Below are 46,025 nucleotides of genomic sequence, written 5' to 3'. Positions count from 1 at the left end.
GCCCGGGGGGGGGGGGGCCCCCCCCGCCCCCGGCCCCGCGCGGCCCGGGGGCCCGCCGGCCGGGGGTGACCGGGCGGCGGGCGGGGCCGGAGGGCCGTTACAGCGAGCCGTGGAAGGTGCGATTCAGGACGTCGAGCTGCTGGTCCCGTGTGAGGCGGACGAAGTTGACCGCGTACCCGCTGACGCGGATGGTCAGCTGCGGGTACTTCTCGGGGTGCTCCATGGCGTCCATGAGGGTGTCGCGGTTCAGGACGTTGACGTTCATGTGGAAGCCGTCGACCGACATGTAGCCGTCGAGGACGCCCGCGAGGTTCCTGATCCGCTCCTCGGGGGTGCGGCCGAGACCGTCGGGGGTGACGGTGTTGGTGAGCGAGATGCCGTCCTCGGCGTCCTCGTAGGGGAGCTTGGCGACGGACAGGGCCGAGGTGACGTAGCCGTGGGTGTCGCGGCCGTTCATGGGGTTGGCGCCCGGGGAGAACGGCTCGCCGGAGCGGCGCCCGTCGGGGGTGTTGCCGGTCTTCTTGCCGTAGACGACGTTCGAGGTGATCGTCAGCACGGACTGGGTGTGCTCGGCGCCCCGGTACGTCTCGTGCTTGCGGATCTTGCGCATGAACTCCTCGACCAGCCACACGGCGATGTCGTCGACGCGGTCGTCGTTGTTGCCGTAGGCGGGGTAGTCGCCTTCGACGAGGTAGTCGGTGGCGAGGCCCGTCTCGTCGCGCACGGCGGTGACCTTCGCGTGCTTGATGGCGGACAGGGAGTCGGCGGCGACCGAGAGGCCGGCGATGCCGCAGGCCATGGTGCGGCGGACGTCGCGGTCGTGGAGGGCCATCTCGATGCGCTCGTACGCGTACCGGTCGTGCATGTAGTGGATGACGTTCAGGGCGTGGACGTAGGTGCGGGCGAGCCACTCCATCTGCGTGTCGAACCGTTCCATGACCTCGTCGTAGTCGAGGACGGCGGTGGCCGGGACGGCGGTGCGGGGGCCGACCTGGGCGCCGGACTTCTCGTCGCGGCCGCCGTTGATCGCGTAGAGCAGGGTCTTGGCGAGGTTCACGCGGGCGCCGAAGAACTGCATCTGCTTGCCGACGGGCATCGCCGACACGCAGCAGGCGATGGCGGTGTCGTCGCCGAAGCGGGGGCGCATGAGCTCGTCGGACTCGTACTGGACGGAGGAGGTGTCGATCGAGACGCGGGCGCAGAACTCCTTGAAGCCCTGGGGCAGGCGGGGCGACCAGAAGACGGTCATGTTGGGCTCGGGGGCCGGGCCGAGGTTGTAGAGGGTCTGGAGGTAGCGGAAGGAGGTCCGGGTGACGAGGGGGCGGCCGTCCTCGCCCATGCCGGCGATGGACTCGGTGACCCAGGTCGGGTCGCCGGAGAACAGCTCGTCGTACTCCGGGGTGCGCAGGAAGCGCACGATGCGGAGCTTGATGATGAAGTCGTCGACGAGTTCCTGGGCCGCCTCCTCGGTGAGCAGGCCGGCCTCGATGTCGCGCTGAAGATATATGTCGACAAAGGTGGAGGTGCGGCCGAGCGACATGGCCGCGCCGTTCTGCTCCTTCACGGCGGCCAGGTAGGCGAAGTACAGCCACTGGATGGCCTCGCGGCCGGTGCGGGCCGGGCCGGAGACGTCGTGGCCGTAGGAGGCCGCCATCGCCTTGAGTTCGGCGAGGGCGCGGATCTGCTCGGAGAGCTCCTCGCGCAGGCGGATGGTCTCCTCCAGCGAACGGCCGCCCGCGGGCAGGGCGTTCAGCTCGTCCTTCTCCTCCTTCTTGGCCTCGATGAGGCGGTCGACGCCGTAGAGGGCCACGCGGCGGTAGTCGCCGATGATGCGGCCGCGGCCGTACGCGTCGGGGAGGCCGGTCACCACGCCCGCCTTGCGGGCGGCGCGGATCTCGGGGGTGTAGGCGTCGAAGACGCCGGCGTTGTGGGTCTTGCGGTACTCGGTGAAGACCTTCGCGAGTTCCTCGGAGACCGGGTAGCCGTAGGTGTCCAGGGCGCCGGCGACCATGCGCCAGCCGCCGTTCGGCATGATCGCCCGCTTGAGGGGGGCGTCGGTCTGGAGGCCGACGATCAGGTCCTTGTCGCGGTCGATGTAGCCGGGGGCGTGCGCGGTGATCGTCGAGGGGATGTCGTACGCGATGTCGTAGACGCCCTTCTCGCGTTCCTGCGGGAACTTGTCGGTCAGGGAGTCCCACACGGCGGTGGTGCGCTCGGTGGGGCCGGCGAGGAAGGAGTCGTCACCCTCGTACGGGGTGTAGTTCTGCTGGATGAAGTCGCGGACGTCGATGGCGTCGCGCCACAGTCCGCCCTTGAAGCCGTCCCAGGCTCCGGTGTGCATCGTGGTTTCCGCAGGGGTGGCAGTCATGGCCGGCACCTTCCGAGTCGCCTCATCGCTTGTCTCCATTGCACGCCCTTTGATCGATCATTTGGGGCCGCGATGGTCCTGAGTAGGGGCCCGAAGGTCCTGCGGCCTTCGGGCCCCGATTGCTTCACACACCGTTTGAGCTGCGGGTTTATGAGGGGACCAAAGTCCCTCGTGCGCTTGTGAAAGCTTTCACAAATATCCGCGCGGGTCGCCCTTAATCGGATGATCCGATGCATGGCGGCGCCTGTGGACAACCCGGCGCCCGCCCCGGACGGCCCGGGCAGCATGGAGGCGTGGAACGGGACCGGCGCGGGGAACGCGGGTCAGCTGGGGGCTTCCGCGCCGGGCCGGGCGTAGAACCACCAGGCCACGACCACACAGCTCGCGTAGAAGCCCACGAAGCCCCACATCGCACTGGTCACGGCGAAGTTGGCGAACATCGCCGGGATGAAGAAGAACCCGTAGGCGGCGATTCCCGCGGTGAAACCGGTCACCGCTCCGGACTCGATCTCCGCCTGCTTCAGGGCCGCCGCGTACTGCGGGGTGCCCTCCGCCAGGCCCTTCAGGTGCACGCCCCGGAAGATCACCGGGATCTGCCGGAAGGTCGAGCCATTACCGACGCCGGAGAAGAAGAACGCAGCCAGGAAGCAGAGGAAGAAACCGTGGAAGGAACCCGAATCCGAGCCGCCGGGCAGGAAGTTGATCACACCGATGATCGAGGCTCCCATGCCCGCGAACGACAGGATCGTCACCCGGGCCCCGCCCAGCTTGTCGGCGATCCAGCCGCCCGCCCAGCGGGCCAGGGCGCCCAGCGCCGGGCCCATCCAGGCGTAGGTCGCCACCGAGTACGCCGGGAAGGTGGTCTTGATGAGCAGCGGCAGCGCCGCGGCGAAGCCGATGAAGGAGCCGAAGGTGCCGACGTAGAGCCAGGTCATCACCCAGTTGTGCTTGCGCTTGAAGATGATCTTCTGCTGGCTGAAGGGGGTCGAGGCGACCTTGAGGTCGTTCTGCCCGAACCAGGCCACGGCCGCCAGCACGACCACCACCGGGACCCAGACGAAGGCCGCGTTCTGGAGGTAGATCTCCGAACCGTTCGCCTTCTTCTGGCCCGCGCCGATCGCCAGCACCGACGAGGTGATCAGGATGGGCGTCAGCAGCTGGACGACCGAGACGCCAAGGTTGCCGAGGCCGCCGTTGATGCCGGTGGCGTTGCCCTTCTCCTGCTTGGGGTAGAAGAAGCCGATATTGGCCAGGGAGGAGGAGAAGTTCGCGCCGCCGATACCGCACAGCGCGGCGATCGCGACCATCGTGCCGTAGGAGGTGTCCGGGTCCTGCACGGCGAAGCCCAGCCACAGCAGCGGGACGATCAGCACGAGGGTGGAGAGCGCGGTGAAGCGGCGCTGGCCGACCATCGGGCCGAGGAAGGTGTAGAAGACGCGGGCGGTGCCGCCGGTGAGGCCGGGGATCGCCGTCAGCCAGAACAGCTGCGACTGGGAGAAGCCGAATCCGACGTCCTTCAGGTTGGTCGCCGTGATGCTCCAGACCTGCCAGACCACGAAGGCCACCAGGAGCGCCGGTACCGCGATCCACAGGTTGCGGGTCGCGACCCGCTTGCCCGTGGACTGCCAGAAGGACGGATCCTCCGGCCTCCATTCCGTGATGGCGCGGCCCGGGCGGTACTGCGCCGGGTCGGCCAGTACCTCCGGCGCTTGCTGGGTTGCGGTGCTCATGGCGTCGTCCTGAACGTCGAGGAGGGGCGTGACCCTTCCAGGCTCTGCCCGCGGGCGCCCCGCGCGGCAGGGGCGAACGTCGTGCGGGCGGCGGGACAAGGTCCCGCCGCGGGCAGTGCGTTGGTCGGTCCGCCGGCGCCCGCGTCCGCCCGGGGTACCCGTGCGGTGTGGGCCGCGCGCCTCGGCTGCCGGGCGGCCGGCGCCTGGTGTGCTGGGCGGTATGACGTACGTACCTATGACCGCCCGCAGCCGCGACGAGGGCCACCGGACCGCGACCACCCTGGAGCTGTTCTTCGACCTCTGCTTCGTCGTCGCGATCGCCCAGGCGGGCCAGCGGCTGGTGCACGCGCTGGCCGAGGGGCATCCGGGCAGCGGGCTGGTCGGCTACTTCTTCGTCTTCTTCGGCGTGTGGTGGGCGTGGATGAACTTCACCTGGTTCGCCTCCGCCTACGACTGCGACGACGTGCCGTACCGGATCGCGACGCTCGTGCAGATCGCCGGGGTGCTCGTCTACGCGGCGGGGGTGAGCCGTGCCTTCGACAACAACGACTGGACGGTGGCCGTCGTCGGCTACCTGATCATGCGCGTGGCGCTGACGGCGCAGTGGCTGCGGGCCGCGGCCGGGGAGAGCGGGGCCGGGCGGGCCTCGGCGCTGAAGTACGCGACGGGTCTGCTGCTGTGCCAGGCGGGATGGGTGGGGCTGCTGTTCGCACCGGACGACTGGAAGCGCTGGCTGTTCCTGGTGCTGGTGGTGGCCGAGCTGCTGGTGCCGGTGGTCGCCGAGAGCAAGTACCAGACGCCGTGGCACGCCCACCACATCGTGGAGCGGTACGGGCTGTTCACCATCATCGTGCTGGGCGAGACGATCGCCGCGAGCACGGTGGCGGTGAAGTCGGCCCTCGACGAGCACGAGGCGCTGGGCGAGCTGCTGCCCATCGCGGCGGGCGGGCTGCTGATCGTCTTCGCCGCGTGGTGGATCTACTTCGCGGTCCCGATGCACGAGCGGCTGAACTCCAACCGGGAGGCCATCCCGTGGGGCTACGGCCACCTGGTGATCTTCGGTTCGGGTGCGGCGATCGGCGCCGGCATCGAGGTGGCCGTGGAGCACGCGGTCGGCAAGGCGCACATCTCGCAGGTGGCGGCGAACGCGGCCGTGACCGTCCCGGCGGCCGTGTTCCTGCTGATGGTGTGGCTGCTGCACTCGCGGCACTTCAAGCGGGGGCTCGCCCAGCAACTGGTCCTGCCGCTGGCCGCGGTCGCGATCCTCGCCTGCACCTGGGCCGGTTCGTACGCCGTGCTGTACGCGGGGCTGGTCGCGGCGGGCACCGTGGTGGTGGGGATGGCCCTCTCGGTCCGCTCCGCGCCGGCCACCGCCTGAGGCGGCGGGGCCCGGGGCCGTCACCCCCGTGGCGCCGCCACCGTTCTCCAGCGCAGGACGCCACGGCTACGGGCGACGGCAAGAGAGGCACCTCGGATGACACTCCCCTCACAGAGACTCGGTACCGGCCCCGGCGGGGAACTGGCCGAGCCGGGCTTCTGGCAGCGGCCCCCCGCCGACCGTCTCGCGGCCTTCGCCCGCCTGCGGGCCCTCGGCTCCCCCGCGTTCGTCCCGGAGGGCGGTGGCCGCGGCGGCCACTGGGCGCTGGTGCGGCACGCGGACGTGCAGGAGGCCAGCCGGCTGCCCAAGGTGTTCGCGAGCGCCCCCGGGGTCACCACGCCGGAGCCGGCCCGCTGGGTGCGGGCCCTGTTCGGGGACTCGATGGTCAACCTGGACGGCCCGGACCACGCGCAGCTGCGGAAGATCGTGCAGCGGGCGTTCACGCCCCGGCTGCTGGCGGCCGCGGAGGAGGACATCCACGCGGTGGCGGCGCGGATCGTGGACGACGTGCTGGAGCGGCGGCCCGAGGAGTTCGTCTCGGCGGTGTCCTCGCGACTGCCCCTGGAGGTCATCTGCAACATGATGGGCATCCCGGAGCGCTACCGGGCGGAGATCGCCGACCGGGTCAACCACGCCTCGGAGAACATCGGGGTGGAGCGCGGTCTGGCGTCGCGGCTGCGGATGCCGGGGCGCGGGCTGCGGGCGCTGGCCCGGATGCAGCGGATGGTCGCGGGCATCGGGCGGGAGCGGCGGCGGAACCCGTCCGACGACCTGATCTCGGCCCTGGTGTGCGCGAACGTGGACGGGCAGGCGCTCGGTGCCCGCCAGTTGGGGGCCTTCTTCAGCCTGCTGATGGTGGCGGGGGTGGAGACCACCCGCAACGCCATCACCCACGGGCTGACCCTGCTGACGGACTTCCCCGCCCAACGGGACCTGCTGCTGTCGGACTTCGAGAAGTACGCGGACGGCGCGGTGGACGAGATGATCCGGCACTCGACGCCGATCATCCAGTTCCGCCGGACGGTCACGGCGGAACACACCCTGGGCGGGCACGTGTTCGTCCCGGGGGACAAGGTGGTGCTGTACTACGCCTCCGCCAACCGTGACGAGGCGGTCTTCCCGGAGCCGGACGCCTTCGACATCACCCGCTCGCCCAACCCGCACCTGGGCTTCGGCGGCGGCGGGCCGCACTTCTGCCTGGGCGCGCATCTGGCCCGGGTGGAGATGAAGGCGCTGTTCCGCGAGCTGCTGACCCGGCCGGTGGGGCTGCGGGCGGTGGGTCTGCCCGATCTGGCGGGGTCCAACTTCGACAACCGGGTCCGCTCGCTGCGCTTCGCCTTCGAGTGCCCGGCGGCGCCGTAGGGGCCCCGGGGAGGGGCGGCCGGCCGGGGAAGGGGCCGGCCGCCGGGCAGGCTGGGGGCCCGGCGGCCGGAGCGGGGCGGCGACCGCCGCCGCGGCTACTTCTGCAGGGTCTGCACCGCGAGGACGCAGTGGGCGCTGCTCGTCAGCACCGCCTCGTCCCCGGCGAAGCCCTGGAGCAGCTCCGGCGTCACGACCTGGCCCGGGACGGCCTCGGGCCAGGCGCGGGTGGCGAACAGGAAGTACGCCTGCCCGCTCTCGTTCGCGGCGGCGACCCACTCCGGCGGGGCGGTGCAGGTGGCGTTCAGCCCGGGCAGGGTCAGTGCGATCTGGTCGTCGGCGAGCAGGATCTGCACGGGGAAGGTGCGCGGGGTGCGCGTGCCGTCCATGACGACGTCGCCGATCTGCAGGCCGATCTCCTCCAGCAGCCCGCGGGCGGCCGCCTCGCCGCCCTCCCGGCCCTGCGGGCCGTCGCCGAGGGTGTAGGCGATGAGGTACGGGACGTCGTGGCCCTCGGAGGGGTCACCGATCCAGGCGAGGACGGAAAGGGTGCCGAGCAGGGAGCGGTCGGTTTCGGCTTGCGTTGAAGTCATGCGCCGCACCTTAGTGCTCTCCCGCCCGGGCCTTTCACGGCCTTTCACCCGGGCGGACTACACCGCCCAGAATCCACCTCCGGAATTCGGCCGCATGTTCGCGTCCTGATACTGGAGCCGCACAATGCGCTGGTTTTCCGGAATTTCGAACACCACCCACCCCTCGGCCCGTTCACCGACCGCGAGGGAATCGAAGACGAGGGGTTTGCCGGTCGTCAGTTCACCGGTGCGCACCGCCGGGTGGCGCTTGCCCGCGCCGTCGTACGCCCACACGCGCCCGAGCGCCCCGTACGAGGCCCCGCCGACGTTGACGAACGACATCGAGGCGGCCACCCAGCGCTTCCCGGCGGGCGGCGCGTAGTTGGGTTCGACGCTGACGGCGGGGTCCACGAACGCACCGAGCAGCACCTGGAGGTGTCGACCCACCTCCCGCCCTTGCACCCGTACGGAGTCACCCACACGGGCGTCCTTCGCGGCGCCGGCCGCCGCCTCCCGGTCGGGGGCGGCGGGCTCCTCCTCGGCGCCGGGCACCCCGTCGTCGGCGGGGACGGCCGGGGCCGCGCCCGGGGCCGCGGCCGGGGCCGACGCCGCGCCCTCGGGGGCGCTCTGGCAGGCGGTGGCGGTCAGCAGCAGGGCGGGCAGGAGCGCGGCGGCGGCGAGCACGGAGGCGGTGTGACGCATACGGGGACCCCTTCGGGGATCTTCGAAAGCAGGCGTTTCCGGGGATATCTTTCGGCCAGTCTCACGCGCCCGAGCGGGGAATTGCACACACCGACACGAGCGCGCGGACCGAGTTGCCCGCCAACTGCCAGCACAATGCGTTCCGGCGGAATCCCGCCACCCGCACCCACCCCCGGAGGAACAATGTCCACCGCTGCCCGCCGAATGGCCCTGACGGCCTTCTCCGCCCTGGCCGCCACCACCCTGTTCGCCACCCCGGCCCTGGCCACCGTTTTCCACCAGGGAATTTCCATGAGGTCGCAGGCCCACATCAACCGGCAGGGCGAGGTCTCCCTTTCCGGCACCTACCACTGCGAGCTCTCCCCGACGTCGGGGTCGGTCCAGGTCAAGGCCACGGTCGTCCAGGACGGCAGCCGCCTGAGCATCGGCGCCGGCGAGGTCTTCTGCGACGGCCGGGAGCACCACTGGAAGGCGGTGAGCCCGCTGACGGCCGGCCTGCACGCGGGCCCCGCGCGGGCCGTCGCGGAGCTCCAGGAGATCCACATGTCCGGGCTGATGCCGCGCGCGCTGAGCACCGTCGCGCAGGACGAGCAGGTCATCGAGGTGGTCGTCGACCACCGGTAGCGCGGGTGACAGGCCGGCGGGGTCCGGTAGCCGCCGCTACCGGCACTCCGGGGCGACGCCCGTCATCGACATGAACGCGACCGTCTGGCACCCGGGGTCGCTGTGCGGCCGCCCCGTCGTCCAGTCCACGACCGCCTGCCCCCCGGCCGCCAGCAGCAGCACGAGGAGCGTTACCACGACGCCCGCGACCGCACCCCTGTTCAGGCGGCGCACGGCTCGTTCCGGAAGCCACGCGGAAGACCACGCTTCGGTTTCATGGCGGCATCATCACCCCGCCCCCCGCATCCCACAACTCGGCGTGACCACCCGGTCACACCATGGGCCCCGGTCGCCGGTCACCCCGTGCCGCGCACCGCGCCGCCCGCGTCGAACTCGCACCACACCGCCTTGCCGTCGCCCCGGGACTCCACCCCCCAGTGCGTGGCCAGCGCGTCCACCAGCAGCAGCCCCCGCCCCGTGGTGGCCGCCTCGCCCGGCGAGCGCCGCCGCGGCCACACGCTGGAGCGGTCCTTGACCCACAGCCGGATCCGCCGCACCGGCTCCGGCAGCACCTCCATCGTCAGCACCGCCCCGCCGTCCGTGTGCAGCAGGGCGTTGACCAGCAGCTCCCCCGCCGCCAGCTCCACGTCGTCGGCCAGCTCGGCCATGCCCCAGTCGCGCAGGGCCTGCCGCAGGGCGTAGCGGGCGTCGGAGAGCCCCTCGGGGTCGGCCTGGTGGACGTACTGGTGGATCCGGGGCGCCCGGTGGGTGCCCGGGTCGGGGGCCCGCCGCAGGACGAGCAGGGCGACGTCGTCGCCGGAGCCCCAGCGCTCCCACAGCCGGTCGGAGAGGTGGTCGGCGAGCTCCCCCGGGCTCTGCGGCCCGCTGCGCACGGCCTGGGCCAGGGCGTCCATGCCGGCGGTGATGGTGGAGCCGGGCTCCTCGACGAGCCCGTCGGTGCACAGGACGAGGGTCTCGCCGGGGACCAGGTCCAGCCGGGTCTCGGGGAACTCCTCCTGTTCGAAGGCCGAGGCCAGCCCCAGCGGCAGGCCGCCGCGGACGTTGGGCCAGCCGGTACGCCCGTCCGTGTGGCGGATGAGCGGGCCGAGGTGGCCCGCGCGGACGGCCCGTACGCCTCCGGTCTCCAGGTCCACCTGGGCGTACATGCAGGTGGCGAAGCGTTCGGTGTCGAGTTCGGCGAGGAAGCGGGAGGCCCTGGCCAGCACGGTGGACGGCGGGTGCCCCTCGCCCGCGTAGGCGCGCAGCGCGATGCGCAGCTGGCCCATGATGGCGGCGGCGTGCGTGTCGTGGCCCTGGACGTCGCCCACCACGATCCCGACGCGGTCGCGGGGCAGGGAGATGACGTCGTACCAGTCGCCGCCGACCTCCCGCCCGCTCCAGGCGGAGTGGTAGCGGACGGCGATCTCCCCGCCGGTGATCTCGGGGATGCGGCGGGGCAGCATCGAGGCCTGGAGCCCGGTGGCGAACTCGCGCTCCTGGTCGAACAGGAGGGCCCGCTGGAGGGACTGGGCGACGATGCCGGCCAGGCCCAGGCACAGGTTCTGCTCCTCGGGGCTGAACTCGGTGCGCTGCCGGTAGAAGAGCACGAGCCCGCCGATGGCCCGGGCCTGAGCGATCAGCGGCAGGTAGGCGGCGGCGTCGAAGCGGATGCGGCGCAGGTAGTCGGCCAGCAGGGGGAACTCGTCGGCGAGGGCGGCGAGCGAGGTGACGAAGCGCGCCTTGCGGGTGATGACGGCCTGGGACAGGGGCAGGGATCCGTCCAGCCGGGTGAACTTGCGTTCGTCGAGGATCTCCAGGGACTCCCCGCTCAGCGCGATGATCTTGATGGCCTCGTTCTCGACGAGGCCCAGGGCCAGCCCGTCCGCGCCGAGCCGTTCCAGGGCGCCGGCGCCGGTGAGGGCGGCCGTCACGTCGTCGACGGTCACCGCCCGCGACAGGGCGTCGGTGGTGCGCTGCACGATGGCCGCCTGCTGGATGCGGGCGTTCTCCAGTTTCCGCAGCACCGTGGCGTGGGCGAGCTCGGCGGTGGCGTCGCGGACGATGCCGACGATCCGCCGGGCCCGGCCGTCGGGGTCGCGCAGGACCCGGCCCTGGGTGTGGGTCCACTGGTCGCGGCCGTCGCGCCGGCGCACCGTGAAGTAGGAGCCGTACGTGTCCCCGCCGCCGTCGAGCACGCCGGTGACGGTGTCCTGGAGCCGGGCCGAGTCGTCGGCCGGGATGCGCAGGCCCAGGCCCCGGGGGGTGTGGTCGAACTCGTCCGCCTCCAGGTCGAAGACGGCCAGCCCGGCCTCGTCCAGGGCGAGGGCGCCGCTGTCCAGGTCCCACTCGAAGCTGCCCATGCCGTTGAGCGCGAGCCGCTCCCCGGGGCCCGTCAGGGGCCCGGGCCCGCCTTGTCCCCCGGCGTCCCGCTCCGCCGCTGCCACCAGACTCACACCACCTAACGGCCGGGCCAGCACGGCTGCGAGATCAGCCGCTCCCACTCCTCGTCAGGATGCCCCGGAAGGGTGCGCCCGGCCTCCTGCCAGCGCTTGACGAGGGAGAGGTAGATCGCCGCCGGGTCCGCGGAGCCCGCTCCCCGGTAGGGGCCGGGGGCGTACCCGCCGGAGCCGTACTGGCTCCCCCCGTGACCTCCCCCGTACGCGCTTCCCCCGTACGGGCCTCCCCCGTACTGTCCCGCTCCGTACGGCTTGGCCGCGGCCGCCCCGGACGGGGGCTGTTCCCCACGGCTGGCGGGAATGCGCACCCAGCCCCGGCCGCCCTGTGCTCGTTCCGCGCCCATCGCGGACCCCTCTCAGGTGGATCTCAGCGTAGATACGTCTCCGGATGCCCGGCGGGGGACCGGACCGGCCGGACCCCGCCGGTCGAGCCCGGCAGCGGACCCCGCGCGCCGAGGCGCTTGCGGACTCCCTTCACCAGTCTCCCCGCCGTGAAGCCCGCGCCGTGCACGAATCGCATGGAAGGTCCGAATGAGGGAGCCGTCAGCAGCCCCGCGAAGAACAGTCCGGGCCAGGAGGACTCGAATCCGGGGCTCAGCTCCGGCGCGTCCGACCCGCCCACGGTCGCCAGCGCGGACCGCAGCCCGGCGTCCAGGAGGTCCAGGCGCGCCAGCCGGGGGGAGAAGCCGGTCGCGGCGATGACGTGCGCGGTGTCCAGGACGACGGACTCCCCGTCCGGCGAGGTCAGCCCGAGCCGGGTCCGGCCGCCGGCCGCCACCGCCCGGTGCAGCCGGTGTCCCATGAGCGCGGGCACCCGCCCCTCGAAGCGGTCACGCAGCCACCAGGCCCCGGCCGGCCCCAGGGCGGTGGCGGCGATCCGCTCCCGCGTCGGCGCGGGCAGTGCGCGCACCGCCCGGGGCAGCTCCGACCACACCCAGCTGCGCCAGCCGGTGCCGAGCCCGCTGTGCGGGTCGCGCAGGGCCCGCGGCAGCGGCCGCCGCAGGGGCTGCGGGACGGTGTTCCAGTTCAGCCGGGAGCGGCGGGCCACCAGGCACGGCCGGGCCCCCGTCTCCGCGAGCAGCGCGGCGGTCTCCAGGGCGGCCTGCCCGGCGCCGAGGACGGCCACGTCCTGCCCGGCGAAGCGGGACAGGTCGCGGTGGCCGCTGCTGTGCGAGCGGTGGGACGGGGGCAGCCCGCGCAGCGGCTCCGGGTAGCGGGTGAACGGCATCACCCCGACGGCCAGGGCCACCGTACGGGCGAGCAGCGGCGGCCCCTCGGCGGTGCGCACCCGGAAGCCGCCGCCCTCCGGGGCGACCTCGGTGACGGTGGTCTCCTCCACCTCGGGCAGGCCCGCGTGGCGGGCGAACCAGAGGCCGTACGCGCTGAAGGTGCCGATCGGCAGCGGGCTGCCGTGCTCCGCCGCGAGGCCCCGGGTGGCGCAGTACTCGGCGAGGGTGTAGCGGCCGCCGGGGGCTGACAGGTTGGACGACCAGGGCTCGGACTTGAGGTACATGCCCTCGGGCATGTGGTCCCGCCAGGAGGCCATGGGCCGGCCCAGCACCCGTACGCCGAGCCCGGCCGCCGCCGCGTGCGCGGCGACCGACAGCCCGTACGGGCCCGCGCCGACCACCACGAGATCGTCCATCCGCCTCACGGCCGCTCCTCATCCTCCAGCACGACCGCCGTCGCATGACGGCGCGTCACCAGACCGCCGGAGCACCGTCACCCCGGCGGGACCAAGACATCCCGGGGGCCGTGCGGCACCCGTCATCCGCTCCCCGGAGCAGCCGTGGCGCCGGTCACCGCGACACCAGTTCGTCGGGCTCCGCCGACGCCTCCGGGTACCCGGGGGCCGCGGGCACCCCCGGCGCGCCCGGGCGGGCGGCCGGGAGGCCGTCGCCGCGCGCGCCCTCCCCGCCGCGCTGACGCGGGGCCCGCACCGCGCGGGCGGTGCGCCGCCCCTGCGCGGGGACTCCGCGCAGGACGCGCACGCCCTTGCCCAGCCCCCGTCCGAGGAACGCCCGGAGCATCGCCAGGAACGGCCCCAGGTCGTCGGCGGCGAACCAGGCTGCCTCCACCCGCCCCCGCTCCCCCGCCGCCACCACCCGCACGGGCCCGGGCCGCCGCACGGACCCGACGGCCACACCGGCACTACCCGCCGCCCCGCCCGCACCGGCACCCGACACCACACCTGCACCGGTCACCGCCCCCGAACCGGGGGCCACACCCACACCGGCACCCACACCAGCACCGGACACCACACCAGCACCGGCCCCCACCCCCGCACCGGACACCGCCCCGCCAGACCCGCCACCAGCCCCGCCCCCGGACCCCCCTCCGCCCAGCCGGCCCGGCAGCGCGCGCCCCCGTACCGCCGCCAGCAGGGCGTAGTTCTCCGCGACGAAGACCCGCCCGGGACCGCCCACCGGCTCCGGGACCCGTTGCCCCGTCAGGTCCAGGTACATCGCCTGGACCACGTCCAGCCCCGCGTCGTCCGCGAACAGCCGGAACTGGGCCCCCGGGCGCGGGTTGAAGTCGACCAGCCGGAAGGCGCCGCGCTCGTCACGGCGGAAGTCGAGGTCCAGGATCCCCTGGTAGCCCAGCCGTTCGGCCATCCGCAGCCCCGACTCCTCCACCGCCGGGTCCGCCAGCCACCGCCCGACCGCCGTGAGCCCGGCCCGCACCGGCCACGCCAGCTCCTTGCGGCCCGACCCGGCCAGCAGCGGCCGCCCGCCCCGCCCGAAGGCCCCGTGGAAGAACCAGTCGGTGTCGGGGCCCCCGGGCAGGAAGCGCTGGAGCAGCAGCCGGCTGCCGGCCTCGGCGGAGCGCTCGTACAGCTCCCGCGCCCCGGCGGCGCTGTCGACCAGCGTGGTGCTGCGCAGCCCGCTGCCCGCGGGCAGCAGCCAGGGCCGGCTCCACTTCGCGACCACCGGCAGCCCCAGCTCCCACACGGCCCGCGCCGCCTCGGTCCCGCTCCGCGGGATCACGGTCTCCGGGTGCGGGACGTCCCAGCGCGCGCACAGCCGCGCCAGCTCGGCCTTGTCGGCCACCCGGGCGGGCAGGTCGTCCGGCTGATGGGGGATCCGGAAACGATCCGTCAGCATCGGGGCCACGCGCGAGACGGCGATGGCGCTCAGGTCGTCCATCGCCACGAGCACCGCCGGCCGGCCGATCCGCTCCGACACCCCGACGAGGCACTCCAGCAGCGCCTCGGGCGCCTCCGGGTCCAGCCCCCCGGCGGGTCCGGGGTGCGTGGCGCGCAGGTACCGCGAGCGACCCACGGGACCTCCCCCGGCTTCGACGACGGCATGGACCTCCACGCCCTTGCGCCCCAGGGATCTGACGGCGCCGAGGGTTCCGTGGTGGAACGGGTTGCGATCGAGTCTGAGCAGAACTGCGGGCACATGGCCGTCGAACGCGTACATACAAACGGACTTTCACCTAGTCGGACCAAGCGGAAGGGATGCGCAGCTGCGAATGGCCTAGGCGGCGGCCACCGGACAGGCCGTTCGTCAGATGTGATGTCTAACGTCTGTGGCAAGCACACCGGTTCGGCAGAGCTCGGGAGACGACATGCCCAGACCACACCACCGCCTGGTGAGCACCTGCGTCGGTACGGTCACGGCGGGGCTGCTCGCCACCGGCGCAGCGCTCGCCGCCCCGGACGACGAACCGGGCAGGGGCTCCGGCACCGCCTTCGGCGCCTATCTCGACTACGGGCCGGCCGGGGTCGCCCGCATCCCCTACCTGTCGCGCTGGCTGGGCGGCCGGGAGATCCGGGTCGGGCACACGTACCTGCCCGGCGACTCCTGGGCCGGCATCGAGGGCCGGGTCCCGTTCCTGGAGGACTGGGCGCGCTGGCGACAAGCCAAGGACGACCGGATGTTCGTCCTGAACGTGCCGATGCAGGCGCGCAACGAGGCCCGGGTGCCCGACTGGCAGGTGGCCCAGCTGATCCGGGCCGGCGCGCAGGGCGAGTACGACCGGCACTTCCGGCAGCTGGCCGAGCGGCTGGTGGAGCTCGGCGTCCCGGACACGGTGATCGTGCTCGGCTGGGAGATGAACGGCACCACCTACACCCACCGCTGCGGACCCGACCCGGAGCACTGGAAGGCGTACTGGAACCGCGTCGTCAACACGATGCGCGACGTGCCCGGACAGCGGTTCAAGTTCGATTTCACCCCCAACCGGGGGACCGACGCGATCCCGTGGACCGCCTGCTACCCGGGCGACGACGTGGTCGACGTCATCGGCATGGATTCGTACGACCAGGGTCCCGGCCGGACCTTCGACGACCACATCAGCCAGCCGTACGGGCTCCAGCAGCACGTCGACTTCGCGAAAGCACACGGGAAGCCGATCTCGTTCCCGGAGTGGGGGCTGTTCCGCAACGGGGACAACCCGGAGTACGTGCGGCGGATGCTCCGCTGGATCGACGAGCACCACCCGCTCTACCACACCATCACCGACTACTGCCCGCACGGCGTCTGGCAGTGCAAGCAGAACCCGAGGTCCTCGCAGGCCTTCCGCGACGCGCTGGCCGACCAGGGCCCGATCGTGGTCCCGACCCCGGTGGTGCCGACCCCGGTGGTCCCGACCCCCGTCGTGCCCACGCCCGTGGTCCCGACGCCGGTGATCCCCACCCCGGTCGTGCCCACCCCGCAGATCCCGACCCCGCAGGTCCCCACCCCCCAGGTCCCGACCCCGCCCGTCCCCTCCCCCGACGTCACCGTCCCGGCCGTCCCGACCCCGCCCGTCCCCACGCCCGTGGCGCCGGAGCCCGAGGTGTCCGTCCCGCCCGTGGTCCCGCCGGTACCCACCCCGACCCCGACCCCGGTCGCCCCCGAACCCGATCCCGAGCAGAGCCGGCCCGCACGGCCGACCCCCCCGCCGTCCCAGCCCCCGAAGCCGCAGCCGAAGCCCCAGCCCAAGCCGCAGCCCCAGCAGCCCGTCAACGGCAAGCAGTGGTGCCTGCCGCTCGACTTCGGCGACTGGTTCTCCAAGCTGATGGGCAAGCAGTCGGTCTGCATCGACCTCGGCGGCTGGGGCGGGGACTCCGGGTTCTGGCCGTTCTAGCCGGGTCATCGCACCCGCAGTTCGTTCAGCCGCGCCCGCCAGTCCCGGGCGGCCGGCAGCTTCTCGCGCAGCGCCCCCACCGCCCGCTCGCGCCCCGTGACCTGCGACTCGTGCAGCCGCATCAGGGGCGCGAGCGCGTGCGTGGCCAGCAGGAGGCGCTGGTTGACGACCGTCTCCGGCCGCCAGTGGTTCTTGTACGGCTCGTTGCCGCGCAGGAAGCTCACCACCGGCCGGCCCTCCTCCAGCGCCCGCCCGGCCTCGTGGCGCAGCAGCAGCGTGGCCACGTCCACCTTCCGCTCGCGCAGGCCCGGGTCCGCCCCGTACAGGTAGCCGCCGCTGAGCGCGGCGGACATCAGGGTGACGTTGGCGGCCACCACCTTCCCGTCCAGCCGGAACTCCGTCAGCCGGCCCTCCCCGGCCCGCACCATGCGCCGGGTGGCCCGGGTCAGGTGCTCGGCGAAGCGGGGCCGCAGGTGCTCGGGGGTCACCCCGCGGCCGCGCCACTGCTTCTCGTGCAGCCGCAGCAGGGTGCGGACGGCCTGCGGCACCTCGTGTTCGGTGACCTCGTGCTCCTCGATCCCGGCGGCGTCCGTCTTGCGCAGCTTGGCGCGGACCCGCTGGGCGCCGGAGGCGGGCATCCGCTTGACGAGCTGGTCGAAGGGGAGCGCGGGCAGCTCCATGCAGGTGGAATCGGTCAGCCTGCTGGACACCCCGGGCCAGGCCTCCAGCACGGCCTCGGCGGCGGCCCCGGGCCGTACCTCGCGCAGGTCGACGACGGCGCTGCGGGCCGCCCGGTGCAGCCCCCGGGCCAGGGCGGGCACGACCTGGGCGGCGTGCTCCCGCGACACGAGCACGTCGAAGTAGTCGGTGATCGGCCCGCCCAGTGGCACCAGCCGCGGCAGCGGCCGGTGGACGAGCATCAGCGCGGCCGCGCCCACGAGGTCCTCGCCGCGCCGGACGAGCACGATCCGCAGCCGGCCGTCCTTCCCGTAGGAAAGCCACCACGAGTGCAGCCAGGCGTGGCTCTGGAACGGGGTGGCGGTGGGACACTCCCGGACGAGCCGGTTCCAGGACTCCTCCAGCGCCGCGAACTGCCGGGAGTCCCGGCACAGCGTCACCGTCAGGGCCCCGGCGGAGCCCCGCGTCATCGCACGGACTCCTTCTCCTTGGTCTCGGAGTGCTCGCCCTGGGCGGGCAGCGAGGCGTACTCCTCGACGGCCGGACGGGCCTCCTCCGCCTGAGCCCCGGACGTCTGCGTCGCGGACCCCTGCACCCCGGACCTGCGGCGGGCGGGCCGGGCCAGCAGCCACAGGCCTCCGAGCAGCCCGCCGGCGCACAGTCCGACGGCGGCGCTGATCGAGGCGGACGGGGAGGCGGGCTCGCTCGGCGCGACGGCCTGGCTGAACAGCAGCAGCTGCACGCCGGTGTTCTTGGCGGCCTGGTTGCTGGTGAGCGTGAGGGCGTCGGCGACGGCGTTGGCGATGTCGGCGGCCCCGGAGGCGCTGCGGGAGGTCCCGGTGATCGCGATCATCGGGGAGTCGGGGGAGGTCTCGACCATGACCTGCGTGCGCAGCCGGCTCGCGCTGACGCCCGCGCGGGGCTGGGCGTAGGCGAGGGTGGAGCTGCTGGTGGCGATGCGCCCGTAGGCCTGGGCGAAACCCTGGGCGGTGGCGGGCTCGGTGGTCTCGTTCGGTACGGCGACGACGTAGCCGGTGGCGGCGTACTCGGGTGCCCTGACCACCCCGTACACCCCGCCGGCGGCCAGCCCGAGCAGGGCGCAGGCGGGCAGGGGCCACCACGCGGGCAGCGGCGGCAGGCCGCGCTTCCTTCCGGAGCGGTGGTCGGACTTCTTCGGGTCGGCGCTGTCGGCCATGGGGGTGCTCGCTTCCTGGAGAAGGGGGGTACGTGGGTGGAGAGGAAGGGGGTTCAGTCCGGCAGCGCCAGGGCGAGCCCGTAGACGTCCAACAGCCGCTCGGCGCTCCGCGCGATGTCGTACCGGCGCACCACCGGCGGGGCCGGCAGCCGGCGCGCGCCCGCCTCCATGTGCCCCCGCAGCGCGGCGACCAGCTCCTCGGTGCCGGTGCCGATCCGCCGGGCTCCCGGCGCCTGGACGGCGGGGAGGTCGTCGATGGCGGGGCAGGTCACGTGCAGCACGGGCAGTCCGGCGGCGAGGGCCTCGACCACGGCGAGCCCGAACGCCTCCTCCCGCGACGGGGACACGAAGACGTCCATGGCGGCCAGCAGCGCGGGGATCCCGGGCGTGCGCCCGTCGGGGCCGTCGCCCAGCGGGTCCCGCTCCCCCAGCAGGTGGATGCGCGCCTGCGCCCCGAGGTCGGCGGCGAGGGTGCGCAGCGCGGCCCGCTCCGGGCCGTCCCCGGCCAGCAGCAGGTGCGCCCCCGGCAGGGCGGCGACGGCCCGGACGAGGACGTCGAACCGCTTGCCCGGCACCAGCCTTCCGACGCCGCCGACCACGAAGGCCCGTTCGGGCAGTCCGGTGCGGGCGCGGGTGGCGCGGCGGACGCCCTCGTCGAAGCGGAAGCGGGCGGCCTCGATGCCGTTCGGGACGACGTGGACCCGGGCGGCGGGCACCCCCCACCCCTCCAGGCGGGCCGCGACGGTGTCCGACACGGCGACCGTCGCCGCGCCGAGGCGTTCGCTGGCCAGGTACAGGGAGCGGACGCCGCGCGAGAGGGGCCGGCCCTCGATCTCGGCTTCGCCGAGGGAGTGTTCGGTGGCGACGGTGGCCCGGACGCCCGCGAGGCGGGCGGCGAGGCGCCCGTAGACGCAGGCCCGGTAGAGGTGGGTGTGGACGAGGTCGTAGCGGCCGCGCCGGATGAACCGGACGAGCTTCGGCAGGGCGCCCAGGTCGCGGTTGCCGCTCATGCCCAGGTGGACGACCCGGACCCCGTCGGCGCGCAGTCCGTCGGCGACCGGGCCCGGGTTGGTGAGGGTGAGGACGTCGCAGGGCATGGGCATGTGGCGCAGCAGCAGCCGCAGTTGCTGTTCGGCGCCGCCGACACCGAGTCCGGTGATGACGTGGAGGGCCTTCACCGCAGCACCGGCACCTTCCGCCGCAGCTCGCGCGCCTCGTGCCGCAGTTCCTTGATGCGCAGCCGGGCGGAGCCGTCGGCCTGGCTGACGTGGGTGCGGGGCAGGGCGTGGCGGCCGGCGAGGCGGCCGGGGGAGATCGCGCAGGCGTATCCGTATCCGGCGGCGCGGGTGGCGTCGACGACGCGGGCGTCGAGGTGGCCGTAGGGGTAGCAGAACCCTTCGGGGAGGGTGCCGGTGAGCTCGCGCAGGAGTTCGCGGCTGCCGCGCAGTTCCTGGCGGAGCACGTCGTCGGAGGTGGTGGTGAGGTCCTGGTGGAGGAGTCCGTGGGAGCCGATCTCCTGGCCGTCGGCGGCGACCTCGCGGATCTGTTCGGCGGTGAGGAGGGATTTGCGGGGGCCGAGCGGGTCCCAGACGTTGTCGACGCCGAGCCGTCCGGGGAGGACGAACAGGGTGGCGGTGCAGTCGTGGCGGCGCAGCAGGGGCAGGGCCCGGGTCAGGAAGTCGGTGTAGCCGTCGTCGAAGGTGAGGCCGACGAGCCCGTGGCCGCGTCCGGCGGCGCGGGCGCGCAGGAGTTCGCCGACGCCGACCCCGCGCAGCCGGCGGGAGCGCAGCCACAGCAGCTGGGCTTCGAGGGTGTCGGGGGTGACGGTGATCCCGTAGGGGTCCTCGGCGGGATCGGTGAACTCGGCGACGGAGTGGTACATCAGGACCCACGGGGAGGGGGTCCGGCGGGCGGCGGCCGCCACGGCGGCGGGCGCCGTGTCGGTGTCAGCGGGCATTGCGGAACCTCTGGGTGAGCTGGGTGATCTGGACGGCGGTCTGGGCGGCGAGCTGGGCGATCTGGCCGGGCAGGGCGGTGATCTCCATGGCCCTCATGGCCAGTCCGGTGGCCCCGAACATGGCCGGGACGAGCAGGCAGCCGAGGGCCGCGCTGAGGGCCGGGTCGGGGATCATCGGGCCGGCGAGCCAGCCGGTGGCGCAGGCGGCGGCGGCCGCGACGGCGAGGCGGCCGATGCTGATCGCGACGCGGCGGGCCTGGATGGCGATGATGCGGGAACCGATGCCGGTGAGCAGCAGGGCGGCGGTGGCGGTGATGCCGGCGGCGTTGGCGGCGGCGATGCCGTAGGTGCCCCACCAGCCGACGAAGAGGGCTCCGGCGGCGATGTTGACGAGCAGCCCGGCGCCCATCGCGAGCGCCGGGAACCAGGTGGGCCGGGCGGTCGAGAAGAAGGGCCGGGACAGGGCGCCGACGAGGCAGTGGCCGAGGAGGCCGAGGCCGTAGACGCGCATGACGGACGCGGTGGTGAGGGTGTCCTGGTGGGTGAAGGCGCCGCGTTCGAAGAGGACTTCGATGATCTGCGGGGCGTATCCGATGACCATGGCCGTGCCCAGGAGGACGGCGAGGGAGGCGAGCGCGAGGTCCTGTTCGACGCGCCGGCGGGCCTTCTCGCGTTCGCCGCCGGCCATGGCCTGGGCGACGACGGGGAAGGTGACGGTGCAGATCATCAGGGAGAGCACCATCGGCATCTGCGCGACCTTCTGCGCGTAGTTGAGGTGCGAGATGGCGCCGGGGGGCAGGGAGGCGGCGAGGAAGCGCTCGACGAGGACCTGGGACTGGCGGAAGACGGCGAAGGAGATGACGGGGGCGATCACGCCGAAGGCGATGAGGGTGGGCCGGTCGCGGTCGCGCTGGCTGCGGGGGGCGGCCTTGGCGCGGGGCGGTCCGAAGCCGACGTTGCGGATGAACGCGGGGAGCTGGACCAGGACCATCAGCAGTCCGCCGACGGCGACCCCGGCGGCGGCGGCGCGGACGCCCCACACGGCGTGGAGGGCGACCATCGTGCCGATGATGCCGACGTTGTAGGAGACGTAGATGGCGGCGGGCGGCAGGAAGGAGCGGTGGGCGCGCAGGGCGGCGCTGAAGTATCCGGCGAGGCCGAAGGTGAGGACGGTCAGGGCGGTCATCCGGGTGCACTGGACGGCCAGTTCCGGGTCGGGCAGGCCGGGTGCGAGGACGTCGACGACCAGGGGTGCGGCGAGGACGAGGACGGAGGCGACGGCGGCGAGGAAGACCATCAGGCGCGGCAGGGTGGCCCCGACGAGCAGGCGTACGGGGTCGGCCGCGCGGGCTTCCCTGCGGGTCAGCCCGGCCCGGCTGGCGGCGCGGCGGGCGAGGGCCTGGCTGAAGGCGGGGACCATGAGCAGGGCCATGGCGTCCTCGATCAGCAGGGTCGAGGCCATCTCGGGGACGGTCCAGGAGATGAGGAAGGCGTCGCTGTCGTGTCCGGCGCCGAAGAGGTGCGCGATGGTCTGGTCGCGGACGAGGCCGAAGAGGGCCCCGGCGGCGGTCAGTCCGGCGGTGACGGCGGCGGCCTTGGCGAGGAACCGGCCGAGCGGGGCGCCGGACCTGCCGCCGGGCTGGTCGGGCCCGCTGGGGGCCCGGTCCGCGGCGGCGCCCGTTCCCGCACGGCCGGCGGGAACGGCGGCGGGGCCCGCGGCCGCGGCGAGGTCGCTCGCCGGGGGCGCGGGCCGCCGCCAGGGGGTCGTGTCGGTCACCGGACGGCCGGCCCGTCGGCGGGCGGGCGGGCCGGGGCGGCGGTGGCCGCGGGAACGGGGGAGGGCAGGGCCCACCAGGCCGCGAGCCCGATGATCACACCGGTGAGGACGGTGGAGGGGCCGCCGATGTCCGCGTAGAGGAAGTCGGTCAGCTGCCAGGTGAACAGGCCGAGGGCGATCAGCCCGCAGTCGCGCATCCCGTCGCGGGCCCCGCCGGAACCGCCGGAGCCGCCGGAGCCGCCGGAACCGCCGGAGGCCACCGCGTACCGGCGCAGTCCCGCGACGAGCAGGGCGGCCCAGCCGCCCACCAGCGCGAGCAGTCCGACCAGCCCCTGTTCGCCGAGGACCAGCAGGTACATGTTGTGCGGGGAGAGCAGCGGCTGCTTCATGAAGGCCTGTCCGGCGCCCGCGGTGTCGCTGCCGGAGGACAGGCCCAGCGAGGAGTGTCCGTCGCGGTGCGCGGGGAAGCCCTTGAGTCCGACGCCGACGGCGGGGCGTTCACGCCACATCGACTCGGCGGCGGCCCACATCGTGTAGCGGTCGGTCACCGACTGGTCGGGGGCGCTGGAGACCCGCGTGATCGAGCCCAGCCGTTCGGCGACCATCTCGGAGCCCAGCCCGAGCCCGCCGACGAGCACCACCCCGAGGGCGGTGAGGGCCAGCAGCACCGCCAGGGCCCGCCGGATCCCGGCGAGGCACATCACGAGCAGGGCCGCGCCGACGGTGGCGATCCACGCGCCGCGGCTGAAGGACAGCACCAGCGGGACGACGAGCACCAGGGCGCAGCCGCCGGCGGCCCGCCGGACCGTGCGGGGCAGTCCCGGGGCGAGCCCGGCGGCGGTGGCGACGATCAGCCCGTAGGCGACGACGGTGGCCATGCCCATGACGTCGCCGGGGCCGAAGGTGCCCACGGCGCGGATGTCCTCGCCCTGGTAGGAGGCCCCGGTGTGGGTGGCGTACTGCACGACCCCCACCGCTCCCTGGACCAGCCCGAGCACCACGAAGCACCCGGCGGCCAGCCGGAACTCGCGGGCGTCGCGCACCAGCAGCACCACGGCGGCCGGGACCAGGACGAACACCTGGAGGTAGCGCACGAACCCGGGGAGGGCGGCGTACGGGTCGCCGGCGGTCATCGTGGAGACGGCGAGCCCGATCCCCGGGGTCCCGAGGACGAGCACGCCCAGCGGGTTCAGGGTCCGCACCCGCCCGCGCAGGGCCTGTACGGCGCAGACGAGGGCGAGCAGCAGGGAGGCGGCGTCGGCGGGGCCGACCTTCCCGGAGGCGGTGGCGTCCCCGGCCGGGAGCGGGGCGAGCAGGAGCAGGACGGTCGCGGCGAGCGGCAGCAGCGGCCAGTGCCGGCGCAGCGCGTCGGCCGCTGCGGACGCGACGGCCGGGCGTGCGGGGAGGCGGGCGGGGGCGGCGAGGCTCATGGCTCAGCTCCCGCCCAGCCGGAAGCGGAAGAAGGAGGCGGCGGTGCGGGCCAGGATCCACAGGTCCTGCCAGAGCGACCAGGTGTCGATGTAGTGGTTGTCGAAGCGGGCCCGGTCCTCGATGGACGTGTCGCCGCGCAGCCCGTTGATCTGGGCGAGCCCGGTGATGCCGACGGGCATCCGGTGGCGGGCCTCGTAGCCGGGGTGGACGGCGGCGAACTTGGCGACGAAGAAGGGGCGTTCGGGACGCGGACCGACCAGGCTCATGTCACCTCGCACCACGTTCCACAGCTGCGGGAGCTCGTCCAGCGAGGACTTGCGCAGGAAGGAGCCGACGGGGCTCATCCGGCGGTCGCCGGCGACGGTCCAGCGGGTGGCGGACTCGTGCTCGTCGGCGCGCAGGGTGCGGAACTTCAGCAGGGTGAAGGACCGTCCGTAGAGCCCGACCCGCTCCTGCCGGAAGATCACCCCGGGCCCGTCGGAGAGGCGTACGGCCAGGGCGCAGGCGCCCATGACGGGGGCGGCGGCGAGCAGGGCGAGGGCGGCGAGGGCGGAGTCGACGACCCGCTTGACGGACCGCTCCAGCGGCCGGGCGGGGCGCGGCAGCAGGGGCTGGACGGCGTGTCCCCACAGCTGGTCGGCGGGGTGGGCGACGCGCATGCCGGTGACCTTGGCGGTGCCGGCGGGGTCGGCGAGCCAGAGCCGGCAGCCGTGGTCGTGGAAGAGGCGGACCAGGGCGGCGGTGCGCTCGTCGGCCTCGGGCGGGCGGGTGAAGACGGCGCAGCGCACGGAGTTCTGGATGACGGCGCGCCGGACGTCCTCGTGGGTGACGAGTACGGGCAGCGGGCCGCCCTCCCCGTCGGCGGGCTCGGTGGTGTCGGCGATCCCGACGGGCCGCAGCCCGTACTCGGGGCGGCCGTGCAGGGCCGCGGCGACGGCGCCGGCGCCCTCCCCGGGGCCGACGACCAGGGTGGAGACGGGCCGGCGGACGGCGGAGCGGCGCCACGCCTGGTGGACGGCCCCGCGTCCGGCGCAGGCGAGGACGACGTGCAGGCAGACGGCGGTGAGCAGGGTGTTCCAGCCGAGGGCCCGCTCGGGCGCGGCGGCGGCGAGCACGGCGGCGGCCGCGCACCACAGGGCGGCGGCCCGGCCGGCGAGGGCGGGCAGTTCGAGGAGGGCGGAGGGCGCGAGGCGGGGCCCGTAGAGGCCGGCGCCCGCCTGGAGGGCGGCGTTGGCGGCGACGAGCAGGGCGGCGGCCGCCGCGGTGGCCTGGGGCGGGAGCGGGGGCCCGGGCAGGACGGCCACGGTGACGGCGACGGCCAGCGCGTCGGCGGCCCGCAGTGCGGCGGGGCCCCGGTCGCGGCGGACGCGGGCCGGGCGGACGGCGGGACGGGCCCGGTCGGCGCGGGGTCCGCGCGGCGGGTGGATGGCGGTCGCGGCGCGGCGGTTCGCCGCGGGCGGGGCGGCGGGCGCCGCGGCCGGTGCGGCGGCGGGTGACACGGCGGGGGGGACGGCCGGCGCCACGGAGGCGAAGGCGCTGCCGCCCGCGTGCCCCGTGCCGCTCTGCCCCCCGGTGTGCCGGGCGGGTGCGCTGTCCATCGTCATCGGCTGATGCGCTCCTGGTTCAAGGGCCGGGGCCTGCCCAGCAGTTCGTGGTACAGGCCGGTGACCGCGTCCGTGGTCCGCCGCACGTCGAACTCGGTCCGGGCGTGCTGATGGGCCTGCTCCCCGAGTTCGGTGAGCAGCCGCGGTTCGGCGAGCAGCCGTCCCAGGGCCTTGGCCAGCGCCGTCGGGTCCTCCGGAGGTACCAGGCAGAGCCGTCCGTGGCCGGACGGCAGGCTCTCCCGCGCACCACTGACGTCGGAGACCAGGACCGGTCGGCCACAGGCCATGGCTTCGAGGGGGGCGAGCGCCATGCCTTCCCACCGCGACGGCAGTACAACGAGATCGGCGGCCCGAAGCCACGGTCGGATGTCGGCGGCGGCCCCGGCGAAGTGGACTCCGGGGGGTGCGGCGCGGCGCAGCCGTTCGGCGTCGGGGCCGTCGCCGACCAGGGCGAGGCGGGCGCCGGGGACGGTCGCCGAGACCTCCGGCCAGGCCCGCAGCAGGACGTCCTGGCCCTTCTGGGGGCAGAGCCGGCCGACGCAGACGGCGAGCGGGCCGCCGCCCTGGAGGGCGGCGGGCAGCGGGAGCGCGGCGCGGGCCCCGGCGCGGTCGCGGGCGGGGTCCGTGTGGCCGGGGCGGAAGCGGGTGAGGTCGACGCCGTTGCGGATCACGGCCCAGCGGGCGGCGATGCCCTCGGACTCGCCGGCCCGGCGTTCGGCCTCGCTGACGCAGAGCACCCGGTCGGCCCAGCGGGCGCCGGCCCGTTCCCAGCGCAGCGCGAGGGCGGCGGTGGTGCCGCCGACGGCGTCGAAGGACCAGGCGTGGGGCTGGAACACCGTGGGCAGGGAGCCCCGTACGGCCATCCGCCCGGCCAGTCCGGCCTTGGCGCTGTGGGTGTGCAGCAGGTCGGGGCGGACGCGGCGGATCAGCCGGGCGGCGCCGAGGACCTCGGCGGGCAGCCCGGGTCCGGGGGAGCGTCCGGCGCGCCAGACGCGCACCTCGGCGCCGGCGGCGCGGGCCCCGTCGGCGAGGACGCCGCCGTCCGGGCAGGCGACGACGACGCGCAGCCCGGCGGCGCACTGGGCCGCGGCGAGGTCGGTGACGACCCGTGCGACGCCGCCCTCGACGGGCTGGACGAGGTGCAGGACGGTGAAGGACCGCGCGGCCGGGGAGCCGGCCGGCGTGGGGTGTTTCGGCACGTGGAGCGGTCTCCTGCGCTCAGCGGCGCGCGTCTGTCTGAACGAAGAGCACACCGAGGAATTGACCCTGACTTTCGCCCGTGAACTTGAAGTTCAGGCTGCGGGCGCCACCGGACAGGGCGGGACTCAGGTCGAACACGTCCGCGTCATATCCGAGATTATTAATATTTTCAGGCTGTCGCACGAATGCGGAATGTCCGAATTCCGTGATCGTGGAATTCATGACGTCGTTGAAGGGGTTCTCAGCGTCGCTGACGCTGATCCGGCGCCCGCTGTCGGCCGTCACCGTGAGCGAGTCCCCCAGGACCCCGCGGTCCCCGTCGTACGCGACCACCCCGGCCTTGCCCGCCGCCCCCGGCGGCGCGTCCAGGCCCGCGACCTCCACCGTGTCGGCGGCACCCCGGCCGGCCCCCGCGGCCAGCGACTCGAAGCCGTCCCACAGCGCGACCCGGCGCAGCGGCTCCTGCGGGTGCTCGTAGGCGACCACCAGCGTCCAGCCGCCCCAGGCGCCCGTCTCCGAGTGCCCCATGGCGACGTTGAGCTGGGCCACGGTCCACATCCCCGCCCCGCCCTCGCGCACCAGCGGGGTGACGTCGGCGGAGGCCTGGTAGGCGTCGCTGCCCGCGTCGCTGCGGTGCCCGATCACCGTGTCGGCGATCACCGGCTTGTACGCGCCCCCGGGCTCGGCGACCAGCACGCGGCCGTTGTCCTCCGGCGGCTTCTGCTCCCCCACCCGCAGGTTCCCGCCCCAGTAGAGCCGGGCGTACGCCACCTTCGCGCCGTGCGGGACCTTGAGCTCGGCCCGGGTGGAGTTGTAGGTGTCGGGGTCCTTGTCGACCTCGTCGTAGAACATCTCGAAGTCGCCGTTGGTCCCGGCCGCGCCCTTCTTGACCTCCGCGCACGGTTCGGCCTGCGGGGACTCCTCGCGCCGGCAGCTGATCGCCGAGTTCGAGGCCCGGACGAGCCCCCCGTGCAGCTCCGCCTGGTAACGCTGGGTGAAGGGGATACGGGGCATTTCGCGCGCCGCGGCGGGAACCGCGGCCCCCGCCGAGGGGGCCTGGACGGAAAGCGTGAGGCAGGACAGCAGGCCGAGTGCGCCGAGGATTCTGCGGGAGGAACCCATGACCCTGTCTCCATTTTCGATCAGGGGGACAAAACAGGAGTGAACTTTGTCAGAAATCGGGCTGGAAATCACGTCGGACTCGCTCGTACGGCCTTTCGGGCGATAACACGCACCCTGCCGGTGGGCGCGTCGTTATGCGGGTGCATCGTTGTTCGAGGTTCGAACCGAAAGGAATACGGAGATGAAGAAGAGGCTGATGCGCGGCACGACGGTGGCACTCGCGGGCGCCGCCCTGCTGATGGGCGGCGCGGGCCTCGCCTCCGCGCACGGCGGCGACGGCGCGGCGGCCGAGGGCCTGGCCGCGGGTTCCCCCGGCGTGCTGAGCGGCAACCTCGTCCAGGTGCCCGTCGACGTCCCGGTCAACGTCTGCGGCGTCACCGCGCAGCTGGTCGGCCTGCTGAACCCCGCCTTCGGCAACCACTGCGTGAACGCCTGACCGTCAACCGCGCCGCCCGAAACGGCGGCATCCGGGTGAAGCGACGCAACCCGAACCGGAGCCCGGCCGTTGAGCCGGGTGCTCCAGTACCGGGCAATCCTGCAAAAAAGGGACGATAATGATCAAGAAGCTTGTAGCCGGCGCAGCGGTTGCCGCCTCCACCGTCGGCCTCGGCGCCGCCATGGCCCCGCAGGCGATGGCCATCGGCAACGACAACGGCATCAACACCGTGAACGGCAACAACTCCGCGCAGATCTACGGCAACCAGGCCACCTACGGCAACATGAGCCCGCAGATGGCGCTGATCCAGGGCTCCTTCAACAAGCCCTGCATCGCCCTGCCGGCCAAGGTCAACGCCCAGTCGATCCTGGCCCTGGTCAACGTCGGCGTCCAGGACATCCCGGTCCTGTCCAGCCCGCAGAACCAGCAGTGCACCGAGAACTCCACCCAGGCCAAGGGCGACGAGGCCCTCTCGCACATCCTGGACAACATCCCGGTCCTCTCCGGCAACGCCTCCGCCGGCAGCTGACCGAGGCCGCACCGCGCGAGGCCGTCGCACCCACCGGGTCGCGGCGGCCTCGCCGCGTATCCGGTGTGGGAATTCCACTCCCTCGATAAATCGGACAGAATTCTCCGAACACACCGCCGGATCATCCGAGTGAATTCTCCGACACCCCTCGGAAATACCGGGATTCTGCGGTTTCTTTTCTCCGCCCCACTCGTTCTTGTGTATGCAGCGGACAGACCTCTGCGGGAAGGATCGAATTCAGATGAAGTACAAGAAGGCAGTGGTGATGGCCACCGGCGTCCTCGTCGCCGCCGGTGCCGCCTCCCCCGCCATGGCCGACTCGGCCGCCGAGGGCAAGGCCGTCGGCTCCCCGGGCGTCCTCTCCGGGAACCTCGTCCAGGTCCCCGTGCACATCCCCGTGAACGTCTGCGGCAACACCGCCCAGCTGGTCGGCCTGCTGAACCCCGCGTTCGGCAACACCTGCGTCAACAACTGACGAAGCGCCTGGCCCGCGAGGGCCAACCTCCTCGGGTGGCCTCGGAGTGCACGGCGGTGCACTCCGAGGCCCTCTTCGATTCAGGACCGGCCCCCGCGCCGGTAGACAGGGAAGGACCCATGCGACAGGTACTGAGCCGACAGGTACTGGGCAAGGGGGTGCTCACGGCTGCGGCCGCCTCGAGTCTGCTGTCGATCGCGACCGGCGCGGCCTACGCGCATCCCGGGGCGATGGCCGAGGCCGCGCATTCGCCGGGCGTGCTGTCCGGCAACAGCGTCTCGGTACCGATCACCTTTTCGCCGAACGTGTGCGGCAACAGCGTGGACGCGGGCGCGGCGCTCAACCCCTCCATGGGGAACACCTGCGTCACCTCGACCGGCTCCGACGCCGGCCACCACGACTACGAGCGCTACCTCAGCCCCGAGAACGCCGAGGCCTTCGAGCGCTACCTGGAGGAGCGCCAGGGCGGCGGCCGGCACGCGCTGCCCGCGCAGCGGGAGGACGAGGGCGGCTACGGGGAGCGCGGCGACGAGGCACCCCGCACGCACGCCCCCCGGCACGCGGCCCCCCGCCCCGAGCAGGCGCGCCCCGAGACCCCCCGGCACGCGGCGCCCCGCCCCGAGGAGGTCCGCCACGAGGCCCCCCGGCAGCAGGCGCCCCGCCACGAGGACGCCTACGGCGGCTCCGGCGAGGACGACCGGGGTCCGCGCGGCGGGAAGGAGGAGTGCGACGACCACCCGCCCGCCCCCCACGCGGAGCACCCGGCCCCGCACCCGGCGCCCCCCGCGCCCAAGCCGCAGCCCAGGCCGGCCCCCCGGCCCGCGCCCGCCCCCGCACCGCCCGCGGCGGAGCACCCCGCCCCGCTCCCGGCCCCGCTCCCGGCCCCGCTCCCCGCTCCGGCCCCGGCGCCCGCGCCCGCGCCGCAGGCCCCCGTACCGCCGCAGGAGCACGCCGAGACGCTCCCGGCCCCGGTCGAGGAGCAGCCTCACACCCTCCCGGCCCCCGTCCCGCAGCCCGCACCGGCGCCCGGGGCCCAGCCCGCCCCCGCGCCGCCCGCGCAGGAGCTCCCGGCGCCCCGGCCGCCGCACGGCAGCCAGCCGGAGCGGCCCGTACCGGCGCCCGTCCCCGTACCGGACGTCGTCCGCCCGGCCGACCAGCCTCCGGCCGCCCCGGCCGGCGACCTCCCGGTGCACCTGCCCCCCGCGCCCGCTCCCGCTCCGGCGCCCGTCCCGGCCGCCGCGCCTCCCGTGACGCTCCCCGCGCCCGCGCCCGCGCCGGCCCACGCCGGGCCGCAGCTGGCGGCCACCGGCGCCGGTGAGCTGGGGGCCATGGCGGCCCTCGCCTCGGCCCTGGTCCTCGGCGGCGCGATTCTCTACCGGAGGTCGAGCGCCACCTGACGGGAATACCGGTAATCGGAAGAAATATCGGCCGGAGAATCCGCCCTCGGATTCTCCGGCCGCTGCCGTGCGCCCGCGCGCCCGGCGTTTCCGGAGCGGCCGGGAATCGTTACCCAGGACGAAAGCGGCGAGCCGGTCGCCGCTGACGCCTCGGTCCACGAAAAAGAAGAGGATTTCACCAATGAAGCTCTCCCAGGTCGCCGCCGTAGTCGTCGGCTCGGTCGCCGCCCTCGGCGCCACGGCCCCCGCCTTCGCGGCCGACGCCCCCGCGATGCCCCCCATGAGCGCGACGGGCGGGCTGACCGAGGTGCTGGACTCCGTGAACCCCGTCTCCGAGGCGCTCCCCCAGACGGCGGGCAACGCGCTGGCCGAGCAGGGCGACACCGTCGGCAAGGTGGTCCACACCGCGCAGGGCGTCAACAAGATCCGCAACGACGTCCCGGGCACGGCCCTCGGCCTGGCGAACGGGGCGACCAAGGCCTCGCCGCTGCTCGGCGGAGTGAACCTCAACGGCGGCAAGTGACGGCGCCCGGGGGCGCCTGAGACGGCCCCCGACACGACCGTGGGCGCCACCGGCGAGGCCGGTGGCGCCCACGGTCACGTGGTGCCGACTGGACGGACGTCAGTCGTTGACGCAGACGTTGCCGAACGCCGGGTTCAGGGCGCCGATGACGTTCACGGAGTTGCCGCAGACGTTGACCGGGACGTGGACCGGGACCTGGGCCAGGTTGCCCGAGAGGACACCCGGGGAGCCCACGGCCGCGCCCTCGGCCTGGCTGTCGGCGGAAGCGGCGCCGGCGGCACCGGCCACAGCGAGACCAGCGGAGGCCAGGGCCACGGCGGCCTTCTTGGCAGCAGAGTTCATGGGGAGTGCACCTTCTCGTTCGATGTCCTGCCCCGGTCCCGGGGCTCACACCGAGCGAAACGGTCCACCATCCCAGACGGACACGGCCGACGGCCAGATCTGACCTGTTCAGCCCAATAGTCGTAACCATCCTGCCCGTTGGGGTCCGCCGTGGCCGCTTTCTAGTTGCTGACGGGGATGTCGGGGATGTCGAGGTCGGGGAGGCTCGGGACGGCGGGAGCCGCACCGGCCACCGGCGGGACCGCGGGCACCGCCGGGACGGCGGGGACGGCGGGGACGGCCGGGGCCGCCGGGACACCGGGGACGGCGACCGGGAGGTCCGGCAGCTTGGGAACGGTGACCGGCAGGTCCGGCAGTTTGATCTCGGGGAGCTTCGGCACCTCGATCGGTGGGAGCTTGATCCCGCCGAGCAGGCCCGTGAGCGAGCCCAGGAGGTCGCCCAGGATCTTGGTGAGGCTCCCGAGCAGGTCGTCGATCGGGCCGGCCGCGACCCGCTCCGAGGACTCCGCCGCCGCCTCCAGCCGTTCGATCTGCTGCTGCACGGCCGCCGCCTTCCTCTCGACGGCGGCGGCGCCCTGGCCGTCCGCGGCGCCCGCGGGGGCGGCCGCGCCGGACAGTATGACGACGGCGAGGGCCGACGGGACGAGGACGCGGAGGCGGGACGCCTTGGTGGAGTGCATGAGGAATCCTTCGAGGTGGTCGCGCATAAGCGGACTCGGGTAGTCCACTTACTCACCCACCGTGCGAACACCCTCCACGGAGCGCAACAGGATCTTGAGCGCCCCCGGGCACCCCTGGGGCTGCGTACGGCCTTCGCGCAGGTGTCCGCAGGGGCCTCACCCACGCCGGGGAAAACCCGGGCGCGGACGGGCCGTTTGAGTGAAGCAGCGCAACCATGCCCCCCGGCGGGCTGTTGATCAGGGCGCTCCACTAGCGGGCACTCGTGCGACAGAAGGATCGATGATGTTCAAGAAGATCATGACCGCCGCCGCGGTCTCCGCCGTTGCCGTCGGCGCCGGCGCCGCCGCTGCCGCCCCGGCCATGGCCATCGGCAACGACAACGGGATCAACACCGTCAACGGCAACGGTGCCCAGCAGATCTACGGCAACCAGAAGACCGCCGGCGACATGAGCCCCCAGCTCAGCCTGGTCCAGGGCACCCTGAACAAGCCCTGCGTCGGTCTGCCGGTCAAGGTCAACGCCCAGTCGCTGGTCGCCCTGGTCAACGTCGGCGTCCAGGACATCAACGTCCTGTCCAACCCGCAGAACCAGCAGTGCACCGAGAACTCGACCCAGGCCAAGGGCGACGAGCCGCTCTCGCACATCCTGGACAACATCCCGGTCCTCTCCGGCAACGTCTCCTCCGGCAGCTGACCGAGCTCCACCCCTTCTGGTCTAGGGCCGCGACGGCCCGTGGAGCGAAGTGACGAGGGCCCCGGCGGCGTCCAGCCGCCGGGGCCCTCGTACGCGTCCGGGCCCCGCCGCTACCCCGTCCGGCCCCTCAACCCGTCCAGAAGTCCCACCACCGGGTCAGGACCAGCATCCCGATCACCCCGAGGTGCAGGGCGGGCGGGGCCCAGGCGAAGTCGGTGAAGAACGCCCGCAGCGGGCCGGGCGCGGGCAGCCGGCCGGTCCGGACGTTGTGGGCCGTGACCGCCCAGAACATCAGCAGCGTCGCCACCCAGGCCAGACAGCACCACAGGCACAGCGCGTTGATCGAGTAGAGCGACTGGACCATCAGCCAGGCGCAGAAGCCGGTGCCGAAGGCCGTGCCGGCGTTCAGTCCCAGCCAGAACCAGCGGTGGTGGCGGGCCCCGGCGAGGAGCCCCGCGCCCACGCAGACCACGACCCCGTAGGTCGCCAGCCCGAGCATCGGGTTGGGGAAGCCGAAGACGGCCGCCTGCGCGCTCTTCATGACGCTGCCGCAGGACACGACGGGGTTGAGGCTGCAGGCGGGCTTGAAGTCCGGGTCCTCCAGCAGGAGGAACTTGTCGAGGGTGATCACCCAGGAGGCCAGCAGCCCGGCGGCCCCGGTGGCCACCAGCAGCCAGGCGAGGGACCTGGGGGCGTCGGGTCCGTCCTCGGCGCGGGTACCGGAGCGCCGCCGCTGGCGCGGGACGTCCACTGTGTTCGTTGCCATGCCACCCATACTCCCGCGCACTACCGCGAACCCTGACGAACCCTGGCCATTCCCGGGCAAGTTGACCTGAAGGTGTGGCGGGAACCCCTGATGCTTCCCGGACGTTTTACCGAATCCCGGACGTGATAGCAGAGCCAGGGGCTACGTTGTGCTTCCGCGAAGTGACAAGCTGCGACGGCCTGGAGCCCACCTTGAGCGATCCGTACGAGACAACCGAGGCGCACCTCGAGCGACTCCTGGGCCGCGCCCTCAACTCCTTCGACCTTCCCGACGCGTTGGTCGAGCGCCTCGGTACCGCGCTCGCCCACAGCTCCTCCCTCTACACCACGCACCACAGCCCGTCGGCGGGGCTGTGGCGGGAGACCCACCGGCACACCTACCTGCTCGCCGACGGTGAGACGGCCTCGCTGTGGGAGCTGGCGTACCGGCTGACGGGCGATCGCGGCCCCCGCCACGAGGTGTTCGCCGGGCGGGACGAGCTCGCGCTGGCCGGGTCCCGGCTGTTCGGCGAGGCCGCCGCGGAACCGGCCCTGTACGAGGGGCCCGAGCCGGGCGCCGGCGAGGCGGACGGGGACCTGGGCTGGGGGGTGGACGGGACGGAGGAGGACCTGGTGCTGCTGAGCGCCCTGTTCGCCGCCCCGGCCCTCGGGGAGCGCCACCGCGAGTACACGGAGGAGGAGTCCGCCGACCACGCCCGCCGGGTGCTGCGGCGCGCGGAGAACGCCGACCGCCCCGGGGAGGAGGTGGCCGTGCTGCTGCGCTCGGCGTACGCCCACCAGATCACCCAGGCCTTCGGCGGCCGGCAGTCCCTGGCCGACGGGCGGGACGCCGGCTTCAGCCTGTACGAGCACGCCTTCGTCCTGCTGGACGGGACCGAGCTCAGCCTGTGGGAGGTCGAGCACACGGCCACGCCGGACGGGCGGCACATGTGCGAGGTCTACGGGGACGAGGCCGCCGCGCGCGGGGCCATGGAGCTGCGCACCCGCGTCCGGTAGCACCGGCCGGCGGTGGCACCGGCCGGCGGTGGCCGCCGCGTCAGGTGGTACCGGCCGCCCGGTCGCGGGGCGGCCGGGGGTCAGTGCAGGGGCAGGTCCAGGGGGATGTCCTGGGTGATCCGGACCTCCTCCGGGCGCAGGTCGGCGGGGGTCGGCATCGCGCTGCCGGGGAGCCGTACGGCGGCCGCCCCGTGCGCCAGGGCGCGGGCGAGGGCGGCGGGGCCGGTGCCCCGGGCGGTGAGGAAGCCGGCCAGGGCGGCGTCGCCGGCGCCGACGTCGCTGCGGACCGCTCCGGCCGGCGCCGTGCCGTGGAGGGCGCCCTCCGCGTCGACCAGGAGCTGGCCGTGCCGTCCGAGGGAGGCCAGGACCGCGCCCGCGCCCCGTTCGACGAGCTCCCCCGCGGCCTTGACGGCGTCGCCGAGGGTGGCCAGGGGGCGGCCGACCGCCTCGGCCAGTTCCGCGGCGTTCGGCTTGACCAGGTCCGGGCGGGCCGGGAGGGCGGCGAGGAGCGCCGGGCCGGAGGTGTCGACGGCGACGCGGGCGCCCGTCTCCCGGGCCCGGGCGACGAGTTCGGCGTACCAGCCGGGGCCGGGGCCGGGCGGGAGGCTGCCGCAGCAGGCGATCCATTCGGGGGCGCCGGCGCAGGTGCGGACGGTGTCGAGGAGCAGGGCCGCCTCGCGGGCGGAGAGTTCCGGGCCGGCGGCGTTGACCTTCGTCAGGGTGCCGTCGGGTTCGGCGAGGGAGATGTTCGAGCGGGTCTGCCCGGCGATGGAGACGGCGGTGACGTCCACGCCCTGGGCGCCGAGGAGTTCGGCGAGCAGGGCGCCGGGGGTGCCGCCGAGCGGGAGGACGGCGGTGGTGCGCACGCCGGCGGCGGCGACGGCCCGTGAGACGTTGACCCCCTTGCCGCCGGGGTCGACCCGGTCTCCGGCGGCGGCCCTGAGCACCTCGCCCCGGCCCAGCGAGGGCACTTCGTAGGTCCGGTCGAGGGAGGGGTTGGGGGTGACGGTGAGGATCATACGAGCACGACTTCCGTACCGGCGGCCTCGACGGCGGCCCTGTCGGCCGGGGCGAGCCCGGTATCGGTGATGAGGAGGGACACGTCCGCGAGGGAGCCGAAGCGGGCGAAGCGCTCCTGGCCGGCCTTGGCGGAGTCGGCGAGCAGCACCACCCGGCGGGCGGCGGCGATCGCGGCGCGTTTGACGGCGGCCTCGGCCGGGTCGGGGGTGGTGAGTCCGGCGTCGGCGTCGAAGCCGTTGGTGGCGAGGAAGAGGACGTCGGCGCGGATCTCGGCGTAGGCGCGCAGCGCCCAGGCGTCGACGGCGGCCCGGGTGCGGTGGCGGATGCGGCCGCCGACGAGGTGGAGGTCGATTCCGGGGTGCCCGGCGAGCCGGGCGGCGACGGGCAGGGCGTGGGTGACCACGGTGAGCACGGTGTCGACGGGGATGCGGTCGGCGAGGCGGGCGACGGTGCTGCCGGCGTCGAGGATGACGCTGCCGCCGGCGGGGAGTTCGGCGAGGGCGGCGGCGGCGATGCGGTCCTTCTCGTCGCCGGAGGTGGTCTCGCGTGCGGTGAGGTCGGGTTCGAAGCCGAGGCGGCCGGCCGGGATGGCCCCGCCGTGCACCCGGCGGAGCAGGCCGGCCCGGTCGAGGGCGGTCAGGTCGCGGCGCACGGTCTCGGCGGTGACCTGGAATCGTTCGGCGAGGGAGAGCACGTCGACCCGTCCGGCCTCATGGGCGAGGCGCAGGATCTCCTGCTGGCGCTCGGGTGCGTACATGTGGGTTCGCTTCCGCTCTCTGCCCGTTCGAGTGGGTTTCCCCCTACCGTACGCCCACAAGCGGGAAGAAACCAAGAAAAACGGACATGCCCGCCCACGGGGGCGGACATGTCCGTGCGGGTACCGCCGAGGGCTCAGGCCTGCTCGACGGCGCCCTCGCGCTCCGAGATCGGGACCTGCTTGCGCGGCAGGACGAACATCACCGCGAAGATCGCGACGAGCACCGCCACGACCCACCACAGCGCGCCGCGGAAGGCGTCGACATAGGGCGCGCCGAGGACCCGGTCGTCGTCGATCGAGCCGAAGAAGACGACGGAGGTCAGGGCGAGGCCGAGGGCGTTGCCCATCTGGCCGGTGGTGTTGATCAGGCCGGAGGCCGAACCGGCGTGCTCGCGCGGCACCTGGGACAGGATGGTGTCGTTCAGCGGGGCGACGATCAGGCCCATGCCGATGCCCATGACGATCAGCGGGGGGGCCATCTGCCAGGAGGAGATCTCCATCCCGTAGCGCTGGGACTCCCAGATGTAGAGGAGCAGGCCCGCGGCCATGGTCAGCGCGCCGGCCTGGAGCACCTTGCGGCCGAAGCGCGGGACGAGCTTCTCGACGGAGAGGCCGGCGGCGACGGAGACGGCGATGGAGAAGGGGATGCCGGTGCTGCCGGCGTGCAGCGGGGTCCAGCCGAGGCCCATCTGCATGTAGAGCGTCCAGACCAGGAAGAAGATGCCGGTGGCCAGGCCGAAGGCCAGCTGGACCGTGATGCCGCCGGCGAAGCTCTTGACCTGGAAGAGGGAGAGCTCGACGAGCGGGGAGCCGTCCTTCTTGATCTTGTACTTCTCGTAGACGATGAACGCGGCGAAGACGAGCGGCGACGCGATCATGCAGATGAAGCCCCACAGCGGCCAGTCGTTCTCCCGGCCCTGGGTGAGCGGGTAGATCAGCAGCACCAGCGCGAGGGTCGCGAGGACGACGCCGACCAGGTCGAGGCGCAGGGCCTTGGGGGCCTTGGACTCGGAGATGAACTTGCGGCCGAGGATCACGGCGGCGATGCCGACGGGCAGGTTGATCAGGAAGATCGTGCGCCATTCGAGGCCGAAGAGGTTCCACTCGGTGAGCAGTGCGCCGAGCAGCGGTCCGGAGACCGCGCCGAGGCCGACGATCGCGCCGAACATGCCGAAGACCTTGCCGCGCTCGTGCGGCGGGAAGGTGACGTGGATGATCGCGAGGACCTGCGGGACCATCATGGCCGCCATGCCGCCCTGGAGGAGGCGGGAGGCGACGAGCATCGAGGGGTCGGGGGCGATGCCGCAGAGCAGCGAGGCGACCGTGAAGCCGGCGACGCCGACGAGGAAGAGGCGCTTGCGGCCGTAGATGTCACCGAGACGGCCGCCGGTGATCAGGCCTGCGGCGAAGGCGAGCGCGTAGCCGGCGGTGATCCACTGGATGGCGCTGGTGGAGGCGCCGAAGTCCTGGCGCATGCTGGGTATCGCGATGTTGACGATCGTGACGTCGACCAGGTCCATGAAGGACGCGGTCATCACGATGGCCAGCGCCAGCCAGCGGAGGCGGTCGGCCGGGGCGCCGGCGGAGGCCTCCGGCGCGGCCGCCGGAGCCGCGGTCCCTTCTTCTTCTCGTACGGGCCCGTTCTCTCTTTCGGGCGATGCTGTGGGCGTCTCGGTGCTCATGGGGAGAAACCTAGACGGGATCTAGGCCACAGTGTGTCCTATTTCCCTGGCAATCTTGAAGGATGAACGACACACCCGCCCGGCTGCTCACCCTGCTGTCCCTGCTCCAGACCCCGCGCGAGTGGCCGGGCAGTGAGCTGGCGGAGCGGCTGGGGGTGAGCTCGCGGACGATCCGGCGGGACATCGAGCGGCTGCGGGAGCTGGGGTACCCGGTGGAGGCCACGCTGGGCGCCGTCGGCGGGTACCGGCTGGTCGCGGGCGCGGCGATGCCGCCGCTGCTGCTCGACGACGAGGAGGCGGTGGCGATCGCGGTGGGGCTGCGGGCGGGGGCCGGGCATGCGATCGAGGGGGTCGAGGAGGCCTCCGTACGGGCCCTGGCGAAGCTGGAGCAGGTGCTGCCGGCCCGGCTGCGCCGCCGGGTGGGGGCGCTGCAGTCCGCGACGGTCGCGGTGACCCGGGGCGACGGGCCGAGCGTGGACCCGCGGACGCTGACGGCGATGGCCTCGGCGGTGGCGGGGCCGGAGCGGCTGCGGTTCGCGTACCGGGCGCGGGACGGGGTGGACTCGCGGCGGCTGGTGGAGCCGTACCGGCTCGTCAGCACGGGCAGCCGCTGGTACCTGGTGGCGTTCGACCTGGAGCGGGAGGACTGGCGCACGTTCCGGGTGGACCGGGTGAGCGAGCCCTTCCCGACGGGGGCGCGGTTCGCGCCGCGGCCGCTGCCGATGGAGGCGGCGGAGTTCGTCCGGCGCGGGCTGCGGGGCGGGGAGACCTACGCGGCGGACGTGTCCTTCGCGGCGCCGCCGCAGGAGCTGCCGGGGTGGCTGCGGGAGTGGGCGGTGGCGGAGGGGCCGGGGTCGCGGGTGCGGTTCGACAGCGGGGACGCGCCGGAGTGGCTGGCCGCCCGGATGGCGCTGACCGGGCTGGAGTTCACGGTACGGGGCCCAGCCTTCCTCGCCCGCGCGGCGGGCACCCTCGCCGAACGCCTGGCCGGCGCGGCCTCGTCCCCGGGGGGCGTGGCGGTGTAGGCCCCCCCGGGGGGGGCGGGGCGATCGGCCGGTGGGGGCCGGGCGACCTGCCGGCGGGGCGGTCTAGGGCGCCCCCTCGGAGGCTGGGGCGATCGGCGCCCGGGCGACCTGCCGGCGGGGTGGGCCGGGCCGGCCCCGGGCAGGGGGGAGCCCCGGCACCGGGGGGGGTGGGTGCCGGGGCTCGTCTCGGGGGGCTTCGGCCGGGCCGGTCAGGCCACGGCGTCGAAGCCCGTGTCGCGGGCCATCCGCTTCAGTTCCAGCAGCGCGTGCTTCTCGATCTGGCGGATCCGCTCGCGGGTCAGCCCGTGCTGCTTGCCGACCTCCGTCAGCGTCCGCTCGCGGCCGTCCTCGATGCCGTAGCGCATCTTGATGATCGACGCCGTGCGCTGGTCCAGCTTGCCGAGCAGGTCCTCCAGCTCCTCGCTGCGCAGCAGCGCGAGCACGGACTGCTCGGGGGAGATCGCGGCGGTGTCCTCCAGCAGGTCGCCGAACTGGGTGTCGCCCTCGTCGTCCACCGACATGTTCAGGCTGACCGGGTCGCGCGCCCAGTCCAGGACGTCGCCGACGCGCTTCTCCGTGGAGTCCAGCTCGGCGGCGATCTCCGCGTGCTCCGGGTCACGGCCGTGCTCGCGGTTGAACTCGCGCTGGATCCGGCGGATGCGGCCGAGCTCCTCCACCAGGTGGACGGGGAGGCGGATGGTGCGGGACTGGTCGGCGATGGAGCGGGTGATGGCCTGGCGGATCCACCAGGTCGCGTAGGTGGAGAATTTGAAGCCCTTGGTGTAGTCGAACTTCTCCACGGCGCGGACCAGGCCCGCGTTCCCCTCCTGGATCAGGTCGAGGAGCGGCAGTCCGCTGCGCGGGTAGCGGCGGGCGACGGCCACGACGAGGCGGAGGTTGGACCGGATGAAGACCTCCTTGGCCCGCTCCCCCTCGGCGGCCAGGGCCTCCAGCTCCTCGCGCGCCGGGGTCTCCCCGCCGCGCTCGACCTCTCCGTCGAGGATCTGCCGGGCGTAGACGCCCGCCTCGATGATCTGTGAGAGCTCCACTTCCCGGGCGGCGTCGAGCAGCGGCGTGCGCGCGATCTCGTCCAGGTACATGCCGACCAGGTCGCGGTCGACGATCTCTCCGCCCACGGCGCGGGCGCTGCTCGTGGACTGACGACGGGCGACGGCGCGGGTTGCCATGCGGTGCTCCCTTGCGATGCGATGAACGGTCGCGGTGCGTCCACGGACACTCTCCCGAGTGCCCGCTTCCGAGGGAAACAACGACTGGAATCGGGACAGAATTCCCACACGCCTCCCTCTTTTCGGGGATCTTGCAGTATCCTGCCCCGCCACCACCCCGGCAGGGCGGTTCCGGCGGGCCGCGAGAACCCGAAGAGGTGCAGGTCAGACCCATCCCGGGGACACCGGGGCGGGTCGCGCGACCACGACGCCGATGAGACCGCCGTCACACGCGACGCGTCCGCCCCAGCGGTGCCCTCGGGCTGCACTTCCACCCCCCAAGACGACCCGCGCCGGGTTCTGGTTGCCTGCCGCTCACCCGTTCGGGTGCGTTCCGGGCATATTCCTCCGGCACGGCACCGGAGGGCCTAGCCGAACTGCACCGACCGTTTCGACAGGCCCATCCAGAACCCGTCCACCGGTGTGGTCTGCGCGCCCAGGTCGGCGGCGGCTGCGCCGAGGGTGACGAAGAGCGGGGCGAAGTGTTCCGTGCGGGGGTGGGCCAGGCGGCCGGCCGGGGACTTGGACTCGAAGTCGAGCAGGGCGTCGACGTCGTGGGCGGCCAGGGCCTCGCGGCCCCGGGCGTCGAACTCCGCCGACCAGCCGGGTACGCCGGGGCCGGTGTGCCGCAGGGCGGCCAGGTTGTGGGTGAAGAAGCCGCTGCCGACGATCAGGACGCCCTCGTCGCGCAGCGGGGCGAGCCTGCGGCCGAGGTCCATCAGGCGGGCGGGGTCCAGGGTGGGCAGGGAGATCTGGAGGACCGGTACGTCGGCCTCCGGGTACATCTCGACGAGGGGGACGTACGCCCCGTGGTCCAGGCGGCGAGCTCGGACGGCCACAGCGGGTCGTCGGCGAGCGGGGGCGCGCCGTGGCTGAGGTACAGCGTCGGCATGCGGGCGGGGGCGGGGGGTGTGGTCATCGGGCGCTCCTCGGGCCGTCGGGCCGCCGTACGGCGTACGTCGTCCGCGGGGAGGGCGTACGGGTTCACCCGAAAAGACCAACCCCGCTTCGTTCAAATTTGAACGAAGCGGGGTCTTCAGTCATTCCCTACGCCCGCGCCCCCGTCAGTGGGCGATCACCGGCACCTGGAACTCGGCCTCCGCGCCGTCCGCGTCGCCGGAACCGGCCACCGGACCGCCCTGGCCCGGACGGCCCGTGTTGATCAGGGTGAACGCGATGGCCGCGCTGACCGCGAGGATGCCCACGGCCCACCAGATCGCCGAGGAGTAGCCCTCCACCATGGCCTGCGCCTGGACGAGCCGGCCCGCGGCGCCGCCCGCCGCGGCCTCGGCCGCGTGGTCGGTCAGGTAGGCGGTGGTCGCCGAGGCGGCGATGGTGTTCAGCAGGGCGGTGCCGATCGCGCCGCCGACCTGCTGCGAGGTGTTGACCATGGCCGAGGCGACACCGGCGTCGGCCGGGTTCACCCCGTACGTGGCCAGGGACATGGCCGGCATGAAGGCGGTGCCCATGCCGAGGCCCAGCAGCAGCTGCGCCGGCAGGATCAGTGCCGGGTAGGAGGAGCCGACTTCCAGCTGGGTCAGCAGCAGCATGCCCAGGCCGGCGAGCAGGAAGCCCGGGCCCATCAGCAGCCGCGGCGCGACCCGGGTCATGAGGCGGGCGCCGATCTGGGTGGAGCCCGTGATCATGCCCGCGATCATCGGCAGGAAGGCGAAGCCGGTCTTGACGGGCGAGAAGCCCTTCACGACCTGGAGGTAGTACGTCAGGAAGAGGAACAGGCCGAACATCGCGATGACGGCGAGGCCGAGCGAGAGGTAGACACCGCCGCGGTTGCGCTCCAGCAGGACGCGCAGCGGCAGCAGCGGGGACTTCACCCTGGACTCGACGGCGACGAAGGCGGCGAGCAGCACGGCGGAGCCGACGAACAGCGCCAGAGTGGTCCCGTCCGTCCAGCCGGCCGACTCGGCGCGGGTGAACCCGTACACGAGCGAGACCAGGCCCAGGGTCGAGAGGACCACGCCGGGGACGTCGAGGCGGGCGCCGTTGCGGGAGCCGGCCGGCTCGCGGATGACCATCCAGGCGCCCGCGGCCGCGACGACGGCGAAGGGGATGTTGACGAAGAACGTCCAGCGCCAGTTGAGGTACTCGGTCAGGAAGCCGCCGAGGATCAGGCCGACGGCGCCGCCGCCGCCCGCGATCGCACCGTAGATGCCGAAGGCCTTGGCGCGCTCCTTGGCGTCGGTGAAGGTGACCGCCAGCAGCGAGAGCGCGGCCGGGGCGAGCAGTGCGCCGAAGGCGCCCTGGAGGGCGCGGGCGCCCAGCATCATCGCCTCGCCGTTCGCGGCGCCGCCGAGCGCGGAGGCCAGGGCGAAGCCGGCGAGGCCGGTGATGAAGGCGTTCTTGCGGCCCCACTTGTCGGCGATGCGGCCGCCGAAGAGGAGCAGTCCGCCGAAGGCCAGCGCGTACGCGGTGATGACCCACTGGCGGTTGCCGTCGGAGATGCCGAGGTCGGTCTGCGCGGAGGGCAGGGCGATGTTCACGATGGTCGCGTCGAGGACGACCATCAGCTGCGCCAGCGCGATGAAGACCAGGGCCTTCCAGCGGCTGGGGTCGGCGGCGGCAGCCGCCGGTGGGGCGGTCGCGGCTGTTTTGGACATGGGGGTACCCACTTCACTGTACGGAATGACTGAAAAGGGATGAATTAAAAGGAAAAGTGGCGGTTTTCGAGGCTACTGAAGGCGGGGCGCCGCGTCACACGGTTTTCCGCCGGAGGTCCTGCAACGTGACGGCGGTACCGGGCAGTTGGGAGCGGGCCGGGGCCCGCAGCCCGTCGAGGAAGAGCTGGAGGTGGCGGTGGACGAAGCCGCCCACCGTCGCGCACTCCGTCCCGGGGAGGGGACGGGCGAGCTGGGACAGGGCGAGCATCAGGTCACCGGCGGCGATGTCGGCGCGCAGCAGCCCCGCGCCCTGCCCGGCGGCGACCAGGGTGTCCACGGCCGCCCCCAGCGCGTCGCGCGCGGCGAGGAGTTCGGGGTGGTCGTGGTCGAAGCCGTCCTGGAGCATCGGGCACAGGGCGCCGATCCGCTCGTCGGCGGCGGCGTGCGTGAAGCGGCACAGCGCCGCGAAGGCGTCCGGCTCCTCGGCGAGGGCGTCCTCGGCCTGGGCGGTGACCCGGTCCATCACGTAGAGCACCACGTGGTGGACGAGGTCGGCCCGGTCGGGGAAGTGCCGGTACAGGGTGGCGTTGCCGATGCCGGCCCGGCGGGCGATCTCGTCGAGGGGGGCGTCGGCGCCGAACTCCACGAAGATCTCTCGGGCCGCCCCGAGGATCCGCTCCCGGTTGCGCACGGCGTCGGCGCGCGGCTTGGGCACCCGGGTGGCCGTGACGGCCGCCGTGGCGGTGGCGCTCTGCATTCCGGGCCTCCCTGGGGCTGGAACTCGTACGGACCGGCGCCGGAGGGCCGGCGGCGGGCGACTGGTGGGCAACTAGCTGGTGGGCAACTAAGCGGGGAGCGAATCCCCGCTTGTGCGGACCCTTGTGTAAACGGGGAACCGGTCCCCGGTTATTTCACTCTCCCGTGTGACCCGCGTCACACCCGAATCCTGGGCTTTCGTCCCGTTTGGCCGCTTTCGACGCGCGGGCGTGTCGCAGCCGACGGAGGGTGAGCCCACAGAGAGCAGTCCGGACCCGGCCGGCTGCCGCGCACCCGAAGGCGATCTCCATGCCGCAGACCCGCCACCGGATACGCAGACCCTGCCGCACCGGCGCGTTCATCGGCCTCACCGCACTGGCCCTGGGCGTCACCGCCACCGCCAGCGGCGGGATCCACGGCCGCGGCCACACCACCTCCGGCCCCAAGGCCTCCACCGCCGAATCCGTCCTGGCGCCCTGCCGGATCTCCGCGACCATGGGGGTCCAGCTCTCGGAGGGCCTGCCCACCGCGCCGGGGTACTCCCGCTCGACGGGCGAGGTCCGCGCCCTCAACCTGATGATCGACTTCCCCGACGCCAAGGGCGAGGGCTCGGCGATGGACCGGCTGGCGGAGTTCTTCCCCCAGACCTCCGACTGGTTCCGCACCAGCTCCTACGGCCGGCTCACCTACCGGGCCGAGGCCCCGATACGGAACTGGCTGCGGATGCCGATGCCCTTCGCGTCCTACGGGATCGAGCGCGGCTCCCCCTACGAGCCGGGCTACCGGCAGCTCGTCGAGCACATCGCGCGGGCCGCCGACGCCGAGGTGGACTTCAGCCGCTACGACCTGATCAACATCCTGGTCACCCCGAACGCCGGACCGTCCGCCCTCGACACCGTCCTGTCGGTCACCTTCTCCGGCAACGGGGAGGCCCCCATGGCCGACGGGGTGCCGCTCGCGAACACGTCCTTCGTCTACAGCCGGCAGGACGACGGCTCGGGCTCCTACCGGGAGACCGGCTACCGGGTGCTGCCGCACGAGAACGGGCACGTCTTCGGACTGCCCGACCTCTACACCTCCGACGGGGGCGGCACCGTCGGCCACTGGGACATCATGAGCGAGGACTGGGGCGCCAACAACGACCTCCTCGGCTGGCACAAGTGGAAGCTGGGCTGGCTCGACGCGTCCCAGATCAGCTGCGCCTCCAAGCCGGGCGTCAGCGAGCACCTGCTGACCCCGCTGGCCGCGGAGGGGGGCGGCATGAAGCTGGCCTTCGTCCCCCTCTCGGAGAGCGCCGGCTACGCGATCGAGGTCCGCACGCGGGCCGGGAACGACGAGGCCGTCTGCAAGCCCGGGGTGCTCATCTACAAGGTGGACTCGGACGTGGACACCGGGCGCGGGCCGGTGACGGTCTCGGACAGCGCGAGCGGCAGCGGCGGCTGCACGCGCCGGCCCAACGTGCACGCCGAACTGTCGGACGCGCCGTTCCGCCCGGGCGAGAGCTTCACCGACGAGAAGGCCGGCATCACCGTCTCGGTGGTGGACGCCCTCCCGGGCGGCGGCTTCCGGGTCCGCGTGACCCGCCCCTGACCCCCTCCCCCGCCTTCCCCCCCTGCGAGGAGCGCCCCCGTGACCACGACCCCCACGACCCCCGAGGAACGCCTGGCGGCCGCCGGGCTGAAGCTGCCGCCGGTCGCCCCGCCCGTCGCCGTCTACGTCCCGGCGGTGGTGAGCGGCCACTACGTCCACACCTCCGGCCAACTGCCCATGGTGGACGGCGCACTGCCGCGCACCGGCAAGGTGGGCGGCGAGGTCACCCCGGAGCAGGGCGCCGAGCTGGCCCGGCAGTGCGCGCTGAACGCGCTCGCCGCCGTGGCCTCGGTGGCCGGCGACCTGTCCGCCGTGAAACGGGTGGTCAAGGTGGTCGGCTTCGTGGCCTCCACCCCGGACTTCACCGGCCAGCCGGGCGTGGTCAACGGCGCGAGCGAACTCCTGGGCACCGCCTTCGGCGACGCGGGCATCCACGCCCGCAGCGCGGTCGGGGTGGCCGTCCTGCCGCTGGACGCCCCGGTGGAGGTGGAGCTCACGGTGGAACTGCACACCCCGATGGGGGTGTGACCGTTCCGGACGGCACGACCCCGGGCCCCACGCCCCGGCGGGAAACCGGCCCGCGCAGCCGGTACCTGATCCGCTACGCTGTGCCTGGGCCGCCTTCACGGTGGTCCCGGGCCTCGTACGGGGCCCCGCCTTCGTAGCTCAGGGGATAGAGCACCGCTCTCCTAAAGCGGGTGTCGCAGGTTCGAATCCTGCCGGGGGCACAAGGACGGGAGGCCCTCAGCCGGGATCGGCTGGGGGCCTTCGTCGTGTGCGGGGTCAGGCGACCAGGTCCGCGTAGAGGATCACGTTGTTCGCGCGGTGGCCGTTCTCGATCTCGCCGCCGCAGGTCAGCAGGCGCAGTTCCGGGCGGTCCGTGGGGCCGTAGACCTTCTGCGTGGGGAAGCGGTCCTTGTGGACGTCCTCGATCTCGCGGATCTTGAACCTCGCCGTCCGGCCGTCCTCGCGGGGGACCTCGACCAGGTCGCCGAGGCCGATCTTCGCGACGTTCCTCATCAGGGCCGGGCCGTGCTTCGTGTCGTAGTGGGCCACGAGGACGGCCGCGCCCTTCTCGCCCGGCGCGGCGCCGCCCGTCCACCAGCCCGGGGTGTTCGCCTCCGTGTCGGGGTCGGGGACGTCCAGCTCGCCGGTGGCGGGGTCGGTCGTGAGGTCCAGGACGCGGGTCGCCGACACCCCCGCCGACGCGATGCGCACGCCGGCGGGTCTGGAGCGGTCCAGCGGCGGGGCGGCCTTCGGGGGCGGGGCCGCGGACGTGCCGGTGATCTCGGGGGCGGGGGCGGGCTTC

General features: G+C 73.7%; 42 protein-coding genes, 1 tRNA gene and 1 pseudogene (1 of these 44 only partly in view). 15 read left to right on the top strand and 29 right to left on the bottom strand.

Annotated elements, in window-relative coordinates:
• Window positions 1-97: 97 nt before the first annotated feature.
• Together pflB and AB0O29_RS04250 are read right to left on the bottom strand one after the other, a co-directional pair.
• The gene (pflB, locus tag AB0O29_RS04255) at window positions 98-2,368 is read right to left on the bottom strand and encodes a formate C-acetyltransferase (protein ID WP_365145792.1); all 2,271 of its coding nucleotides are present in this window, start codon (window positions 2,366-2,368) and stop codon (window positions 98-100) included.
• A 323-nt stretch (window positions 2,369-2,691) separates the two neighbouring features.
• The gene (locus tag AB0O29_RS04250; protein ID WP_365145789.1) at window positions 2,692-4,098 is read right to left on the bottom strand and encodes an MFS transporter; all 1,407 of its coding nucleotides are present in this window, start codon (window positions 4,096-4,098) and stop codon (window positions 2,692-2,694) included.
• Window positions 4,099-4,318: 220 nt separating this feature from the next.
• Here AB0O29_RS04250 and AB0O29_RS04245 point away from each other — a divergent pair, with 220 nt between their 5' ends.
• Window positions 4,319-5,476 carry a low temperature requirement protein A gene (locus AB0O29_RS04245; protein WP_365145786.1) on the top strand — a complete coding sequence of 386 codons (1,158 nt, stop codon included), beginning with the start codon at window positions 4,319-4,321 and terminating at the stop codon, window positions 5,474-5,476.
• Window positions 5,477-5,572: 96 nt separating this feature from the next.
• On the top strand, window positions 5,573-6,838 hold the full coding sequence (locus AB0O29_RS04240) for a cytochrome P450 (RefSeq protein WP_365145783.1): 1,266 nt from the start codon (window positions 5,573-5,575) through the stop codon (window positions 6,836-6,838).
• Between the two features lie 95 nt (window positions 6,839-6,933).
• On the opposite strand, the gene AB0O29_RS04235 is transcribed toward AB0O29_RS04240, so the two are convergent.
• Together AB0O29_RS04235 and AB0O29_RS04230 are read right to left on the bottom strand one after the other, a co-directional pair.
• Entirely contained in the window at window positions 6,934-7,428 is a 495-nt protein-coding gene (locus AB0O29_RS04235) for a DUF5949 family protein (RefSeq protein ID WP_365145780.1), read from the bottom strand.
• Between the two features lie 57 nt (window positions 7,429-7,485).
• A complete protein-coding gene (locus tag AB0O29_RS04230) occupies window positions 7,486-8,109 on the bottom strand; it encodes a hypothetical protein (RefSeq protein ID WP_365145777.1) in 624 nt (207 codons plus the stop codon).
• Between the two features lie 183 nt (window positions 8,110-8,292).
• Here AB0O29_RS04230 and AB0O29_RS04225 point away from each other — a divergent pair, with 183 nt between their 5' ends.
• Entirely contained in the window at window positions 8,293-8,733 is a 441-nt protein-coding gene (locus AB0O29_RS04225; protein WP_365145774.1) for a DUF6299 family protein, read from the top strand.
• Window positions 8,734-8,769: 36 nt separating this feature from the next.
• Here AB0O29_RS04225 and AB0O29_RS04220 read toward each other — a convergent pair whose 3' ends face one another.
• The 5 genes from AB0O29_RS04220 to AB0O29_RS04200 form a co-directional block, all read right to left on the bottom strand.
• Window positions 8,770-8,946 (bottom strand): hypothetical protein, encoded by a 177-nt coding sequence (locus AB0O29_RS04220; RefSeq protein WP_365145771.1) that lies wholly within the window; start codon window positions 8,944-8,946, stop codon window positions 8,770-8,772.
• 122 nt (window positions 8,947-9,068) lie between these two features.
• On the bottom strand, window positions 9,069-11,156 hold the full coding sequence (locus tag AB0O29_RS04215; RefSeq protein WP_365145813.1) for a SpoIIE family protein phosphatase: 2,088 nt from the start codon (window positions 11,154-11,156) through the stop codon (window positions 9,069-9,071).
• 14 nt (window positions 11,157-11,170) lie between these two features.
• The gene (locus AB0O29_RS04210; RefSeq protein ID WP_365145768.1) at window positions 11,171-11,512 is read right to left on the bottom strand and encodes a hypothetical protein; all 342 of its coding nucleotides are present in this window, start codon (window positions 11,510-11,512) and stop codon (window positions 11,171-11,173) included.
• Window positions 11,513-11,535: 23 nt separating this feature from the next.
• The gene (locus tag AB0O29_RS04205; RefSeq protein WP_365145765.1) at window positions 11,536-12,813 is read right to left on the bottom strand and encodes an NAD(P)-binding domain-containing protein; all 1,278 of its coding nucleotides are present in this window, start codon (window positions 12,811-12,813) and stop codon (window positions 11,536-11,538) included.
• Window positions 12,814-12,967: 154 nt separating this feature from the next.
• Entirely contained in the window at window positions 12,968-14,449 is a 1,482-nt protein-coding gene (locus AB0O29_RS04200; RefSeq protein WP_365145762.1) for an ATP-grasp domain-containing protein, read from the bottom strand.
• A gap of 292 nt (window positions 14,450-14,741) precedes the next feature.
• Between AB0O29_RS04200 and AB0O29_RS04195 the strand changes: the two genes are divergently transcribed.
• Window positions 14,742-16,244, top strand: a complete 1,503-nt coding sequence (locus AB0O29_RS04195) for a glycosyl hydrolase (RefSeq protein ID WP_365145759.1) — start codon at window positions 14,742-14,744, stop codon at window positions 16,242-16,244.
• A gap of 5 nt (window positions 16,245-16,249) precedes the next feature.
• On the opposite strand, the gene AB0O29_RS04190 is transcribed toward AB0O29_RS04195, so the two are convergent.
• The 9 genes from AB0O29_RS04190 to AB0O29_RS04150 are packed head-to-tail and all read right to left on the bottom strand — an operon-like array spanning window position 16,250 to window position 27,280.
• A complete protein-coding gene (locus AB0O29_RS04190) occupies window positions 16,250-17,392 on the bottom strand; it encodes a GNAT family N-acetyltransferase (RefSeq protein ID WP_365145756.1) in 1,143 nt (380 codons plus the stop codon).
• A complete protein-coding gene (locus AB0O29_RS04185) occupies window positions 17,389-18,117 on the bottom strand; it encodes a lipopolysaccharide biosynthesis protein (protein ID WP_365145753.1) in 729 nt (242 codons plus the stop codon). Before AB0O29_RS04185 ends, AB0O29_RS04190 begins: the two co-directional genes overlap by 4 nt.
• 53 nt (window positions 18,118-18,170) lie before the next feature.
• Entirely contained in the window at window positions 18,171-19,295 is a 1,125-nt protein-coding gene (locus tag AB0O29_RS04180; protein ID WP_365145750.1) for a glycosyltransferase, read from the bottom strand.
• Window positions 19,292-20,074 carry a polysaccharide deacetylase family protein gene (locus tag AB0O29_RS04175; RefSeq protein ID WP_365145747.1) on the bottom strand — a complete coding sequence of 261 codons (783 nt, stop codon included), beginning with the start codon at window positions 20,072-20,074 and terminating at the stop codon, window positions 19,292-19,294. The genes AB0O29_RS04180 and AB0O29_RS04175 overlap by 4 nt, the downstream gene beginning before the upstream one ends.
• Entirely contained in the window at window positions 20,064-21,851 is a 1,788-nt protein-coding gene (locus AB0O29_RS04170) for a lipid II flippase MurJ (RefSeq protein ID WP_365145744.1), read from the bottom strand. The genes AB0O29_RS04175 and AB0O29_RS04170 overlap by 11 nt, the downstream gene beginning before the upstream one ends.
• Window positions 21,848-23,281, bottom strand: a complete 1,434-nt coding sequence (locus AB0O29_RS04165; RefSeq protein ID WP_365145741.1) for an O-antigen ligase family protein — start codon at window positions 23,279-23,281, stop codon at window positions 21,848-21,850. The genes AB0O29_RS04170 and AB0O29_RS04165 overlap by 4 nt, the downstream gene beginning before the upstream one ends.
• Before the next feature lie 3 nt (window positions 23,282-23,284).
• Complete coding sequence (locus AB0O29_RS04160) at window positions 23,285-24,880, bottom strand: exopolysaccharide biosynthesis polyprenyl glycosylphosphotransferase (RefSeq protein WP_365145810.1); 1,596 nt, start codon at window positions 24,878-24,880, stop codon at window positions 23,285-23,287.
• Between the two features lie 2 nt (window positions 24,881-24,882).
• Window positions 24,883-26,085 (bottom strand): glycosyltransferase family 4 protein, encoded by a 1,203-nt coding sequence (locus tag AB0O29_RS04155; RefSeq protein ID WP_365145738.1) that lies wholly within the window; start codon window positions 26,083-26,085, stop codon window positions 24,883-24,885.
• Window positions 26,086-26,104: 19 nt separating this feature from the next.
• Window positions 26,105-27,280, bottom strand: coding sequence for a DUF3344 domain-containing protein (locus AB0O29_RS04150; RefSeq protein WP_365145736.1), 1,176 nt, complete (start codon window positions 27,278-27,280; stop codon window positions 26,105-26,107).
• Window positions 27,281-27,389: 109 nt separating this feature from the next.
• Between AB0O29_RS04150 and AB0O29_RS04145 the strand changes: the two genes are divergently transcribed.
• The 5 genes from AB0O29_RS04145 to AB0O29_RS04125 all read left to right on the top strand — a co-directional run bounded on the left by AB0O29_RS04145 (window position 27,390) and on the right by AB0O29_RS04125 (window position 30,568).
• Entirely contained in the window at window positions 27,390-27,644 is a 255-nt protein-coding gene (locus tag AB0O29_RS04145; RefSeq protein ID WP_365145733.1) for a chaplin, read from the top strand.
• A 118-nt stretch (window positions 27,645-27,762) separates the two neighbouring features.
• Entirely contained in the window at window positions 27,763-28,173 is a 411-nt protein-coding gene (locus AB0O29_RS04140; protein WP_365145730.1) for a rodlin, read from the top strand.
• A 241-nt stretch (window positions 28,174-28,414) separates the two neighbouring features.
• A complete protein-coding gene (locus tag AB0O29_RS04135; protein ID WP_365145727.1) occupies window positions 28,415-28,648 on the top strand; it encodes a chaplin in 234 nt (77 codons plus the stop codon).
• 119 nt (window positions 28,649-28,767) lie between these two features.
• The gene (locus tag AB0O29_RS04130) at window positions 28,768-30,045 is read left to right on the top strand and encodes a chaplin (RefSeq protein WP_365145724.1); all 1,278 of its coding nucleotides are present in this window, start codon (window positions 28,768-28,770) and stop codon (window positions 30,043-30,045) included.
• A gap of 181 nt (window positions 30,046-30,226) precedes the next feature.
• Entirely contained in the window at window positions 30,227-30,568 is a 342-nt protein-coding gene (locus tag AB0O29_RS04125; RefSeq protein WP_365145721.1) for a hypothetical protein, read from the top strand.
• Between the two features lie 99 nt (window positions 30,569-30,667).
• On the opposite strand, the gene AB0O29_RS04120 is transcribed toward AB0O29_RS04125, so the two are convergent.
• Both AB0O29_RS04120 and AB0O29_RS04115 read right to left on the bottom strand, forming a co-directional pair.
• Window positions 30,668-30,910, bottom strand: coding sequence for a chaplin (locus tag AB0O29_RS04120; protein ID WP_365145718.1), 243 nt, complete (start codon window positions 30,908-30,910; stop codon window positions 30,668-30,670).
• Window positions 30,911-31,071: 161 nt separating this feature from the next.
• On the bottom strand, window positions 31,072-31,590 hold the full coding sequence (locus AB0O29_RS04115) for a hypothetical protein (protein ID WP_365145715.1): 519 nt from the start codon (window positions 31,588-31,590) through the stop codon (window positions 31,072-31,074).
• Window positions 31,591-31,873: 283 nt separating this feature from the next.
• Here AB0O29_RS04115 and AB0O29_RS04110 point away from each other — a divergent pair, with 283 nt between their 5' ends.
• Entirely contained in the window at window positions 31,874-32,284 is a 411-nt protein-coding gene (locus AB0O29_RS04110; RefSeq protein ID WP_365145712.1) for a rodlin, read from the top strand.
• A gap of 127 nt (window positions 32,285-32,411) precedes the next feature.
• Here the strand turns inward: AB0O29_RS04110 and AB0O29_RS04105 are convergent, their stop codons facing one another.
• On the bottom strand, window positions 32,412-33,050 hold the full coding sequence (locus AB0O29_RS04105) for a vitamin K epoxide reductase family protein (RefSeq protein WP_365145709.1): 639 nt from the start codon (window positions 33,048-33,050) through the stop codon (window positions 32,412-32,414).
• A gap of 191 nt (window positions 33,051-33,241) precedes the next feature.
• On the opposite strand from AB0O29_RS04105, the gene AB0O29_RS04100 reads away from it, so the two are divergent.
• Window positions 33,242-34,045 carry a DUF6227 family protein gene (locus tag AB0O29_RS04100; RefSeq protein ID WP_365145706.1) on the top strand — a complete coding sequence of 268 codons (804 nt, stop codon included), beginning with the start codon at window positions 33,242-33,244 and terminating at the stop codon, window positions 34,043-34,045.
• Between the two features lie 80 nt (window positions 34,046-34,125).
• Here the strand turns inward: AB0O29_RS04100 and pfkB are convergent, their stop codons facing one another.
• From pfkB to AB0O29_RS04085, 3 genes are all read right to left on the bottom strand, one after another.
• Window positions 34,126-35,064 (bottom strand): 1-phosphofructokinase, encoded by a 939-nt coding sequence (pfkB, locus tag AB0O29_RS04095; protein WP_365145703.1) that lies wholly within the window; start codon window positions 35,062-35,064, stop codon window positions 34,126-34,128.
• Entirely contained in the window at window positions 35,061-35,822 is a 762-nt protein-coding gene (locus AB0O29_RS04090) for a DeoR/GlpR family DNA-binding transcription regulator (protein ID WP_365145700.1), read from the bottom strand. Before AB0O29_RS04090 ends, pfkB begins: the two co-directional genes overlap by 4 nt.
• Before the next feature lie 134 nt (window positions 35,823-35,956).
• Window positions 35,957-37,504: an MFS transporter gene (locus AB0O29_RS04085; protein WP_365145698.1), complete on the bottom strand. Its 1,548-nt coding sequence runs from the start codon at window positions 37,502-37,504 to the stop codon at window positions 35,957-35,959.
• Between the two features lie 62 nt (window positions 37,505-37,566).
• Here AB0O29_RS04085 and AB0O29_RS04080 point away from each other — a divergent pair, with 62 nt between their 5' ends.
• Entirely contained in the window at window positions 37,567-38,529 is a 963-nt protein-coding gene (locus AB0O29_RS04080) for a YafY family protein (RefSeq protein WP_365145695.1), read from the top strand.
• Between the two features lie 209 nt (window positions 38,530-38,738).
• On the opposite strand, the gene AB0O29_RS04075 is transcribed toward AB0O29_RS04080, so the two are convergent.
• The 4 genes and pseudogenes from AB0O29_RS04075 to AB0O29_RS04060 all read right to left on the bottom strand — a co-directional run bounded on the left by AB0O29_RS04075 (window position 38,739) and on the right by AB0O29_RS04060 (window position 43,127).
• Window positions 38,739-39,716 (bottom strand): sigma-70 family RNA polymerase sigma factor, encoded by a 978-nt coding sequence (locus tag AB0O29_RS04075; RefSeq protein ID WP_365145692.1) that lies wholly within the window; start codon window positions 39,714-39,716, stop codon window positions 38,739-38,741.
• 407 nt (window positions 39,717-40,123) lie between these two features.
• Window positions 40,124-40,647 (bottom strand): annotated as a pseudogene (locus AB0O29_RS04070) (class III extradiol ring-cleavage dioxygenase).
• A 172-nt stretch (window positions 40,648-40,819) separates the two neighbouring features.
• Complete coding sequence (locus AB0O29_RS04065; RefSeq protein WP_365145689.1) at window positions 40,820-42,370, bottom strand: MFS transporter; 1,551 nt, start codon at window positions 42,368-42,370, stop codon at window positions 40,820-40,822.
• 94 nt (window positions 42,371-42,464) lie between these two features.
• Window positions 42,465-43,127: a TetR/AcrR family transcriptional regulator gene (locus tag AB0O29_RS04060; protein ID WP_365145686.1), complete on the bottom strand. Its 663-nt coding sequence runs from the start codon at window positions 43,125-43,127 to the stop codon at window positions 42,465-42,467.
• Between the two features lie 308 nt (window positions 43,128-43,435).
• Between AB0O29_RS04060 and AB0O29_RS04055 the strand changes: the two genes are divergently transcribed.
• The 3 genes from AB0O29_RS04055 to AB0O29_RS04045 all read left to right on the top strand — a co-directional run bounded on the left by AB0O29_RS04055 (window position 43,436) and on the right by AB0O29_RS04045 (window position 45,444).
• Window positions 43,436-44,716, top strand: a complete 1,281-nt coding sequence (locus AB0O29_RS04055) for a M6 family metalloprotease domain-containing protein (RefSeq protein WP_365145683.1) — start codon at window positions 43,436-43,438, stop codon at window positions 44,714-44,716.
• Window positions 44,717-44,755: 39 nt separating this feature from the next.
• A complete protein-coding gene (locus AB0O29_RS04050; RefSeq protein WP_365145680.1) occupies window positions 44,756-45,244 on the top strand; it encodes a RidA family protein in 489 nt (162 codons plus the stop codon).
• 127 nt (window positions 45,245-45,371) lie between these two features.
• Window positions 45,372-45,444, top strand: a tRNA-Arg gene (locus tag AB0O29_RS04045).
• A gap of 55 nt (window positions 45,445-45,499) precedes the next feature.
• On the opposite strand, the gene AB0O29_RS04040 is transcribed toward AB0O29_RS04045, so the two are convergent.
• Window positions 45,500-46,025, bottom strand: the 3' portion of a protein-coding gene (locus AB0O29_RS04040; RefSeq protein WP_365145677.1) for a sortase. 92 nt of this gene lie beyond the right edge of the window; only the last 526 of its 618 coding nucleotides appear in the window; its start codon lies beyond the right edge, outside the window — the gene reads right to left on this strand; it ends in the stop codon at window positions 45,500-45,502.

It is taken from the genome of Streptomyces sp. NPDC089915 (assembly GCF_040684675.1).
Lineage (GTDB): Bacteria > Actinomycetota > Actinomycetes > Streptomycetales > Streptomycetaceae > Streptomyces.
The sequence above is the reverse complement of the archived record's forward strand: the minus strand, read 5'-3'. Positions and strand labels throughout refer to the sequence as shown.

Bases quoted from the DNA above. Each gene is read 5' to 3' on its own strand.
- pflB (WP_365145792.1), bottom strand. From the start codon at position 2,368: ATGACTGCCACCCCTGCGGAAACCACGATGCACACCGGAGCCTGGGAC.
- AB0O29_RS04250 (WP_365145789.1), bottom strand. From the start codon at position 4,098: ATGAGCACCGCAACCCAGCAAGCGCCGGAGGTACTGGCCGACCCGGCG.
- AB0O29_RS04245 (WP_365145786.1), top strand. From the start codon at position 4,319: ATGACGTACGTACCTATGACCGCCCGCAGCCGCGACGAGGGCCACCGG.
- AB0O29_RS04240 (WP_365145783.1), top strand. From the start codon at position 5,573: ATGACACTCCCCTCACAGAGACTCGGTACCGGCCCCGGCGGGGAACTG.
- AB0O29_RS04235 (WP_365145780.1), bottom strand. From the start codon at position 7,428: ATGACTTCAACGCAAGCCGAAACCGACCGCTCCCTGCTCGGCACCCTT.
- AB0O29_RS04230 (WP_365145777.1), bottom strand. From the start codon at position 8,109: ATGCGTCACACCGCCTCCGTGCTCGCCGCCGCCGCGCTCCTGCCCGCC.
- AB0O29_RS04225 (WP_365145774.1), top strand. From the start codon at position 8,293: ATGTCCACCGCTGCCCGCCGAATGGCCCTGACGGCCTTCTCCGCCCTG.
- AB0O29_RS04210 (WP_365145768.1), bottom strand. From the start codon at position 11,512: ATGGGCGCGGAACGAGCACAGGGCGGCCGGGGCTGGGTGCGCATTCCC.
- AB0O29_RS04205 (WP_365145765.1), bottom strand. From the start codon at position 12,813: ATGGACGATCTCGTGGTGGTCGGCGCGGGCCCGTACGGGCTGTCGGTC.
- AB0O29_RS04195 (WP_365145759.1), top strand. From the start codon at position 14,742: ATGCCCAGACCACACCACCGCCTGGTGAGCACCTGCGTCGGTACGGTC.
- AB0O29_RS04190 (WP_365145756.1), bottom strand. From the start codon at position 17,392: ATGACGCGGGGCTCCGCCGGGGCCCTGACGGTGACGCTGTGCCGGGAC.
- AB0O29_RS04185 (WP_365145753.1), bottom strand. From the start codon at position 18,117: ATGGCCGACAGCGCCGACCCGAAGAAGTCCGACCACCGCTCCGGAAGG.
- AB0O29_RS04175 (WP_365145747.1), bottom strand. From the start codon at position 20,074: ATGCCCGCTGACACCGACACGGCGCCCGCCGCCGTGGCGGCCGCCGCC.
- AB0O29_RS04165 (WP_365145741.1), bottom strand. From the start codon at position 23,281: ATGAGCCTCGCCGCCCCCGCCCGCCTCCCCGCACGCCCGGCCGTCGCG.
- AB0O29_RS04160 (WP_365145810.1), bottom strand. From the start codon at position 24,880: ATGGACAGCGCACCCGCCCGGCACACCGGGGGGCAGAGCGGCACGGGG.
- AB0O29_RS04145 (WP_365145733.1), top strand. From the start codon at position 27,390: ATGAAGAAGAGGCTGATGCGCGGCACGACGGTGGCACTCGCGGGCGCC.
- AB0O29_RS04140 (WP_365145730.1), top strand. From the start codon at position 27,763: ATGATCAAGAAGCTTGTAGCCGGCGCAGCGGTTGCCGCCTCCACCGTC.
- AB0O29_RS04135 (WP_365145727.1), top strand. From the start codon at position 28,415: ATGAAGTACAAGAAGGCAGTGGTGATGGCCACCGGCGTCCTCGTCGCC.
- AB0O29_RS04130 (WP_365145724.1), top strand. From the start codon at position 28,768: ATGCGACAGGTACTGAGCCGACAGGTACTGGGCAAGGGGGTGCTCACG.
- AB0O29_RS04125 (WP_365145721.1), top strand. From the start codon at position 30,227: ATGAAGCTCTCCCAGGTCGCCGCCGTAGTCGTCGGCTCGGTCGCCGCC.
- AB0O29_RS04120 (WP_365145718.1), bottom strand. From the start codon at position 30,910: ATGAACTCTGCTGCCAAGAAGGCCGCCGTGGCCCTGGCCTCCGCTGGT.
- AB0O29_RS04115 (WP_365145715.1), bottom strand. From the start codon at position 31,590: ATGCACTCCACCAAGGCGTCCCGCCTCCGCGTCCTCGTCCCGTCGGCC.
- AB0O29_RS04110 (WP_365145712.1), top strand. From the start codon at position 31,874: ATGTTCAAGAAGATCATGACCGCCGCCGCGGTCTCCGCCGTTGCCGTC.
- AB0O29_RS04105 (WP_365145709.1), bottom strand. From the start codon at position 33,050: ATGGCAACGAACACAGTGGACGTCCCGCGCCAGCGGCGGCGCTCCGGT.
- pfkB (WP_365145703.1), bottom strand. From the start codon at position 35,064: ATGATCCTCACCGTCACCCCCAACCCCTCCCTCGACCGGACCTACGAA.
- AB0O29_RS04090 (WP_365145700.1), bottom strand. From the start codon at position 35,822: ATGTACGCACCCGAGCGCCAGCAGGAGATCCTGCGCCTCGCCCATGAG.
- AB0O29_RS04085 (WP_365145698.1), bottom strand. From the start codon at position 37,504: ATGAGCACCGAGACGCCCACAGCATCGCCCGAAAGAGAGAACGGGCCC.
- AB0O29_RS04080 (WP_365145695.1), top strand. From the start codon at position 37,567: ATGAACGACACACCCGCCCGGCTGCTCACCCTGCTGTCCCTGCTCCAG.
- AB0O29_RS04075 (WP_365145692.1), bottom strand. From the start codon at position 39,716: ATGGCAACCCGCGCCGTCGCCCGTCGTCAGTCCACGAGCAGCGCCCGC.
- AB0O29_RS04065 (WP_365145689.1), bottom strand. From the start codon at position 42,370: ATGTCCAAAACAGCCGCGACCGCCCCACCGGCGGCTGCCGCCGCCGAC.
- AB0O29_RS04060 (WP_365145686.1), bottom strand. From the start codon at position 43,127: ATGCAGAGCGCCACCGCCACGGCGGCCGTCACGGCCACCCGGGTGCCC.
- AB0O29_RS04055 (WP_365145683.1), top strand. From the start codon at position 43,436: ATGCCGCAGACCCGCCACCGGATACGCAGACCCTGCCGCACCGGCGCG.